52 protein-coding genes and 2 pseudogenes (2 of these 54 cut by a window edge) are annotated in these 55,435 nt (G+C 73.5%); 36 read left to right on the forward strand and 18 right to left on the reverse strand.

Annotation, left to right across the window (positions count from 1 at the left end):
- The 6 genes from ACIBEA_RS18360 to ACIBEA_RS18385 all read left to right on the forward strand — a co-directional run.
- Positions 1-10, forward strand: partial view of an ATP-binding protein gene (locus tag ACIBEA_RS18360; protein ID WP_399262062.1) — the 3' portion only. The gene continues 1,196 nt to the left of window position 1, outside the view; only the last 10 of its 1,206 coding nucleotides appear in the window; the start codon falls outside the window, past its left edge; the stop codon is at positions 8-10.
- A 152-nt stretch (positions 11-162) separates the two neighbouring features.
- Entirely contained in the window at positions 163-1,290 is a 1,128-nt protein-coding gene (gene pheS / locus ACIBEA_RS18365; RefSeq protein WP_399262064.1) for a phenylalanine--tRNA ligase subunit alpha, read from the forward strand.
- Complete coding sequence (pheT, locus tag ACIBEA_RS18370; protein ID WP_399262066.1) at positions 1,290-3,833, forward strand: phenylalanine--tRNA ligase subunit beta; 2,544 nt, start codon at positions 1,290-1,292, stop codon at positions 3,831-3,833. Before pheS ends, pheT begins: the two co-directional genes overlap by 1 nt.
- Positions 3,834-3,972: 139 nt before the next feature.
- Positions 3,973-4,995, forward strand: a complete 1,023-nt coding sequence (locus ACIBEA_RS18375; protein ID WP_399262068.1) for a PP2C family protein-serine/threonine phosphatase — start codon at positions 3,973-3,975, stop codon at positions 4,993-4,995.
- Positions 4,996-5,280: 285 nt separating this feature from the next.
- Positions 5,281-6,654 carry a transcriptional regulator gene (locus ACIBEA_RS18380; protein ID WP_399262070.1) on the forward strand — a complete coding sequence of 458 codons (1,374 nt, stop codon included), beginning with the start codon at positions 5,281-5,283 and terminating at the stop codon, positions 6,652-6,654.
- Between the two features lie 62 nt (positions 6,655-6,716).
- On the forward strand, positions 6,717-7,238 hold the full coding sequence (locus ACIBEA_RS18385) for an NUDIX hydrolase (RefSeq protein ID WP_399262481.1): 522 nt from the start codon (positions 6,717-6,719) through the stop codon (positions 7,236-7,238).
- 37 nt (positions 7,239-7,275) lie between these two features.
- Here ACIBEA_RS18385 and ACIBEA_RS18390 read toward each other — a convergent pair whose 3' ends face one another.
- Positions 7,276-8,178 (reverse strand): 3-hydroxybutyryl-CoA dehydrogenase, encoded by a 903-nt coding sequence (locus tag ACIBEA_RS18390; protein WP_399262071.1) that lies wholly within the window; start codon positions 8,176-8,178, stop codon positions 7,276-7,278.
- 154 nt (positions 8,179-8,332) lie between these two features.
- Between ACIBEA_RS18390 and ACIBEA_RS18395 the strand changes: the two genes are divergently transcribed.
- A complete protein-coding gene (locus ACIBEA_RS18395) occupies positions 8,333-9,598 on the forward strand; it encodes a glycoside hydrolase family 10 protein (protein WP_399262073.1) in 1,266 nt (421 codons plus the stop codon).
- Between the two features lie 31 nt (positions 9,599-9,629).
- On the opposite strand, the gene ACIBEA_RS18400 is transcribed toward ACIBEA_RS18395, so the two are convergent.
- Together ACIBEA_RS18400 and ACIBEA_RS18405 are read right to left on the reverse strand one after the other, a co-directional pair.
- Positions 9,630-9,824 (reverse strand): DUF1918 domain-containing protein, encoded by a 195-nt coding sequence (locus ACIBEA_RS18400; protein ID WP_399262075.1) that lies wholly within the window; start codon positions 9,822-9,824, stop codon positions 9,630-9,632.
- A 55-nt stretch (positions 9,825-9,879) separates the two neighbouring features.
- Complete coding sequence (locus tag ACIBEA_RS18405; protein WP_399262077.1) at positions 9,880-10,869, reverse strand: DMT family transporter; 990 nt, start codon at positions 10,867-10,869, stop codon at positions 9,880-9,882.
- On the opposite strand from ACIBEA_RS18405, the gene ACIBEA_RS18410 reads away from it, so the two are divergent.
- The 3 genes from ACIBEA_RS18410 to ACIBEA_RS18420 are packed head-to-tail and all read left to right on the forward strand — an operon-like array spanning position 10,868 to position 13,901.
- The gene (locus ACIBEA_RS18410; RefSeq protein WP_399262079.1) at positions 10,868-12,301 is read left to right on the forward strand and encodes a PLP-dependent aminotransferase family protein; all 1,434 of its coding nucleotides are present in this window, start codon (positions 10,868-10,870) and stop codon (positions 12,299-12,301) included. The genes ACIBEA_RS18405 and ACIBEA_RS18410 overlap by 2 nt on opposite strands.
- A 32-nt stretch (positions 12,302-12,333) precedes the next feature.
- Positions 12,334-12,909, forward strand: coding sequence for a histidine phosphatase family protein (locus ACIBEA_RS18415; RefSeq protein WP_399262080.1), 576 nt, complete (start codon positions 12,334-12,336; stop codon positions 12,907-12,909).
- A 59-nt stretch (positions 12,910-12,968) separates the two neighbouring features.
- Positions 12,969-13,901, forward strand: coding sequence for a TIGR03619 family F420-dependent LLM class oxidoreductase (locus ACIBEA_RS18420; protein ID WP_399262082.1), 933 nt, complete (start codon positions 12,969-12,971; stop codon positions 13,899-13,901).
- A gap of 15 nt (positions 13,902-13,916) precedes the next feature.
- Here ACIBEA_RS18420 and ACIBEA_RS18425 read toward each other — a convergent pair whose 3' ends face one another.
- The 3 genes from ACIBEA_RS18425 to ACIBEA_RS18435 all read right to left on the reverse strand — a co-directional run bounded on the left by ACIBEA_RS18425 (position 13,917) and on the right by ACIBEA_RS18435 (position 16,917).
- Complete coding sequence (locus ACIBEA_RS18425) at positions 13,917-14,507, reverse strand: chitin binding peritrophin-A domain-containing protein (RefSeq protein ID WP_399262084.1); 591 nt, start codon at positions 14,505-14,507, stop codon at positions 13,917-13,919.
- A 277-nt stretch (positions 14,508-14,784) separates the two neighbouring features.
- Positions 14,785-15,975 carry a hypothetical protein gene (locus tag ACIBEA_RS18430; RefSeq protein WP_399262086.1) on the reverse strand — a complete coding sequence of 397 codons (1,191 nt, stop codon included), beginning with the start codon at positions 15,973-15,975 and terminating at the stop codon, positions 14,785-14,787.
- A 156-nt stretch (positions 15,976-16,131) separates the two neighbouring features.
- Positions 16,132-16,917 (reverse strand): LysR family substrate-binding domain-containing protein, encoded by a 786-nt coding sequence (locus tag ACIBEA_RS18435; RefSeq protein WP_399262088.1) that lies wholly within the window; start codon positions 16,915-16,917, stop codon positions 16,132-16,134.
- A 57-nt stretch (positions 16,918-16,974) separates the two neighbouring features.
- Between ACIBEA_RS18435 and ACIBEA_RS18440 the strand changes: the two genes are divergently transcribed.
- Complete coding sequence (locus ACIBEA_RS18440) at positions 16,975-17,379, forward strand: DUF5997 family protein (RefSeq protein ID WP_399262090.1); 405 nt, start codon at positions 16,975-16,977, stop codon at positions 17,377-17,379.
- A 99-nt stretch (positions 17,380-17,478) separates the two neighbouring features.
- Here the strand turns inward: ACIBEA_RS18440 and ACIBEA_RS18445 are convergent, their stop codons facing one another.
- The 3 genes from ACIBEA_RS18445 to ACIBEA_RS18455 are packed head-to-tail and all read right to left on the reverse strand — an operon-like array spanning position 17,479 to position 19,728.
- Positions 17,479-17,889, reverse strand: a complete 411-nt coding sequence (locus tag ACIBEA_RS18445) for a VOC family protein (RefSeq protein WP_399262092.1) — start codon at positions 17,887-17,889, stop codon at positions 17,479-17,481.
- 10 nt (positions 17,890-17,899) lie between these two features.
- Entirely contained in the window at positions 17,900-18,343 is a 444-nt protein-coding gene (locus tag ACIBEA_RS18450) for a helix-turn-helix domain-containing protein (RefSeq protein WP_399262094.1), read from the reverse strand.
- Positions 18,340-19,728: an SMI1/KNR4 family protein gene (locus ACIBEA_RS18455; protein ID WP_399262096.1), complete on the reverse strand. Its 1,389-nt coding sequence runs from the start codon at positions 19,726-19,728 to the stop codon at positions 18,340-18,342. Before ACIBEA_RS18455 ends, ACIBEA_RS18450 begins: the two co-directional genes overlap by 4 nt.
- Before the next feature lie 93 nt (positions 19,729-19,821).
- Here ACIBEA_RS18455 and ACIBEA_RS18460 point away from each other — a divergent pair, with 93 nt between their 5' ends.
- The gene (locus ACIBEA_RS18460; RefSeq protein ID WP_399262098.1) at positions 19,822-20,640 is read left to right on the forward strand and encodes a hypothetical protein; all 819 of its coding nucleotides are present in this window, start codon (positions 19,822-19,824) and stop codon (positions 20,638-20,640) included.
- A 43-nt stretch (positions 20,641-20,683) separates the two neighbouring features.
- The gene (locus ACIBEA_RS18465; protein WP_399262100.1) at positions 20,684-21,481 is read left to right on the forward strand and encodes a maleylpyruvate isomerase family mycothiol-dependent enzyme; all 798 of its coding nucleotides are present in this window, start codon (positions 20,684-20,686) and stop codon (positions 21,479-21,481) included.
- A 40-nt stretch (positions 21,482-21,521) separates the two neighbouring features.
- On the opposite strand, the gene ACIBEA_RS18470 is transcribed toward ACIBEA_RS18465, so the two are convergent.
- Positions 21,522-22,127: a dihydrofolate reductase family protein gene (locus ACIBEA_RS18470; RefSeq protein ID WP_399262102.1), complete on the reverse strand. Its 606-nt coding sequence runs from the start codon at positions 22,125-22,127 to the stop codon at positions 21,522-21,524.
- A 174-nt stretch (positions 22,128-22,301) separates the two neighbouring features.
- Between ACIBEA_RS18470 and argC the strand changes: the two genes are divergently transcribed.
- The 6 genes from argC to ACIBEA_RS18500 are packed head-to-tail and all read left to right on the forward strand — an operon-like array spanning position 22,302 to position 27,997.
- A complete protein-coding gene (argC, locus tag ACIBEA_RS18475; RefSeq protein WP_399262104.1) occupies positions 22,302-23,342 on the forward strand; it encodes an N-acetyl-gamma-glutamyl-phosphate reductase in 1,041 nt (346 codons plus the stop codon).
- A complete protein-coding gene (gene argJ / locus ACIBEA_RS18480) occupies positions 23,339-24,499 on the forward strand; it encodes a bifunctional glutamate N-acetyltransferase/amino-acid acetyltransferase ArgJ (protein WP_399262106.1) in 1,161 nt (386 codons plus the stop codon). The genes argC and argJ overlap by 4 nt, the downstream gene beginning before the upstream one ends.
- Entirely contained in the window at positions 24,496-25,416 is a 921-nt protein-coding gene (argB, locus tag ACIBEA_RS18485; protein WP_399262108.1) for an acetylglutamate kinase, read from the forward strand. The genes argJ and argB overlap by 4 nt, the downstream gene beginning before the upstream one ends.
- Positions 25,413-26,630, forward strand: coding sequence for an acetylornithine transaminase (locus tag ACIBEA_RS18490; protein WP_399262109.1), 1,218 nt, complete (start codon positions 25,413-25,415; stop codon positions 26,628-26,630). Before argB ends, ACIBEA_RS18490 begins: the two co-directional genes overlap by 4 nt.
- Before the next feature lie 7 nt (positions 26,631-26,637).
- Positions 26,638-27,174 (forward strand): arginine repressor, encoded by a 537-nt coding sequence (locus ACIBEA_RS18495; protein ID WP_354382611.1) that lies wholly within the window; start codon positions 26,638-26,640, stop codon positions 27,172-27,174.
- 16 nt (positions 27,175-27,190) lie between these two features.
- The gene (locus tag ACIBEA_RS18500; RefSeq protein ID WP_399262111.1) at positions 27,191-27,997 is read left to right on the forward strand and encodes a hypothetical protein; all 807 of its coding nucleotides are present in this window, start codon (positions 27,191-27,193) and stop codon (positions 27,995-27,997) included.
- A gap of 50 nt (positions 27,998-28,047) precedes the next feature.
- On the opposite strand, the gene ACIBEA_RS18505 is transcribed toward ACIBEA_RS18500, so the two are convergent.
- The 3 genes from ACIBEA_RS18505 to ACIBEA_RS18515 are packed head-to-tail and all read right to left on the reverse strand — an operon-like array spanning position 28,048 to position 30,844.
- Entirely contained in the window at positions 28,048-28,746 is a 699-nt protein-coding gene (locus ACIBEA_RS18505) for a L,D-transpeptidase (protein WP_399262483.1), read from the reverse strand.
- 6 nt (positions 28,747-28,752) lie between these two features.
- Positions 28,753-29,334, reverse strand: a complete 582-nt coding sequence (locus ACIBEA_RS18510; protein WP_399262113.1) for a pyridoxamine 5'-phosphate oxidase family protein — start codon at positions 29,332-29,334, stop codon at positions 28,753-28,755.
- A gap of 4 nt (positions 29,335-29,338) precedes the next feature.
- Positions 29,339-30,844 carry a HEAT repeat domain-containing protein gene (locus ACIBEA_RS18515; RefSeq protein ID WP_399262115.1) on the reverse strand — a complete coding sequence of 502 codons (1,506 nt, stop codon included), beginning with the start codon at positions 30,842-30,844 and terminating at the stop codon, positions 29,339-29,341.
- A gap of 119 nt (positions 30,845-30,963) precedes the next feature.
- On the opposite strand from ACIBEA_RS18515, the gene ACIBEA_RS18520 reads away from it, so the two are divergent.
- Together ACIBEA_RS18520 and argH are read left to right on the forward strand one after the other, a co-directional pair.
- The gene (locus ACIBEA_RS18520; RefSeq protein ID WP_399262117.1) at positions 30,964-32,157 is read left to right on the forward strand and encodes an argininosuccinate synthase; all 1,194 of its coding nucleotides are present in this window, start codon (positions 30,964-30,966) and stop codon (positions 32,155-32,157) included.
- A gap of 104 nt (positions 32,158-32,261) precedes the next feature.
- A complete protein-coding gene (argH, locus tag ACIBEA_RS18525) occupies positions 32,262-33,689 on the forward strand; it encodes an argininosuccinate lyase (protein ID WP_399262119.1) in 1,428 nt (475 codons plus the stop codon).
- Between the two features lie 81 nt (positions 33,690-33,770).
- On the opposite strand, the gene ACIBEA_RS18530 is transcribed toward argH, so the two are convergent.
- Positions 33,771-34,286, reverse strand: coding sequence for an HAD domain-containing protein (locus ACIBEA_RS18530; protein WP_399262121.1), 516 nt, complete (start codon positions 34,284-34,286; stop codon positions 33,771-33,773).
- A gap of 85 nt (positions 34,287-34,371) precedes the next feature.
- Here ACIBEA_RS18530 and ACIBEA_RS18535 point away from each other — a divergent pair, with 85 nt between their 5' ends.
- The 3 genes from ACIBEA_RS18535 (at position 34,372) to ACIBEA_RS18545 (ending at position 38,074) form a co-directional block, all read left to right on the forward strand.
- Positions 34,372-34,923 (forward strand): TetR/AcrR family transcriptional regulator, encoded by a 552-nt coding sequence (locus ACIBEA_RS18535; protein WP_399262123.1) that lies wholly within the window; start codon positions 34,372-34,374, stop codon positions 34,921-34,923.
- Positions 34,920-36,467, forward strand: coding sequence for an MFS transporter (locus ACIBEA_RS18540; RefSeq protein WP_399262125.1), 1,548 nt, complete (start codon positions 34,920-34,922; stop codon positions 36,465-36,467). Before ACIBEA_RS18535 ends, ACIBEA_RS18540 begins: the two co-directional genes overlap by 4 nt.
- A gap of 89 nt (positions 36,468-36,556) precedes the next feature.
- Positions 36,557-38,074: a membrane-associated oxidoreductase gene (locus ACIBEA_RS18545; RefSeq protein WP_399262127.1), complete on the forward strand. Its 1,518-nt coding sequence runs from the start codon at positions 36,557-36,559 to the stop codon at positions 38,072-38,074.
- A 20-nt stretch (positions 38,075-38,094) separates the two neighbouring features.
- Here the strand turns inward: ACIBEA_RS18545 and ACIBEA_RS18550 are convergent, their stop codons facing one another.
- Complete coding sequence (locus ACIBEA_RS18550) at positions 38,095-38,724, reverse strand: lysophospholipid acyltransferase family protein (protein WP_399262129.1); 630 nt, start codon at positions 38,722-38,724, stop codon at positions 38,095-38,097.
- Between the two features lie 379 nt (positions 38,725-39,103).
- On the opposite strand from ACIBEA_RS18550, the gene ACIBEA_RS18555 reads away from it, so the two are divergent.
- From ACIBEA_RS18555 to ACIBEA_RS18565, 3 genes are all read left to right on the forward strand, one after another.
- Complete coding sequence (locus ACIBEA_RS18555; protein WP_399262131.1) at positions 39,104-40,294, forward strand: glycerophosphodiester phosphodiesterase; 1,191 nt, start codon at positions 39,104-39,106, stop codon at positions 40,292-40,294.
- Positions 40,295-40,403: 109 nt separating this feature from the next.
- Positions 40,404-40,922, forward strand: coding sequence for a sigma-70 family RNA polymerase sigma factor (locus ACIBEA_RS18560; protein ID WP_399262133.1), 519 nt, complete (start codon positions 40,404-40,406; stop codon positions 40,920-40,922).
- Positions 40,923-40,959: 37 nt separating this feature from the next.
- Positions 40,960-41,457, forward strand: coding sequence for a GNAT family N-acetyltransferase (locus ACIBEA_RS18565; RefSeq protein ID WP_399262135.1), 498 nt, complete (start codon positions 40,960-40,962; stop codon positions 41,455-41,457).
- Here ACIBEA_RS18565 and ACIBEA_RS18570 read toward each other — a convergent pair.
- Both ACIBEA_RS18570 and ACIBEA_RS18575 read right to left on the reverse strand, forming a co-directional pair.
- Positions 41,439-41,924, reverse strand: a complete 486-nt coding sequence (locus ACIBEA_RS18570) for a hypothetical protein (RefSeq protein ID WP_399262137.1) — start codon at positions 41,922-41,924, stop codon at positions 41,439-41,441. The genes ACIBEA_RS18565 and ACIBEA_RS18570 overlap by 19 nt on opposite strands.
- Positions 41,917-42,285, reverse strand: coding sequence for a hypothetical protein (locus ACIBEA_RS18575; RefSeq protein WP_399262139.1), 369 nt, complete (start codon positions 42,283-42,285; stop codon positions 41,917-41,919). The genes ACIBEA_RS18570 and ACIBEA_RS18575 overlap by 8 nt, the downstream gene beginning before the upstream one ends.
- Positions 42,286-42,353: 68 nt before the next feature.
- On the opposite strand from ACIBEA_RS18575, the gene ACIBEA_RS18580 reads away from it, so the two are divergent.
- The 9 genes and pseudogenes from ACIBEA_RS18580 (at position 42,354) to ACIBEA_RS18620 (ending at position 55,046) form a co-directional block, all read left to right on the forward strand.
- Positions 42,354-43,001, forward strand: a complete 648-nt coding sequence (locus tag ACIBEA_RS18580) for an HAD-IA family hydrolase (protein ID WP_399262141.1) — start codon at positions 42,354-42,356, stop codon at positions 42,999-43,001.
- 421 nt (positions 43,002-43,422) lie between these two features.
- Positions 43,423-44,529: a methionine ABC transporter ATP-binding protein gene (locus ACIBEA_RS18585; protein WP_399262143.1), complete on the forward strand. Its 1,107-nt coding sequence runs from the start codon at positions 43,423-43,425 to the stop codon at positions 44,527-44,529.
- Positions 44,526-45,194 carry a methionine ABC transporter permease gene (locus tag ACIBEA_RS18590; RefSeq protein WP_399262145.1) on the forward strand — a complete coding sequence of 223 codons (669 nt, stop codon included), beginning with the start codon at positions 44,526-44,528 and terminating at the stop codon, positions 45,192-45,194. Before ACIBEA_RS18585 ends, ACIBEA_RS18590 begins: the two co-directional genes overlap by 4 nt.
- Before the next feature lie 98 nt (positions 45,195-45,292).
- On the forward strand, positions 45,293-46,156 hold the full coding sequence (locus tag ACIBEA_RS18595) for a MetQ/NlpA family ABC transporter substrate-binding protein (protein ID WP_399262148.1): 864 nt from the start codon (positions 45,293-45,295) through the stop codon (positions 46,154-46,156).
- 173 nt (positions 46,157-46,329) lie between these two features.
- Positions 46,330-46,908: pseudogene (locus ACIBEA_RS18600) on the forward strand (GNAT family N-acetyltransferase); the annotation flags it as partial.
- Between the two features lie 302 nt (positions 46,909-47,210).
- Positions 47,211-48,449: a precorrin-6y C5,15-methyltransferase (decarboxylating) subunit CbiE gene (gene cbiE / locus ACIBEA_RS18605; protein ID WP_399262150.1), complete on the forward strand. Its 1,239-nt coding sequence runs from the start codon at positions 47,211-47,213 to the stop codon at positions 48,447-48,449.
- 311 nt (positions 48,450-48,760) lie between these two features.
- A complete protein-coding gene (gene cobT, locus ACIBEA_RS18610; protein WP_399262152.1) occupies positions 48,761-52,069 on the forward strand; it encodes a nicotinate-nucleotide--dimethylbenzimidazole phosphoribosyltransferase in 3,309 nt (1,102 codons plus the stop codon).
- An 827-nt stretch (positions 52,070-52,896) separates the two neighbouring features.
- A complete protein-coding gene (gene cobA, locus ACIBEA_RS18615) occupies positions 52,897-54,117 on the forward strand; it encodes a uroporphyrinogen-III C-methyltransferase (protein ID WP_399262155.1) in 1,221 nt (406 codons plus the stop codon).
- Positions 54,118-54,227: 110 nt separating this feature from the next.
- A complete protein-coding gene (locus ACIBEA_RS18620) occupies positions 54,228-55,046 on the forward strand; it encodes a TrmH family RNA methyltransferase (RefSeq protein ID WP_399262157.1) in 819 nt (272 codons plus the stop codon).
- On the opposite strand, the pseudogene ACIBEA_RS18625 reads toward ACIBEA_RS18620, so the two are convergent.
- Positions 55,008-55,435: pseudogene (locus tag ACIBEA_RS18625) on the reverse strand (serine/threonine-protein kinase); its annotated part runs 920 nt beyond the window's last position; the annotation flags it as partial. The gene ACIBEA_RS18620 and the pseudogene ACIBEA_RS18625 sit on opposite strands and share 39 nt — an antisense overlap.

Raw genomic sequence — 55,435 nt, forward strand, 5'->3', positions numbered from 1 at the left:
CACGCAGTAACCCTGCGGAGCGTCTCGCCAGGCGGCCCACGGGCTCCTTCACCCCCAGCGACCTTTAGACTCGTCCTTTGGCACCTTTGTGTCCTTGTGCCGAGCGCGCCCTGCGTGTCGCGCGGGGGACCCACCAGCCAGCCATCGGAAGTACGGGAAGAGATGTCGGCACCGAACAAGTCGTACGACCCTGTTGAGGTCGAGGCACTGAAACCGGATGAGATCGAGCGCATGCGGGACGAGGCGCTCGCCGCCTTCGCGTCCGCCGGCGACCTCGACGCGCTGCGGGAGGCGAAGACCGCGCACATGGGCGACCGCTCGCCCCTGGCGCTCGCCAACCGCGAGATCGGCGCCCTGCCGCCGCAGGCGAAGGCCGAGGCCGGCAAGCGCGTCGGCCAGGCCCGCGGCGCCGTGAACAAGGCTTTCGGCGCGCGCACGGTCGAGCTGGAGGCGGAGCGCGACGAGCGCGTGCTCGTCGAGGAGGCCGTGGACGTCACGCTGCCCTACGACCGCGTCCCGGCCGGCGCCCGCCACCCCCTGACCACGCTGATGGACCGCATCGCGGACATCTTCGTGGCCATGGGCTACGAGGTGGCCGAGGGCCCGGAGGTGGAGGCGGAGTGGTTCAACTTCGACGCCCTCAACTTCACCCCCGACCACCCCGCGCGCCAGATGCAGGACACCTTCTTCGTCCAGGGCCCCGAGGGCACCGTCGGCGACGAGTCCGGTGTCGTCCTGCGCACCCACACCTCCCCGGTGCAGGCGCGCACGCTGCTGGACCGCGAGCCGCCCGTCTACGTCGTCTGCCCCGGCCGGGTGTTCCGCACCGACGAGCTGGACGCGACGCACACCCCGGTCTTCCACCAGGTCGAGCTGCTCGCCGTGGACGAGGGCCTGACCATGGCCGACCTCAAGGGCACCCTGGACCACATGGTCCAGGCGCTCTTCGGTCAGGACATGACCACCCGGCTGCGCCCGAACTTCTTCCCGTTCACCGAGCCGTCCGCCGAGATGGACATGCAGTGCTACGTGTGCCGCGGCGAATCGGTGGGCAACCCCGACCGCCCCTGCCGCACGTGTTCCAGCGAGGGCTGGATCGAGCTGGGCGGCTGCGGCATGGTCAACCCCAAGGTGCTCGTCGCCTGTGGCGTGGACCCCGAGAAGTACAGCGGATTCGCCTTCGGGTTCGGCATCGAACGGATGCTGATGTTCCGCCACAACGTCGAAGACATGCGAGACATGGTCGAGGGTGACGTTCGTTTCACCCGGCCGTTCGGGATGGAGATCTGATGCGGGTCCCGCTTTCTTGGCTGCGGGAGTACGTCGACCTGCCCGCGGGCGAGACCGGTCGTGACGTACAGGCGCGGCTCGTCGACGCCGGCCTGGAGGTCGAGCGCGTCGAGCAGCTCGGCACCGGTCTGCAGGGTCCCCTGGTCGTCGGCCAGGTCCTGACCATCGAGGAGCTCGACGGCTTCCGCAAGCCGATCCGTTTCTGCACGGTCGACGTCGGCCAGGCCAACGGCACCGGCGAGCCCCAGGAGATCGTCTGCGGCGCGCGGAACTTCGCCGTCGGCGACAAGGTCGTCGTGGTGCTCCCCGGCGCGGTGCTGCCGGGCGACTTCGCGATCGCCTCGCGCAAGACCTACGGCCGCACCTCGCACGGCATGATCTGCTCGGGCGACGAGTTGGGCATGGGCGACGACGGTACGCACGGCATCATCGTGCTCCCCCCGGAGTACGAGGTCGGAACCGACGCGATCAAGCTCCTGGAGCTGATCGACGAGGTCCTCGACATCGCCGTCACCCCGGACCGCGGCTACTGCCTGTCGATGCGCGGCGTGGCCCGCGAGGCGGCGACGGCCTACGGGCTGCCGCTGCGCGACCCGGCGCTGCTCGACGTCCCCGGCCCGAACTCCTACGGCTACCCGGTGCAGGTCTCGGACCCGCAGGGCTGCGACCGCTTCACCGCCCGTACGGTCGGCGGCCTCGACCCCGAGGCCCGCTCGCCGATCTGGCTGAGCCGCCGCCTGCAGAAGGCCGGCATGCGGCCGATCTCGCTCGCGGTCGACGTCACCAACTACGTGATGCTCGAACTCGGCCAGCCGCTGCACGCCTACGACCGCTCCCGCGTGGACGGTCCGATCGGCGTCCGGCGCGCGGAGCAGGGCGAGAAGTTCACCACCCTCGACGGCGTCACGCGCACGCTGGACGCCGAGGACCTGGTGATCACCGACAACAGCGGGCCGATCGGCCTCGCCGGTGTCATGGGCGGCGCCAACACCGAGATCGCCGACTCCGTCACGACACCTTTCGATCCTTCCGGCTCGACCTTCCAGGTCTCGGGCACCACCGACGTGGTCATCGAGGCGGCGCACTTCGACGCGCTGTCCATCTCGCGCACCGCCCGTCGCCACAAGCTCGCCTCCGAGGCGTCCAAGCGCTTCGAGCGCGGGGTCGACCCGCAGGCCGCGGCCGCCGCCGCGCAGCGCACCGTCGACCTCCTGGTGCTGCTCGCGGGCGGCACCGCCGAGGCGGGCGTCACCGAGCTGTCCGCCCCCTCCGCCCCGCGCACCATCGCGATGCGCGCGGACCACCCGGACCGGGTGGCGGGCGTGGACTACGGCCGCGAGACCGTCGTGCGCCGCCTCCAGGAGGTCGGCTGCGACGTCTACGGCCAGGACGAGCTGGTCGTCACCGTGCCGTCGTGGCGCCCCGACCTCGCCGAGCCGAACGACCTCGCCGAAGAGGTCATCCGGCTGGAGGGCTACGCCAACCTGCCCTCCACGCTGCCGCAGCCCCCTTCGGGCCGCGGGCTCACCGCGCGCCAGCAGCTGCACCGCCGCATCGGCCGTGCGCTGGCCGGGGCCGGTTACGTCGAGGCGCTGAACTACCCGTTCCTCGGAGCCCAGGTCTTCGACCAGCTCCAGCTGCCGGCGCACGACGCGACCCGCCAGGTCGTCACCCTCGTCAACCCGATCTCCGACGAGGAGCCGGCCCTGCGCAGCACGCTGCTGCCGGGTCTGCTCGGCGCGCTGCGCCGCAACGACAGCCGCGGCAGCCACGACCTCGCGCTCTTCGAGACGGGCTCGGTCTTCCGGGCCGGTCCGCAGGCCGGCGTCGCAGTGCGGCTGCCCGTCGACCGCCGTCCGACGGCCGAGGAGATCGAGACCCTGAACGCGGCCCTGCCCGCGCAGCCGCGCTACGCCGCGGTCGTGCTGGCCGGTGCGCGCGAGCAGGCCGGCTGGTGGGGCAAGGGCCGCCCGGCCGACTGGGCGGACGCGGTCGAGGCCGCCCGCTCGCTGGCCGTCGAGGCCGGTGCGGAGCTGGTCGTGCGCCAGGGCCAGTACGGTCCCTGGCACCCGGGCCGCTGCGCCGAGCTCGTCGTCACCCTCGACGGGGTGGAGCAGGTCATCGGCCACGCCGGTGAGCTGCACCCGCGCGTCGTCAAGGCGCTGGGTCTGCCCGCCCGCACCAGCGCGATGGAGATCGACCTCGACCGTCTCGCGGCGGCCGGGGGCGAGGCCCTCAGGGCGCCCCGGATCTCCACCTTCCCGGTGGCGACCCAGGACGTCGCGCTGATCGTCGACGCGGCCGTCCCGGCCGCCGAGGTCGAGACCGCGCTGCGCAAGGGCGCGGGTGAACTCCTCGAATCGCTGCGGCTGTTCGACGTCTTCACCGGCGAGCAGGTCGGCGAGGGGAAGAAGTCCCTCGCCTACGCGCTGCGCTTCCGCGCGGCGGACCGCACCCTGACGGCGGAGGAGTCCACGGCCGCCCGTGACGCGGCGGTGGCCCTGGCCACCGAGCGCACCGGGGCGGTCCTGCGCGGTGCATAGCACCTGCTGACAGGTCTGTGAGGGGCACATCCGGATCACCGGAGGTGCCCCTCACTCATTTGGGTGAGAACCTCGGCGACCCGTGTCCGGCGCACCGGGTCGTGGACACAATCGTTCCGGCCGAGGGGAGGCACAGAGGATGATCACGCGCGGGCGGGTGCCCCACGTGCGCCGGGTGTGCGTCCTTGCCTGGGGCGGGGCCGCCGTGTCCTGGGAGCTGTCCTCACCCGGACCGCTCGGCCCGAGCCTGGCCAGCTGCGCCGCCTTCCTGCTCCTGGCCACCGGGTGCGCGCTGCACATCCGCACGCGGCTGCTGGCGGAGCTGCGGCGCAGCCAGGAGATCGCGGGCGCGGTGCAGCGGGCCCTGCTGCGGCCGCTCCCGGCCCGGATCGACGGGCTGGCGCTGGCCGCGGCCCAACTGTCGGTCGGCGGCGACCTGTACGAGGCGCTGCCCACGCCGTACGGGGTCAGGGTGGTCATCGGTGACGTGCGCGGGCACGGGCCGGGTGCGCTGGGGGTGGCCTCCGCGGTCCTGGGCTCCTTCCGCGAAGCGGCGCACGACGAGGCGACGCTGGGCGGGGTGCTGCGGCGGATGGAGCGGGCGCTGATCCGGCACGCGGGGAGCGAGCCGGAGGAGTTCGTCACGGTGCTGCTGCTCCAGATCGCGCCCGACGGCACCCTGCTGGCCCTGAACTGCGGCCACCCCTGGCCGTACGTGCTGCGCTGGCTCCCGGTGCCCGAGCCGTGCTGCGCCGGCGTCCGGGGCCGCGCCCCGCACCCGCCCGCGCGGCTGCCCGGGACGCTCGGTGGATCCCCGCGCCCGGAGCGCGTCGGGCTGGAGCCGCTCGGCGGCGAGACGCTGCCGCCGCTCGGGGTGCTGCCCCTGCCCGGTCCCGGTGACCTGGCGGCGCGGCCGTGCGGCCGGCTCGCCCCCGGCGAGGCGCTCTTCTTACACACCGACGGGGTCGCGGACGCCCGTGACCGCGCGGGCCGCTTCTTCCCGCTGGCCGGCGCCGTCACCGAAGCGGCCGCGGCCGCCGCGCTCACGCCCGCGCGGCTGGTCGCGGGCGTGCACGCGGCGCTGCTGCGGCACACCAGCGGGCGGCTCGCCGACGACGTGGCCCTGCTGGTGCTGCGCAACGACCGGTTCGGCCCGGCCTGAGCACGGGCCCGACCGGGGTGTCGGGGTGTCCGGATGTCGGGGTGCGCCGCCCGCCTGCCATGGAGTGTCGGGCAGACAGCAGAACGGGCGGCGCCAGTACGGGTCGTCGCACTGTTCGAGGGGGAGCCGACGACCCGGGCTACCTCTTTGGCGAGGCTCTTCAGTGAAGCGCCGCGGGGCACTCCCGCGGCAGGGTGTGCGGCGCATTTATGCGCGCATCCGGTTCACACCCCGTGTGAAGCGAGCACCCACTAATCTGAGAGCGACGAGCCCCGGGAGCGGCCCATGCAGCCCAACGCACTGCTCGATGCCCTCCTTGCCGAGGCGGGCATGTCCCATGCCGGATTCGCCGCACACGTCAACCAGGCAGGCCGCAGCCGCGGATTGGCCCTGCGCTACGAACACACCGCCGTCGCCCGCTGGCTCAAGGGCCAGCGCCCCCGCGGCCATGTGCCTGACCTGCTCTGCGAGGTGCTCGGCAGCCGCCTGCGCCGGCCGCTGTCGCTGGACGACATCGGGCTCGGCCTGCCCGGTTCGCCCGGCGCCGGTGGCGCCGCGGGCGACGCCGGTCAGGGGTCGCCGCCCGGCTCCCCGCTGGGCGGGTTCGTCGACCGGGCCACCGCCCTGTGGCGTGCCGACGGCCAGGCCCGCCCGCAGCTGTTGGCCGCCGGGGCGGTGTGCGGGACCCCGGCCGTCATCCCGGTCTGGGAGTGGGAGAATCCGCCCGAGGACGCGGACGTCTCGCGCTCGGGGCCCACCCCGGTCGGCCCCGAGCACATCGAGATCCTGCGGGCGGCCCGCGTGCACTACGAGCTGATGTACCGGCGGGCGGGTGGCGTGGCCACCCGGGAGCGGGTCGTCCGCTTCCTGGGCAGCGAGACCGCGCCGCTGCTGCGCGGGAGTTACCCCGACACGCTCGGCCGGGGGCTCTACCGGGCCACCGGGTCGTTGGTGGCGGTGGCCGGGATCTGCGCGTACGACTCGGACGCCCACGGGCTCGCCCAGCGCTACTTCCACCAGGCCCTGCGGCTCGCGAAGGCGAGCGGGGACCGGGGCCTGGGCGCCTACGTGATCGCGCTGCTCGTCAACCAGTCCCTGCACCTGGGGGAGTTCCGCCAGGCGGTCGCCTTCGCGGAGGCCGCGCTGCGGGCCGCGGGGCGGCACATCACCCCCGCGCTCTCGGCCGACCTGCACGCGATGCAGGCCAAGGCCTACGCCCGACTCGGTGACGGCAGCGCCGCGTTGGAGTGCATCCGGCGCGCGGAGGCGGCGGCCGAGCGGATCCGGCCGGGCAGCGAACCGGACGAGACCGGGTACGTACAGCCCGGTCTGGTCAACGTGCAAGTGGCCGAGGCGCTGCTCGGGCTGGGCGAACTCGATGCCGCCTACGAGCAGGCGACGGCCGCTGTGGACACCCCGGCGCACGAGCGGGGACGGGTGCACCGGCTGGCCATACTGTGCAACATCCAGCTGCGCCAGGGGGAGGCCGACGGGGCGGTGGCGGCCGCGACCGAAATGGCCGAACGGGCCAGGGGGATGGAATCCCTGCGGCTGCGCGACCGGCTGCGCGCGGTCCGCGAACAGCTGCTGACCAGCGGATGTGCGGGGGCGCAGGAGACGGCGCACCTCATCGACGGGGCGTTGCGCGTTCCGCTGTGATGCTCGGAACTGCTGCCATGTTGCCACCTACTCGATCGAAAGGTGGCACAACCGTGCAGTGGATGAACCTGAGCGAGCAGACCGTGTACAAGAACCGCTGGTTCGACGTGAACCTCGCGGACGTCGAACTCCCCGACGGCCGGCACCTGGACCACTTCGTGATCCGGCTGCGCCCGGTCGCCGTGGCCACGGCGGTCAACGAGGCCAACGAGGTGCTGCTGTTGTGGCGCCACCGCTTCATCACCGACAGCTGGGGCTGGGAGCTGCCGGCCGGCGTGGTCGAGGACGGCGAGGACATCGCCGCCGCGGCGGCCCGCGAGATGGAGGAGGAGTCGGGCTGGCGCCCGGGTCCCCTCCACCACCTGATGACCGTCGAGCCCTCCAACGGGCTGACCGACGCCCGCCACCACCTCTACTGGGCCGAGGGGGCGACGTACACCGGCCACCCCGAGGACGACTTCGAGTCCTCGCACCGCGCGTGGGTGCCGCTCAAGCTGGTCCCGGACATGATCGCGCGCGGCGAGGTCCCGGCCGCCAACATGGCGGCCGGGCTCCTGCTGCTGCACCACCTGCGCCTGGCCTGAACCCGGGGTGAGCCGGGGGTGAGCCGGGGACCGGGAACTAGTTGTACGGGTAGAAGCCCGAGCCCGTCTTGCGGCCCAGGCGGCCCGCGTCCACCATGCGCTGGAGCAGCGGGGGAGCGGCGTACAGCGGCTCCTTGAACTCGTAGTACATCGAGTCCGCCACCGAGGCCACGGTGTCCAGGCCGATCAGGTCCGCCAGCTTCAGCGGGCCCATCGGGTGGGCGCAGCCCAGCTCCATGCCGTTGTCGATGTCCTCGCGGCTCGCGATGCCCGACTCGAACATCCGGATCGCGGACAGCAGGTACGGGATCAGCAGCGCGTTGACCACGAAGCCCGAGCGGTCCTGGGCGCGGATCGCGTGCTTGCCGAGCACGTCCCGGACCAGGGCCTCGGCCCGCTTGACCGTCTCTTCGCCCGTGGTCAGCGCCGGGATCAGCTCGACGAGCTGCTGCACCGGGGCCGGGTTGAAGAAGTGGATGCCGATGACCTGGTCCGGTCGCGAGGTGGCGACGGCCAGCTTCACCAGCGGAATGGAGGAGGTGTTCGAGGCGAGGATCGCGTCGGGGCGGGTCACCACCTGGTCGAGCACCTGGAAGATCTCGGTCTTGACCTGCTCGTTCTCGACGACGGCCTCGATGACCAGGTCACGGTCGGCGAACTCGCCGAGGTCCGTGGTGAAGCTCAGTCGGGCCAGGGTGGCGTCCCGCTCCTCCTCCGTGATCTTGCCGCGTTCGGCGGCCTTCATCAGGGAGTTGTGCAGCCGGGTACGGCCGATCTCCAGGGCCTCGCCGGTGGTCTCGGCAACCTTCACCTCGAGACCGCTGCGCGCGCACACCTCCGCGATGCCCGCGCCCATCTGGCCACAGCCCACTACGCCGACCCGTGCGATGTCGGTCGGGAGGGTAGAGAGGTCCGTCACATCGTGCCTTTCGCTGCTCATCCATCGCGGGTCCCCCGTCGTTGACAGTGGTAACTGCATTCCGGCGCCCGCCACGCACCCCGACGTTACTCCCGACCTGCGGCCCGATGACGGCCCGGGGCGGGCATGCTGGGCGCACCGAGATCAATATCACTGTGCGGAACGGAGCGGACACATGGCGCACATCGGCCGACGGGGACTGCTGGTGGGGGTGGCCGGGGCGCTGGCCGCGGGAACGGTGACGACGGCCGCCGCGGGCCCGGCGGCGGCAGCGGCTCCGGGCCCCGCGCCCGGGGTCGACGGCGCGCCCGCCCCCGGCTCCGCCTTCCGCGGGATGTGGGTGGCCTCCGTGGAGAACGTCGACTGGCCCTCGGAGGTCGGGCTGAGCGCCGCGGCCCAGGAGACGGAGCTGGTGGCCCTGCTCGACACCGCGGTCCGGCGGCGGCTGAACGCGGTGGTCCTCCAGGTGCGGCCGACCGCCGACGCGATGTGGCCCTCGGCGCTGGAACCCTGGTCACAGTGGTTGACCGGGCGCCAGGGCGGGGACCCGGGCTGGGACCCGCTGGGCACGGCCGTGACCCGGGCGCACGAGCGCGGGCTGGAGCTGCACGCCTGGTTCAACCCGTACCGGGTGGCCAACCACACGAACGCGTCCCTGTTGGTCCCCGAGCACCCGGCGCGCCTCCATCCCGACTGGGTGGTCCGGTACGGCGGCAAGCTCTACTACAACCCCGGGCTGCCGGAGGTCCGGGCGTTCGTGCAGAGGGCGATGCTCGACGCGGTCCGGCGCTACCCCTTGGACGCGGTGCACTGGGACGACTACTTCTACCCCTACCCCGTGGAGGGCCAGTACTTCGACGACGACGACGCCTTCGCCGCGCACGGCTCCGACTTCGACTCGCGCGCCGACTGGCGGCGGCACAACATCGACGCCCTGGTGCGGGAGATGGCCGCGGCGATCAAGGCGACGCGGCCGGGCGTCCGCTTCGGGGTCAGCCCCTTCGCGGTCTGGCGCAACCAGGAGGTCGATCCGCTCGGCTCGGCGACCGAAGCGGGCCTGGGCACGTACGACGACCTGTACGCCGACACCCGCCGCTGGGTGCGGGAGGGCTGGCTCGACTACATCGCGCCGCAGCTCTACTGGCACATCGGGCACCCGCAGTGCGACTACGAGACGCTCGTCGACTGGTGGTCGGGGACGGTCCGGGGCACCTCGGTGGAACTGCTGATCGGCGAGGCGCTCTACCGCTGCGATCCCGACAGCCCCACGGCGGCCTGGCGGGACCCGGCCGAGCTGTCCCGGCACCTGACGATCGCCGCCCGGTACCCGGAGGTCCGCGGCCACGCCTACTTCTCCGCGAAGCAGGTGGTCGCGGACCGGTGCGGAGCGATGGCGGAGGTGGTCGCGGACCACTATCCGACGCGCGTGCCACCGCGTTGATCGGCCGCCGTTGCCGTTGCCGTTGCCGGGCTCACTGGTGTGTGTCCGGGTGCCGTACGACGCAGTCGGGCCCGGGGGCCATCAGCGCCTCGTGGCCGTCCTGGAACCGCACCCGGTAGGGCGGGGTTCCGTTGTCCCCCAGGACCTGGAGGATCTCGCCGACCTTGTCGTTCTGGCCGACGATCCTGCCGTGCTGCACCAGCTGGTCACCCTCGGTCGCGTGCATGCTGACCTCCCTCGGGCCGGTCCGGTCGGTGACAGCAGTTTACGGCGTTCCAGACCTATTTGACCCGTTGGGTCAGGGCGATACAGACGAGCACCGCGGCCGCTGCCACCGGCGCGGCCGGGGTCAGGTGCTCGCCCAGCAGGGCCACCGCCCACACCAGCGTGAGCAGCGGCTGGGCGAGCTGGAGCTGGCTGGCGCGGGCGGGTCCGATCTCGGCCATCCCGCGGTACCAGACGTACAGCCCGAGGAAACTGGAGCCGGCCGCCGCCCACACCAGCCCGGCGATCCCGTGCCCGGTCAGGTGGACGGGCTCGGCGGCCAGGCCCAGCACCGACCCGGTCACGGTCAGCGGCAGGCACAGGACCAGCGCCCAGCCGATGACCTGCCAGCCGGGCATCGACCGGGCCAGCCGGGCGCCTTCGGTGTACCCGGCCGCGCACACCAGCAGGGAGGCGAAGAGGTAGGCGTCGCCCGCGGAGAGGGCGCCACCGCTCTGCGCGAGGGTGAAGCCGAGCACCACCGCGGCCCCCGCGACGGCGGCGGCCCAGAAGGTGCGCGAGGGCCGGACGCCGGTGCGCAGCGCGGCGAGCGCGGCGGTGGTCAGCGGCAACAGGCCGACCACCACGGCGGAGTGCGAGGTGGTGGAGGTGCGCAGGGCCAGCGTGGTCAGCATCGGGAAGCCGACGACCACCCCGGCGGCGACCACGGCGAGGCCCGCCCAGTGCGCACGGCCCGGCAGGGGGACCCGCAGGGCGAGGAGGAAGACGCCCGCGATCGCGGCGGCGAGGACGCTGCGCAGCGCGACGAAGGACCAGGGGCCGAAGCTCTCCATGCCCCAGACGGTGGCGGGGAAGGTGAGGGAGAAGGTGACGACGCCGAGGGCGGCGAGCAGCGTGCCGGAGGTGGCGCCGGATGCGGTGGCGGACGGCGTGCCGGGCCCGGTGCCGGGCCCGGTGACCGACTCGGTTCCCGATCCGGTTCCCGAGTCCGTCGCGCGCTCAACCGCTATCGTGACGGGGCCAGTAGCGCTATTCTGTGCTCTCATGTACGAGCGTAGCAGTGTGGCTGAACTGGTGGAATCCCTCAGATCCGAGTTGAACCGCTACTCGGTGGGTGGAAAGCTGCCGTCGAGCCGCTCCTTGGTCGAGCGGTTCCGGGTGAGTCCGGTGACGGTGTCCCGGGCCCTCGCCCAGCTCGCCGCCGAAGGGCTCGTGGTGACCAGGCCCGGCGCCGGGGCGTTCCGCTGCGCGCCGCGCGAGGCGTCCCCGGCCGCCCCGGACACCTCCTGGCAGGAAGTGGCCCTCAGCGCGGAGGAGGGCGGCGAGATCGTGCCGCGCTCGGTGGACGCCTCCGGCGTGCTGGTCTCCCTCGCGGCCCCGCCGCCCGGGGTGATCGAGCTGAACGGCGGCTACCTGCACTCCTCCCTCCAGCCCGAACGCGCCCTCGCCGCGGCCTTGGCCCGTGCCGGCCGGCGGCCCGGGGCCTGGTCCCGGCCGCCCGTCGAGGGGCTGACCGAGCTCCGCGACTGGTTCGCCCGGGAGATCGGCGGCCCGCTCACCGCCGCCGACGTGCTGGTCACCGCGGGGGGCCAGAGCGCGCTCACCACCGCCCTGCGGGCGCTGGCCCCGCCGGGTGCGCCCATCCTGGTCGAGTCCCCGACCTATCCCGGCCTGTTGGCGATCGCCCGCGCCTCCGGGTGTCGGCCGGTGCCGGTGCCCTGCGATGCGGACGGGGTGCGTACGGACCTCCTCGCCGCGGCCTTCGAAGCCACCGGCGCGCGGGTGTTCGTGTGCCAGCCGCTGTTCCAGAACCCGAGCGGATCGGTGCTGGCCGACGCGCGGCGGGCCGAGGTGCGCCGGATCGCGCGGGCCGCCGGGGCCTTCGTCGTCGAGGACGACTACGCGCGCTCGCTCGCCCACGAGGACGCCGGACCGCTGCCCCCGCCGCTGGCCGCCGAGGACCCCGACGGGGTGGTGGTGCACGTGCGCTCCCTCACCAAGGTGGCCTCGCCCAGCCTGCGGGTGGGCGCGCTCGCGGCCCGCGGGCCGGTCCTGGAGCGGCTGCGCGCCATCCAGGTCGTGGACAGCTTCTTCGTACCGCGGCCGTTCCAGGAGGCCACGCTGGAACTGGTCGGCGCTCCCGCCTGGCCGCGTCACCTGCGGGCCGTCGGCGCCGAGCTGCGCCACCGGCGGGAGGTGCTCGTCGGCGCCCTGCGGCGCGAGCTGCCCGGCCTGACGCTGCCCCACCTGCCCGTCGGCGGCTACCAGCTGTGGGTGCGGCTGCCCGACGGCGCGGACGAGTCCGCCTTCGTGGCGGGGGCGCTGCGGGCCGGGGTGGCCGTCACCCCGGGCCGTCCGTACTTCTGCGCGGAACCGCCGGGTCCGTACGTCCGCATGAGCCTGGCCGGGGTCGCGTCCGCCGGGGAACTGGCGGCGGCCGTCGGCAAGCTGCGCTGCGGGGTCGGTACGCAGGCTTGACCTCGGGCGACGCTCGCCGCACCATCGCCGCTATGCATGTTCGGGTCTCGCTCGTCACCGCAGCCCGTAGTTCCTCGCTGCTCGCCGAGCGCTTCGACGACGACCGGCCGCTCGACCCCGTCGGTTGGCGGGCGGTGGAGACGGCCGCGCACGGACTGGTGCCCCTGGGCGCGGCCGAGCTGCGCTACTGCTCGCCCACGGCGCGCAGCCGCGCCACCGGTCGGGCCCTGGGCTACGCCCCGCTCGCCCAGCCGGCCCTGCGCGACTGCGACATGGGGCGTTGGTGGGGGCTCACCCTGGCCGAGGTGGCCGCGCGCGAGCCGGGCGCGGTGGACCTCTGGCTGTCCGACCCGCGCGCGACCCCGCACGGCGGGGAGTCGCTGCTCGCCTTCATCGCGCGGATCGGGGCCTGGCTGGACACCCGGCCCGCCGACGACGGGGGAGCGATCGTGGCGGTCGCCGAACCGTCCGTGGTGCGCGCCGCCCTGGTCTTCGCGCTCCGGGCGCCACCGCAGACGTACTGGAACGTGGACGTCCGGCCGCTGTCCACGGTCACCCTCGCCGGATCCGCGGGACGCTGGCACCTTTCGCTGGAGACGACCGTTTGACGCTCCGACGGCGCCTCACCGGCAGGCGCCGCGCGTCCCTCCGGCGAAGGAGAAGAACCGTGGCGATCCGGCTCGGGCTCAGCCTGCCCCAGATGAAGCACTTCCACGTCGGCCGCGACGTCCCGGCGGTGGCGCGCGCGGCCGAGGCGGCCGGGTACGGCAGCCTGTGGGTCTTCGAGCGGATCCTCTTCCCCGAGCAACCCCTGCAGGGGATGTACGGGATCCCGGGCCTGCCCTGGACGGAGAAGTACCGCTCGGTCGCCGACCCGTTGATCACGCTGACCCTCGCGGCCGCCGCGACCGAGCGGACCCTGCTGGGGACCAGCGTGCTCGTCGCCCCGCTCCACATACCCGTCCAACTGGCCCGCTCCCTCGCCTCCCTGGACGCGGCGAGCGGCGGCCGGGTGCTGGCGGGCCTGGGCACCGGCTGGTCGCGCGACGAGTTCGCGGCCGCGGGCGTGGCGCCCTTCGAGCGGCGCGGCGCGGTGCTGGACGAGCTGCTCGACGTGTGCGCGGCGGTCTGGGGCCCCGACCCGGTCTCCTACAAGGGCGGGTCGACGGTCATCGCCCCCGCCGGGATCGGCCCCAAGCCCGCCCGTCCGGTCCCCGTCTACCTGCCCGCCACGAGCCCGCGCGCCGCCCGACGCCTGGTGGACCGGGCGGACGGCTGGATGCCGGTGGCCACCGGCCCGCAGGTGCTGGCCGGGGCCTGGGAGCGACTGACGGAGCTGGCCGCCGAGCGCGGACGGACCCGGCCGATCGAGGTGTGCGCGCGGGCGAACGCGCTCTACACGCCGCGGCCCTTCGAAGGGGCGGACCGGCGGCCCTTCCAGGGGAGCGTCGGGCAGATCGCCGAGGACATCGCCGCGCACGCGGCGGCCGTGCCGCTGACCGACCTGCTCGTGGACCTCCAGGGCAGCGTGCGGGACGCGGCCGAACTGGCGGACGTGGCCGCCGAGCTGTACGCGGCGGTGCGCGCCACCGGGGCCTGATCCCGCGCCCGCCGGTCAGAGGAGGGAGACGGGTCCGGTCGCCGTGGAGGGCCGGTAGATGCCGTCGATCCCGGCGTAGGTCGCCCGGTAGCCGCGCAGGATCTCGTCGATCGGGACGTTCAGTCGGGCCGGTGAGTCGCAGCGGGCCGCGCCGTACTGGTCGGTGACGGCCGTGCAGAGGGTCCTGCCACCGGCGGTGGTGAAGGTGACCGGGACCCCGTCCAGCCCGGCGGGGCCGTCGGCCATGCGGACGGTGGTGCTGAGGTTCTTCACGCCGAAGAGCAGCCCGTTCAGCTTGGCGGGCCCGGCGGTGGTCTCGGTGGCCACGGCCGGGCGGACCCGCTCGGGCAGGTCGCACGCCTGCTGCGCCAGGTCGAAGACCTGGCCGGTGGGGCAGGGCAGCACGGTGGCGATGCCGTTCGCGCACTGGACGTAGAACCGCTGGTCCTGCGGGCGCGGCAGCCGGTTCGAGGCGCCGCAGTCCCCGGTGGCGGCGGCGGTCGCGGGCGCCGCGCCCAGTCCCAGTCCCAGTGCCACGAGTGCGCCGAGGGACGAGCCCGCCAGGACCCTGCCGACGCGGCGTGTGATGGTGCGTGAGCGTGACACTGCTGCCCCCATGGGAAGTGACCCTGTGTGATGAGATGAATGCAGAGGGGACTGTAGGGAGGGTGGGGTGGGGGTCGCAACGATCGATTTTCGGCCGGGCTGGTGGCGGATTCCGCTACCGCGCGTGCGGCGGAACGGGCCGTCCGGCATCCCCGCACGGCGGACTTCCTGGTGGCGGGAGCGGCAGAATCGTTCAGTCGGTCCCGCAGGGTGACGACTGCGCTCGGGGTGGCCGGAAAATGCTGCTCGCCTTACACCTGGTCGACTGTCCGATGGATCAGATGTTCCCCTCGATGCCGTCCAGCGCCGTCTCCAGGGACCGGCACAGCCGTTCGTCGAAGAGGATCCGCTCGTGGGCGCGGCGCTCGTCGGCGAGCGCGTCCCGCAAGAGCGGTACGGCCGCGGCGGCCGGAGCGCCGATCGCGCCCAGGTGCCGCACGGCGGCCCCGGCCGGCTCCGTCAGGCGGGCGTCCCGCAGCGGGGCCAGCTCCCGCAGGAGGACCGCCACCGTCGGCTCCGGGTCACCGGTGATCCGCCAGAACGCGCTCGCCGCCTCCACCCGGGTCCACGCGCCGGGCGCGTCCAGCAGCGCCCGTACGTCGTCCACGTGCGCGGCGGCGGCCGGGCCGAGGTCGCCGAGGTAACGCAGGACGGGTCCGCCGATCCCCGCGCGGGCGAAGCTCCCGCACACCTCCAGGGCGAGCCCGGCGTCCCCGGTGACCCGCCAGTGGGCCCAGGCCGCGCTCTGGCGGCCGTGCCAGGGGTTCGCGGTACCGGGCCAGCCCTGCCGGGCGGGGCGCGTACGACCCCGGGCGAGGTCGGCCAGGACGTCCGCGGTGGCCGCGCCACCCGGCCCGATCCGGCCGAGGACCTCGCAGGCGCCCCGCGCGTACGGGCCCCCGAGCAGCGGCGCCAGCAGGGGCACGGCGGCTCCGGCCGGCGCACCCCACCGGCCCAGCAGGGCGAGGGCGCCCTCGACGGAGTGGCCGTCCGGGGCGGCGCGCAGGCGGGCCAGGAGGGCGGGCAGCAGGTCGGCGGCCGGCAGCCGGCCCAGCGTCGGGGCGAAATCCCTGCCGAGCAGGAACGACGAGGAGTCGGCGACGCGCGCCGTCAGCAGCGGGAGGGCGCGCCGGTCGTCGAGCCCGGTCAGGGCGACCAGGACGTGATCGGTGAGGGAGGGCGAGTAGGCGTCGGCCGACCGGTGGTGACGGAGGAAGGCCGCGAGCCGGTCCGCGTGCCCGTCGAGCACGGCCGGCCCGGCCTCCGCGAGCAGGTGCCCGGCCGCGCAGGCGACCATGATCTGGTCCTCCAACGCGAAGACGACCCGGTCCCACAGTTCCTGCGGCGGCCGGCGCCGCTGCGCCAGGACCACGGCGATCTTCCGCATCCGCGTCCACCGCAGGTCCGCGGTCACCGCGAGCCGCCCCGGCCCGGGTCCGTGCCCGCGCAAGATCCCTCTCCACCCCATGGGCGGCACTCTAGGCGTCTCGTGCGGATCTTCCCCGCGGTTCCCTCCGGTTCCCTGTGGGGGTGCCTCAATCGCCGGCGAGGCTGAAGAGCGGCGGCCGGGGCACTTGGAGGCGCCCCGGCGCCCCGGCGCGCGGGCGCGGGAACCGGCGAGGTCCTAGCGGCCGCGCGGCTTGCCGCGCTTGGCGCCGCCCTTGCCCCCGCCCTTCGCGCCGCCCCCGGAGGCACCGCGCGGGTTCTTTCCGGCGGTCGGCTTGCCGCCGCCGGGCTTGCGGCGGGCCGCCGCGGGGTCGGGGCGCTTGGCCTTCTTCGGCTGCGGCGGGGTCGGCGTGCGCCCCCGCGAGCTGTTGACCGTGCGCCCGCGCACGATCCCGATGAACTCCTCCACCAGTTCGGGTGCCTCGTCCGCCTCCGGCCACGACAGCGCGACGCGCGACTCCGGCGCCCCCGTCAGCGTGCGGTAGGTGAGGTCCTTGCGGTGGTGCAGGCGCGCGAGCGACTGCGGCACGACGAGCACGCCGATCCCCGCCGCCACCAGCTCGATCGCGTCTTCCGTCGTCTCGGGGCGGGCGATCGCGGGCTTGCCCGGCAGCTGCTCCCAGTCGAGGGTGTCGTCGAGGGGGTGCAGCACGATCTCCTCGGCCAGATCGCCCGTGGCGACCTCTTCGACCGCCGCGATCAGGTGGTCCTTGGGGATCACGACCACGGTGGTCTCGGTGTAGAGCGGGATCGCGCTGAGGTCCGTACGGTCGATCGGCAGCCGCACGAAGCCCGCGTCGGCGCCGCCGTCGCGGAGCAGGGCGGGCGCCTCGCCCGGGGTCACCTGGACCAGCGTCAGCGGGACGTCGGGCAGCCGCTCGTTCCAGATCCGCACCCACTTGGTGGGCGTCACTCCCGGGACGTACGCGAGCCGGAACGAAGGGGGTGTTTCCGAGCCTGTCACCCGGCCAGGTTACCGGTCGTGGTCGGAGGTAGCGCACACGCTCGATACCCTAGACCCATGACGTCGCACCAGAACGCCCAGACCATGAAGCCCGCGACCGCGGCGAAGAAGCTGGGTGTGTACCTCGAGGCCACACCCGCCGAGTTCCAGGAGGGTGTCGTCTCGCGGGCCGAGCTGAGTGCCCTCCAGGCCGAGCCGCCCCAGTGGCTCCAGGACCTGCGCCTCAACGGTCCGCACCCGCGCCCCGTCGTCGCGTCCAAGCTCGGCATCTCCATCGCCGGTCTCGCGCGCGGGGGCGTCACGGACGCCCTGACCACCGAGCAGATCGAGGCCATCAAGGCCGAGCTGCCCGAGTGGCTCCAGAAGGAGCGCACCACGCAGGCCGATGTCCGCAAGGAGACGGTCCGCATCAAGGAGCGCAACGCGGAGCGCGCGGCGAAGGCCGCCGACCAGAACTCCTGATCACGGGGATTCACCACCGGTGCCCCGGACCCGCGGCCCTGCCGCCGGGTCCGGGGCACCCGTGCGTGGTGCGGCGCCGCGACGTCGGGGGTGTCGGTGTCAGCGCGGCTGGTTGAAGCGGAGCATGTTGCCCGCCGGGTCGCGGAAGGCGCAGTCGCGGACGCCGTACGGCTGGTCGGTCGGCTCCTGGAGCACCTCGGCGCCCGCCGCCCGGATCCGCTCGAAGGTCGCGTCGACGTCGTCGGTCGTGAAGATCACGCCGCGGAGCATGCCCTTGGCCAGCAGTTCCGCCATGGCCTGCCGGTCGGCCGGCGAGGCGTTGGGGTTGGCGAGGGGCGGTTCGAGGACGACCTCCACGTCGGGCTGCTCGGGGGAGCCGACGGTGACCCAGCGCATCCCCTCGAAGCCGACGTCGTTGCGCACCTCCAGGCCGAGGGTGTCGCGGTAGAAGGCGAGTGCCTTGTCGTGGTCGTCGACCGCGATGAAGCACTGCGAGAGCTTGATGGTCATGACTGCGACGCTACGACGTGCGGCCGGATTCCGCCCCCGCGTCCGGCGCCGGTCGCGGCGGCCCGCTCCGCGAGGGGCGCGTGAGGATCTTGGCCACGCAGGCCGGGATCGCGGCGCCCTCGTCGTGGCTGCGGGCCCGGTAGGAGCTGGGGCTCTCGCCGACCAGTTCGGTGAAGCGGGAGCTGAAGGACCCCAGCGAGGTACAGCCGACCGCGAAGCAGACCTCGGTCACGCTGAGGTCGCCCCGGCGCAGCAGCGCCTTGGCCCGCTCGACGCGGCGGGTCATCAGATAGCCGTACGGCGTCTCGCCGAAGGCCGCGCGGAAGCTGCGCGAGAAGTGCCCGGGGGACATCAGCGCGATGGCCGCGAGCGCGGGTACGTCCAGGGGCTCGGCGTAGTCGCGGTCCATCGCGTCCCGGGCGCGGCGCAGCCGTACGAGGTCCTCGATCGTCACGGGCCCAGCATCGCACGGGCGTCCGCCGCCACGGGGCCGATGTCCCCTTCGAGCAGCGTCTGCTCGATCGGGGGCCGGTCCCACAGGGCCAGGATCTCGTTGGCGAGGTCCACGACGGGCAGGTGCTCCTCGTCCCGCACGGTGACGGCCGCGGCCTTCAGGGTGCGCGGGACGGCTCCGGCGTCCAGCAGGAGGCGCCATTCCCGTACGCCGACCGCCAGGAACTCCAGCGCGGGCAGGCCCGTGACCTCCAGCGGGTCCGCCAGGGTGCCGGGCGCCGCCGTGAGCGTGCGCAGGCGGGGCAGTCCGAGGACCGGGGCGAGGGCGAAGGGCGCGCCGCCGCCGTCCGGGACCTCGATGGTCAGGACCTCCAGGGCGGGATGCGCGGCCTCCTCGACGCTGCCGAGGCCGCCGGTGCGGACCTTCGCCGTGATCCCGGGCAGCTGCGCGGCGCGGCCGCTCGGCTCCTCCCGCAGCCGGCCCAGCACGAAATCGGTGAGGGAATCGGCCACCAGCTCGGCGCCGAGGCTCTGCTCGTGACCGACCAGGATGACCTGCCCGTAGTGGCCGCCCGGGCCGGGCGTGAGGTCGATCGCGTACTCGTCGCCGCCGTTGCTCCCGAAGCCGATCCAGCCCGGCGAACCGGCCAGGGGCTGCACCGCGGCGTCGGGTCCGGCGCCGATCGCCCGCCCGGCGCCGATGCCCCAGCCGCAGTGGCGCTCCGCCGCGTCGACGGCCCGCAGGTCCGCCGGACCGCTCAGTTCGCAGCCGACCGCTTCGCCCGCGAGGTCGGCGCCCTCGAAGTCGTCGAACCAGTCCACCCGGGCCACCCGGTAGAGCGCCTTCAGCTCCTCGGACAGGGTGACGCCCAACCGCGCCTCGGCGGCGTCGATCTCCTCCCGCGTCGCGCCCACGGCGTCGGGCAACCGCTCGCGCAGCGTCCGCTCCAGCAGCGCCGGATCCGCCGACGGCGCCGGGAGCGCCCCGGACGCCGGGTCGGGACGGCGCAGCCAGGGCGCGGGGAGGGAGTCCTCGACCAGGACGAGGACGCCCAGGTCGGCGTAGCCGACGGGTGCTTGCACGACGGGGCTCGGCCAGACCACGGCGAGCGAGGTCCGCCCGTCCGGCCGGACCTCCGCGCGGAAGGCGACCTCCTGGACGCGGCCGCGTGCCAGCGCCCGCTGGAGGTCCTCCACCGCGCTCCGCGCCGTCGCCGACATCGCGCCGCGGTGGGCCAGGCTCGTTCCGTGCTGCCCGATGCGTCCCGCCACCCGGGCCACCTGCCCGTGCCGGCGCCGCTCGTCCCCGGTCAGCATGAGCCGCAGTACGGGCTCCCAGGTCACGAACGCGGATACCGACGACAAGGGGGGTCTGTGATCCATCATGATCAGACCGTACGCAGGGGTCGGCGGGGCATCGGGGGCGGGGCAGTGATCGAAGTCGGGCAACACGGCGCTTTCAGTGTGAACAGCGTGGGCGTGAGGGGCCGGCCGTTCCCCTTGGGCTTCAGCGTCCGCGAGGCCGAGGGCCTGTGGCGGGTGCAAGCCTGCGCGGCGCAGGCCGGCGAGCTGGTCGACCTGCTCGTGGCCGCGGCGAACGACGCGGTGGCGGTGGTGTCGCTGGAGACCAACTCCTATCTGGACGAGAACTGGCACCCCCTGCGGCCCTCGCTCATCGCGGCCGACCTCGGCGTGCCCTGTACGGTCCACCCGCTCGGGTCCTGGGCGGCCGGCACGAACGGACTCGCGGAGGAGTTCCTGGTGCTGGACCGGGACCTGCTGCCGCGGCTGCTCGACGGCACCTGGTCGCCGTACGAGCTGGCCCTGATCGACCTGCCCGCCGACCGGAGCGCGGAGCAGCTCGACGAGCTCGCCCTGGTGCTCGGCACGACCGGCTTCGACGAGCCGCTCCTGAGCCGCCTGACAGGCTCCCGGGTCTGGTTCTCGGGCCACGACGACTGCTACGTGTTCCTGGAGACGAGCGATGCCGCCCTGCCGGCCGCGGTCCTGGCGCGGCTGCTGACCCTGATGGCCGGCGCCGCCCTCGCCGAAAGCGAGCAGGAGCCGTTCGCGCGCGTTCCCGAGCCCGGCCCCGGGCTCGTGGAACAGCTGATCGCCGCCGCACCCCACTGGATCGGAGCCCTGGGCGGGGCCGCCGACCCCACGGGAACCGAGCCGCTGATCGCCATCGACCTGGCCGCCCTGCCCGCCCCCTGGCGCCTGGGCGAACCCTTCCCGGGGCGGGCCGACTTCACCGCGACCCTCGACGTACGCCGGGGCACCTGGCGGCTACGGTGAAAATCGCTGTCCGGTCATCGCAGCGCGGTGATAGACATCCGGCGTGGAAAAGAATCTTGAATTCCCGGCCCTGTTGCGACTGATCGACGAACGGTCGACCGCCTTCCGCGCTGCGGTCGCCGCCGCGCCCGGCCTCGACGTCCACGTGCCGACCTGTCCCGAGTGGACGCTGTTCGATCTGGTGCGGCACCTGGGCGGGGGAGACCGTTTCTGGGCCGCCATCGTCGGCGCGGGGCCCGCCGACGGTCCGCCGGCCGAGGCCGTGGCCGCGCGCGCCGCTCTGGAGCTGCCGCGGGAGCGCGAGGCCCTGCTGGCCTGGCTGGCCGCGTCGACGCAGCTGCTGCTGAGCGCCCTGCGCGAGGCAGGACCGGACGCCGGCTGCTGGGCGTGGTGGAGCGGCCTGCAGACGCCGCGGAGCTCTGGCGGAGTCGCCCGGCACCGGGTCCAGGAGAGCGCGGTGCACACCTACGACGCCCGGCTCGCCGCGGGTGCCCCGCAGCCGCTGCCGACCGAGCTCGCCCTCGACGGTGTGGAGGAGTTCCTGTTCACCGTCTGCGCAGCGTCGAGTGCCTGGCCGCACGAGCCCACCGCCTTCGACTTCCACTCCGCCGAGGGCCGCTCCTGGCGCCTCACCGTCGACGGCGACGGCGCACGCACCACCCGCATCCCCGCACCCACCGCCGGGACCGGCGAAGCCCCGGACGCGGCCGGCGCCTCCGTCCACGGCACGGCCAGTGAGCTGGTCCTCTACCTGTACGACCGGATCCAGGCCGCCTCCTTGCGCGTCGACGGAGACGCGGGCCTCCTCGACCTGCTCCGTGCCTGGGAGCCGGAGGCGTAGGCCCGCGGCAGCCGTCCGGACCGGCGGACGGGGCGCGACGTCAGGCGGGGACGCCGAGCGGCGGGTGGTCGAGCACGCGGGGCTCGTACTCGACCAGCTGGATGCGGCCGTCGAAGGTGCGGTGCTCGGTCATCTCCAGGGCGACGTCGGGGTAGCCGTCGTAGATGCGTTCCTCGCCCGTGGCTCCGGTGATGACGGGGAACATCACGACCCGGAAGCGGTCGACGAGTCCGGCTCGTAGCAGGGACCGGCACAGGCTGAGGCTGCCGATCGTGCTCAGGAGCCCCGAGCCGCTCGACTTCATGGCGCGGACCGCTTCGACGGCGTCGTCGCGGACGAGCGTGGAGTTGGCCCACGTCAGTGGCTCCTGGAGCGAGGAGGAGAACACCACCTTGGACGCTTGCGTGAGCTCGTCGACGGACGCTTCTTCCTCGGGCCTGAACTCGTCCTGGCCCTTCGGGACCTCGCCCGAGGCGAAGCCCGACATCAGGCGGTAGGTGTTCGCTCCCATCAGGTAGGTGGCCCCGGGCTGCTCTCCGAGCCACGCGAGGTACTCCGGGCCCTCCAGGCCCCAGAACCCGGGCCACCCCTCTCCTGACGCGTGGCCGTCGAGGGAGGTGATGAAGTCGACGAGAAGCTCCGACATGGCGTGTCCTTTCGTGGGCTGTCACGAGCTTGGACCGAATGGGAGCCCCGAACTCATCGGCCGCGCTGTGGACAACTGAAACGATCAGCCGCCGGTGGGGATCCGGCGGCCGACCGGAGCTTTGCATAAACGTGCATTGAAACGTATAGTCATGCCATCGACGAGGAGGGTCCGATGGTGGTTCGTGTTGCAGTGGCCGGAGCGAGCGGGTACGCGGGCGGGGAACTGCTGCGCCTGCTCCTGGCCCACCCCGAGGTCGAGATCGGCGCGCTGACCGGCAACTCCAACGCCGGAGCGCTCCTGGGCTCGCTCCAGCCGCACCTCGTGCCGCTGGCCGGGCGCACCTTGGAGGCGACCACCCCCGAGGTGCTCGCCGGCCGGGACGCCGCGCACGACGTGGTCTTCCTCGCCCTGCCGCACGGCCAGTCGGCCGCCGTCGCCGCCCAGCTCGGCGAGGACGTCCTCGTCGTCGACATGGGCGCCGACCACCGGCTGAAGTCCGCCGCCGATTGGGACGCATTCTACGGGGCCCCCCACGCCGGTACCTGGCCCTACGGCCTCCCCGAACTGCCGGGCGGCCGCGCCGCACTGGCGGGGTCCCGGCGCATCGCGGTTCCGGGTTGCTATCCGACCGCCGTCTCCCTGGCCCTCTTCCCGGCCTACCAGGACGGGCTCGCCGAGCCCGAGGCCGTGATCGTCGCCGCCACCGGCACCTCCGGCGCGGGCAAGGCCCTCAAGCCGCACCTGCTCGGCTCCGAGGTGATGGGTTCCATGAGCCCGTACGGCGTGGGCGGCGGCCACCGGCACACCCCCGAGATGGTCCAGAACCTCTCGGCCGTCGCCGGGACCCGCGTCTCGGTGTCCTTCACCCCGACCCTCGCCCCGATGGCCCGGGGCATCCTGGCCACCTGTTCGGCCAAGGCCGTGGCCGGAACCACCGCCGAATCGGTGCGCGCCGCCTACGAGAAGGCCTACGCCGACGAGCCGTTCGTCCACCTGCTCCCCGAGGGGCAGTGGCCCGCGACGGCATCCGTCTACGGTTCCAACGCCGTTCAGGTCCAGGTCGCGTACGACGCGTCCGCCCAGCGGATCATCGCGATCAGCGCCATCGACAACCTGACCAAGGGCACCGCCGGTGGCGCGGTGCAGAGCATGAACATCGCCCTCGGGCTCCACGAGAGCTTGGGTCTTTCCACGATCGGAGTCGCACCGTGAGTGTCACGGCAGCACAGGGGTTCAGCGCGGCGGGCATCGCCGCCGGGATCAAGGCGAACGGCAACCCGGACCTGGCCCTCGTGGTCAACCACGGCCCGCGCCTGACCGCGGCGGGCGTCTTCACCTCCAACCGCGTCAAGGCCGCCCCCGTCCACTGGTCCGAGCAGGTCCTGCGCGGCGGCACCGTCAGCGCCGTGGTCCTCAACTCCGGCGGTGCCAACGCCTGCACCGGCCCCCGGGGCTTCCAGGACACCCACGCCACCGCCGAGAAGGTCGCCGCCGTCCTCGGCGGCGAGCACAACGCCGGTGAGATCGCGGTGGCCTCCACCGGGCTGATCGGCGTGCTCCTGCCCATGGACAAGCTGCTGCCCGGCATCGAGAGCGCCGCCGAGGCCCTCACCGCCGACGGCGGCGAGGCCGCGGCCGTCGCCATCAAGACCACCGACACCGTCCACAAGACCGCCACCGTCAGCCACGCCGCGGGCTGGACCGTCGGCGGCATGGCCAAGGGCGCGGGCATGCTCGCCCCGGGCCTGGCCACCATGCTCGTCGTCCTCACCACCGACGCCGACCTGGACAGCGCCACCCTCGACGAGGCACTGCGGGACGCGACCCGCACCACCTTCGACCGGGTCGACTCCGACGGCTGCATGTCCACCAACGACACCGTGCTGCTGCTCGCCTCCGGCGCCTCCGGCGTGGACCCGGCCTACGACGAGTTCGCCGAGGCCGTACGGACCGTCTGCGACGACCTGGCCCGCCAGCTCATCGGCGACGCCGAGGGAGCCAGCAAGGACATCCGGATCGAGGTCGTGAACGCGGCCAGCGAGGACGACGCCGTCGAGGTGGGCCGGTCCATCGCCCGGAACAACCTGCTCAAGTGCGCCATCCACGGCGAGGACCCGAACTGGGGCCGGGTGCTCTCCGCGATCGGCACCACCAGGGCCGCCTTCGACCCGGACCGGCTGAACGTCGCCATCAACGGGATCTGGGTCTGCAAGAACGGTTCCGTGGGCGAGGACCGCGACCTGGTCTCGATGAAGGGCCGCGAGGTCCGGATCACCGCCGACCTGGCCACCGGCAGCGAGTCCGCGGTCATCTGGGCCAACGACCTGACCGCCGACTACGTCCACGAGAACAGCGCGTACTCCTCATGAGCGCCGGCGCCGGAAGTGCCCGCAAGCACACCGCCCTGCCCAAGGCCGAGATCCTCATCGAGGCACTGCCCTGGCTGACCCGCCACAACGGCAAGATCGTCGTCATCAAGTTCGGCGGCAACGCCATGGTCGACGAGGACCTCAAGGCCGCCTTCGCCCAGGACGTGGTCTTCCTGCGCCAAGCCGGCCTGCGGCCGGTCGTCGTGCACGGCGGCGGCCCGCAGATCAACGCCCAGCTCGACCGGCACGGCCTGGTCAGCGAGTTCAAGGCGGGCCTGCGCGTCACCACCCCGGAGGCGATGGACGTCGTCCGGATGGTGCTCGCCGGACAGGTCCAGCGCCAGCTCGTCGGCCTGCTCAACCAGCACGGACCGCTCGCCGTCGGCATGACCGGCGAGGACGCCCACACCATCACCGCCGTCCAGCACCGGCCCGAGATCGACGGCGAGAGCGTCGACATCGGCCGGGTCGGCGAGATCACCGCCATCGACACCGGTGCGATCGAGGCGCTGCTGGCGGACGGCCGGATCCCGGTCATCTCCTCCATCGCGCGCAGCGCCGACGACGACCACGTCTACAACGTCAACGCCGACACCGCGGCCGCGGCGCTCGCGGCCGCCCTCGGCGCCGAGACCCTGATGGTCCTCACCGACGTCGAGGGCCTGTACGCGGACTGGCCCAGCAGCGACGAGGTCATCAGTCGGCTCACCGTCAGCGAGTTGGAGAAGCTGCTCCCCGAGCTGTCGAGCGGCATGGTCCCCAAGATGGAGGGCTGCCTGCACGCCGTCCGCGGCGGCGTCGGCACCGCCCGCGTGATCGACGGGCGGGTCCAGCACTCGATCCTGCTGGAGATCTTCACCGACGAGGGCATCGGCACCATGGTCGTGCCCGACGCAGAGGGAGGGGCATCCGCGTGAGCGGGAACAGCTCGAACGAGGAGTACGGAGCGCGCTGGAAGGCGGCGCTCACCGACAACTACGGCACCCCCGCGCTCGCGCTCGTGCGCGGCGCCGGGGCCCAGGTCTGGGACGCGGACGGCAAGCAGTACACCGACTTCGTCGGCGGCATCGCGGTCAACGCCCTGGGCCACGCCCACCCGGCGGTCGTCGGAGCGGTCTCCGCGCAGATCGCCTCGCTCGGCCACGTCTCCAACCTCTACGCCTCCGAGCCGGTCATCGCGCTCGGCGAACGGCTGCTCCAGCTCTTCGGCCGCCCCGGCAAGGTCTTCTTCTGCAACTCCGGCGCCGAAGCGGTCGAGGCGGCCTTCAAGGTCGGCCGGCTGACCGGACGCACGCACATGGTCGCCACCACCGGCGGATTCCACGGCCGCACCATGGGCGCCCTCGCCCTGACCGGCCAGCCCGCCAAGCAGACCCCCTTCCTGCCGCTGCCCGGCGAGGTCACCCACGTCCCCTACGGCGACGTGGAGGCCCTGCGGGCCGCCGTCACCGAGGACACCGCCCTCGTCCTGATCGAGCCCATCCAGGGCGAGAACGGCGTGGTCGTGCCGCCGCCCGGGTACCTGACCGCCGCCCGCGAGATCACCCGCGCCACCGGCACGCTGCTCGCCCTCGACGAGGTGCAGACCGGCATCGGCCGCTGCGGGCAGTGGTTCGAGCACCAGGCGCACGACGGGGTCGAACCCGACCTCGTCACGCTCGCGAAGGGGCTGGGCGGCGGTCTGCCGATCGGCGCCCTCGTCGCCTTCGGCCCGGCCGCCGACCTGCTCCGGCCCGGCCAGCACGGCACCACCTTCGGCGGGAACCCGGTCGCCTGCGCCGCCGGGCTCGCCGTCATCGACACCATCGCCGCCGACGGACTCCTGGGCCGGATCAAGGAGCGGAGCGAGCAACTGCGCTCCGGAATCGAGGGCGCCGGCGAGGGCGAGCGCCACCCGTTGGTATCCCATGTCCGCGGTGCGGGCCTCCTGCTGGGTATCGTGCTGACCGAGCCCCTCGCACCGAAGGTGCAGAAGGCGGCTCAGGATGCCGGCTTCCTGGTCAACGCGCCCGCCCCCGACGTCGTACGGCTGATGCCGCCGTTCGTCCTCACCGAGGCGGAGGCGGACGCGTTCCTCCGGGCCCTGCCCGGCATCCTCGACGCGGCCCACGGGGACGGATCCGGAGAATGAGACGACGATGAGTCAGGCGCAGGAACACGAGGCGAGCGGCCAGTCCGTTCCGCAGACCCGAACCGCCCGCCACCGCCGGATCGTGGACATCCTCAACCGGCAGCCGGTCCGCTCCCAGAGCCAGCTGGCGAAGCTGCTCGCCGACGACGGGCTGAGCGTCACCCAGGCGACGCTCTCCCGGGACCTCGACGAGCTGGGCGCGGTGAAGATCCGCAACACCAACGGCGAGTTGATCTACGCGGTACCGAGCGAGGGTGGCTTCCGCACCCCGCAGGCCCCGCTGGGCGAGTCGGCGAAGGAGGAGCGCATGCGGCGCCTCTCCGGTGAACTGCTGATCTCGGCGGAGGCCTCCGCGAACCTCGTGGTCCTGCGCACCCCGCCCGGCGCCGCCCAGTTCCTCGCCTCGGCGATCGACCAGGCCGAACTCCAGGCGATCCTGGGCACGATCGCGGGTGACGACACCCTGATGCTGATCAGCCGCGACCCCGCGGGCGGTCAGGCGCTGGCCGATCACCTCCTGCGTCTGGCGCAGAAGGAGGGCTGAGGGCGACCCTGGGGGGATGAGCCAACACCCCCTCTGGGCAGCGGTCTTCGAGGCCGCTGCAGTCGCCCTTGCCTGTTACGCCGTGCTCGGAGTGCTCTGGCGCCTGCGGGACCGGTCCGACCGGTCCGCGGCCGCGCTACTGGCCACCGCGCCGCCCGATCCGTACCACGCGGTGGCCGTGGCGGGGCGGGCCGAGGACGTCCACCGTCCGGCGGTCGCCCGGCTGCTGCTCGACGGCTCGGTGGAGGTGGACGGGGCGGGCCGACTGGTCGTCGCCGCCGGGGGGCCGCAGCACGGGCCGGAAGCGGACCCCGCGCCGGTGCACCCGCTGCCCGCCGCCGTCCTGGCCGCGCTCGTCCGGCGCTCCCGGCCCACGAGCACGGCGGAGCTGTCCGGGGACCAGGAGCTGCGCGCGGCCCGCGAGGCCTTCCTGGCCGCCGAGGACGCGAAGTACCCGCACCTGGCCGAGGTCCGCGACCACGACCGGCTCGCCGACCTCGCGATCCTGCTCATCATGGCGGTGGTCGCCTGGTACAGCTTCCAACTGGTGGTGCTCTCGCGGCCGGACACGCTGCGCGGGATCGTGCTGATGGGCACCTTCGTCCTCGCGGTGGCGGTCGGGGCCTGCGGCGCGCTGCTCGCCGCCATGGCCATGGTGCGGGTGTGGCCGAAGCGGCGCGATCCCTTCCGTACGTACTGCGCCGCGCTGCCCCCGCACCCGGACCTCCTCGCCCTGGACCCGGAGCTGCTGGCCCGCGTGGACCACCGGGAGCCGCGCCCGGTGGAGTACGACACTTGGGTCGACAGCGGCGGCGCGTTCTGACGCCCGGCCGGGGTGCGCCAGTACCGGGGGGCGTCAGTACCGGGGGTGCGTCAGTACCGGGTCACGTCCAGCGGTCCCGACTCCGTGCCCACCGCGATGTGCGGCCGGCGTTCCGGCCGGGCCCAGCGCAGGATCGCGCGCATGGACTCCTCGGGCACCGACACGCATCCCGCCGTCGCGCCCTTGCCGTTGACGTGCAGGAAGATCCCCGCGCCGCGCCCGTGCACCGGCCGGTCGTAGTTGAAGCCGATGACCAGGGCGTGGGCGTACTGCTTCGCGTAGCCGACCAGGTGCTCCGCCTCGCCGGGCGCGCAGTCGGCGGGCAGGGGTTCCACCCACCGGTTGTAGTGGAACGAGGCGTTGTCCTGACACCACCAGGAGCCCTCGCGGACGGGCCGGTAGGTGTACGCCGTCCCCACGGGCGCCGGCCGGATCCCGAAGGCGTACGGCAGGTCGTACAGCCCGGTGGGCGTGGTGTTGGTGCCCTGGACGCGGGTGGCGCCCTCGGCGAGGCCCTGCGCGCCGAACCGGGCGGGCGCCCGGCCCATCGGCACCCACCGCCCGGACCGGCGCTCCCACCAGGTCAGGCGGCCGGTGGTCGCACCGGCCGAGGGGGCGACGGCGGTGATCAGCTGGCTGCCGCCACCGGTGTCGGCGAGCCGGTCCGGCAGCGTGGATCCCCACGGCGGTCCCGACCCGGCGAGCAGGGAGGTGACGAACAGTGAGCCGAGGGCGAGGGCGGTTCGCAGCACACGTCAGACGGTACGCGGCGGGAGCGGCAACGGCAGTGCGGGCAGGCCGTCCACGCTCGTCGCGATGAATTCCTTCTTCTCGCAGTACTGCGCGAACTCCTCGTCCGTCTTGCGGCCGAAGTACTCCGCATGGAGGGTGCGCTCGCCCTGGTACTCCATGAAGGGGACGGCGTAGCCGCACACGTCGGTGATCCGCTTGGTCCGTACGACGATGACCGCACGGGCCGAGGGCCCGTCGGCCGCGCCGAACAGGGCGATCAGCTCGCCCCACCGGGGGTCGTCACGGAAGACCGCCTCGCCCTCGCCGTGCACGCGGACGATGTTGGGCGGCCCGGAGAAGGCGCACCACATGAGGGTGATCCGGCCGTTCTCGCGGACGTGGGCGATGGTCTCGGCGCCGCTGCCGCCGAAGTCCAGGTAGGCGAGGGTGTGTTCGTCGATGACGACGAGGGTGCCCGCGCGGCCCTTGGGGGAGAGGTTGACATGACCGTCGCCCGCCAGCGGTGCGGTCGCGGTGAAGAACATCGGCTGGGCCTCGATGAAGGCGCGCAGCCGGCCGTCTATGTGTTCGTGCAGCTTTCCCATGAGGTCAGTATCCCGTCCCGTCGACGATCGCCCGGGGCAGTCCGAGGCGTGAACGCATCAGGTTTATGACGTGATCGCCGAAGAGCCCGGAGCAGCGCTCCAGCAGGGCGCCCACCTCCGGATCGCCGGCGGGCAGGACCGGCGGGGCGTACGGCGACCACATGGCCCGGACGTGCTGCTCGGCCCGGCGGCGCAGGCTCGGGTCGAGGTCGTCCAACAGGAGTACGTCGGCCCGCAGCCCGGCCACGCCGCCCCGCGCGTGCAACAGCCGGTGGGCGGCCCGCCGCTGCGCGAAGGGCTGAGCGGGGGCGAGCAGTTCGACGAGCGTGGCCTCGGGCAGCCGGTCGACGCTCGGCAGCAGCGCGAGGGCCGCCTCGCGCACGACGGCCCCCGCCGGATCGGTCAGCAGCGGGAACAGGAGGGCGGTGTCCGTCGCGTCGAGCAGCCGCAGCCCGGCCACCGCGCCGGCCCGCACGGCCGGTCGGGGGTGCGTCAGCAGGGCGCGCAGCAAGGGCGCGTCCGCGCGCCGCCCGCACTCGGCGAGCCCGAGCACGGCGCCGCCGCTCACGGTGCGGGGCTCGGCGCACAGCTCCAGGTAGCGGGTCCGCGGGTCGCCGCCGTCCTGGCCGACCGACCAGCGGGCGCAGGCCCGTACGATGCCCGTGCGGTCGGTGAGGTGGGCCGCGGCCTCGGCCGCGCGGCCCGTGCGGCGCAGGGCGGTGACCCCGGCGGCCCGGACCTGGCCCGAGCGCGAGCCGAGCAGCAGGTCGACCACGGCGTCGGCGTCCGACCTCGGCGCCCCCGCGGCCAGCGCGGCGAGTGCCCCGTCGGTCCACAGTCGGCGCAGCACCGGGTCGCCCTCGCGCGCGGCCGCCCGGGCCAGCTCCCGCGCCCCCCGGCGCCCGGAGCCCAGCAGCAGCCGCCCGGCGAAGCGGCGCGCGGCCGGGTCGCGCTCGCCCAGCAGCGCCTCCAGCACCGCGGCGGGGGCATCGCCGAGGGCCGCCTCGAACAGGTCACGGGCCCACTCGCCCCGCCCGCGAGCACCGAGCCGCAGGACCAGCGGGGTGAGCGCGACCAGGGTCTCGGTCGGGGAGTCGGCCAGGGTCCGGGCGAGCAGCGCGCGGGCGCGGGTCCGTACCGGCCCGGCCCAGTCCGCGCAGCGGATCACCACGAGCGGCAGCAGCGAGGGACCCCGCCAGGCCCCCTGCGCGAGCTGCCGCACCGCCTCCTCGCGCACCCGGCCCTCGGGGTGGCACAGCGCGGTGTGCGGCCGGGAGCGCAGCAGCGCGGGCAGCGCGTCGTCCCGGTGCGGGAGGCCCCGCACCCCCTCGTCGAGCGCGATCCAGGCGGCCGGGTCGGCGGGGTCGAGCACCTCCGTGAGCGCCGCGCCCCGCGCGAGGTGCTCGGCGGCCTCGCAGCCGTCCCGGTACGTCCAGTGGCGGCGCGCGGGTCCGGGCACCGGTGTGGGCGGGGAAGCGTGGTGCGGCGCGCTCTGCGCGGGGTCCCTCATGCCCCGACCTTAGGCGGGGACGACCCCGCTGAGCAGCGAGTTTCCCGGCTCGTTGACGAAACATACGGAGTAGTGCATAGTTATGCCTGTCGTCAGATGCACCCTGTAAGGAGAAACCCGTGACCGAGCGCGTCGTACTCGCCTACTCGGGCGGCCTGGACACCTCCGTCGCCATCGGCTGGATCACCGAGGAGACGGGCGCCGAGGTCATCGCCGTTGCCGTGGACGTCGGCCAGGGCGGCGAGGACCTGGACGTCATCCGCAAGCGCGCGCTCGCCTGCGGCGCCGTCGAGGCCGAGGTCGCGGACGCCAAGGACGAGTTCGCCAACGAGTACTGCCTCCCGGCGATCAAGGCCAACGCCCTCTACATGGACCGCTACCCGCTGGTCTCCGCCCTCTCGCGGCCGACCATCGTCAAGCACCTCGTCGCCGCCGCCCAGAAGCACAACGCGACGATCGTGGCCCACGGCTGCACCGGCAAGGGCAACGACCAGGTCCGCTTCGAGGCCGGCATCGCCGCCCTCGGCCCCGACCTCAAGTGCATCGCCCCGGTCCGTGACTACGCGATGACCCGTGACAAGGCGATCGCCTTCGCCGAGAAGGCCGACCTCCCGATCGCGACCACCAAGAAGTCCCCGTACTCCATCGACCAGAACGTCTTCGGGCGCGCCGTCGAGACGGGCTTCCTGGAGGACATCTGGAACGCGCCGATCGAGGACATCTACGAGTACACCTCGAACCCGGCGATCCCGCGCGAGGCCGACGAGGTCGTCATCTCCTTCAAGGAGGGCGTTCCGGTCGCCATCGACGGCAAGCCCGTCTCCGTGCTCCAGGCCATCCAGCAGCTCAACGAGCGGGCCGGCGCCCAGGGCATCGGCCGGATCGACATCGTCGAGGACCGCCTCGTCGGCATCAAGTCCCGTGAGGTCTACGAGGCCCCGGGCGCGATCGCGCTGATCACCGCCCACCAGGAGCTGGAGAACGTCACCGTCGAGCGCGAGCTGGCCCGCTACAAGCGGCAGGTCGAGCAGCGCTGGGGCGAGATGGTCTACGACGGCCTGTGGTTCTCCCCGCTCAAGCGCGCCCTGGACGGCTTCATCAACGAGGCCAACCAGCACGTCACCGGTGACATCCGGATGACGCTGCACGCGGGCCGCGCCGTGGTCACCGGCCGCAAGTCCGAGGAGTCGCTGTACGACTTCAACCTCGCGACCTACGACTCGGGCGACACCTTCGACCAGTCCAAGGCCCAGGGCTTCATCGAGATCTTCGGTCTGTCCTCGAAGATCGCCGCGCGGCGCGACCTCGCCTGAGGTCCGCTCGTTACGCGTAGCGCACGCGCAGTGCTTTGACGGCCTCCCCGGTACCTCCGCGACGGGGAGGCCGTCGTACACCCACCTCTTGAGGAGCAGTAGCTGTGAGCAGCAACAACGGTGACGTCCGGCTCTGGGGCGGCCGGTTCGCCGACGGGCCCGCCGAGGCCCTGGCGAAGCTGTCCGCGTCGGTCCACTTCGACTGGCGTCTCGCGCCCTACGACATCGCCGGTTCGCGCGCCCACGCCCGCGTCCTGCACAAGGCGGGCCTGCTCACGGCCGACGAACTCCAGCGCATGTCGGACGGGCTGGACCGGCTCGCGGCCGACGTCGAGTCCGGCGCCCTCGTGGGCACCATCGCCGACGAGGACGTGCACACCGCGCTGGAGCGCGGCCTGCTGGAGCTGCTCGGCCCCGACCTCGGCGGCAAGCTGCGGGCCGGCCGCTCGCGCAACGACCAGGTCGCCACGCTCTTCCGGATGTACCTGCGCGACCACGCCCGGATCATCGGCTCCCTGATCGCGGACCTCCAGGACGCCCTCGTCGGTCTCGCCGAGACGCACGCCGACGTGGCGATGCCCGGCCGGACCCACCTCCAGCACGCCCAGCCGGTGCTCTTCGCCCACCACGTGCTGGCGCACGTCCAGTCCCTGTCCCGGGACGCGGAGCGGCTGCGGCAGTGGGACACCCGGACCGCGGTCTCCCCGTACGGCTCGGGCGCCCTCGCCGGCTCCTCGCTCGGCCTGGACCCGGAGCAGGTGGCCGCCGACCTCGGCTTCGAGCGGGGCTCGGTCGGCAACTCGATCGACGGGACGGCCTCGCGGGACTTCGTCGCGGAGTTCGCCTTCATCACGGCGATGATCGGGATCAACCTCTCCCGGATCGCCGAGGAGATCATCATCTGGAACACGAAGGAGTTCTCCTTCGTCACCCTGCACGACGCCTTCTCCACCGGCTCCTCGATCATGCCGCAGAAGAAGAACCCGGACATCGCGGAGCTGGCGCGGGGCAAGTCGGGCCGCCTGATCGGCAACCTCACCGGCCTGCTGGCCACGCTCAAGGCGCTCCCCCTGGCCTACAACCGGGACCTTCAGGAGGACAAGGAGCCGGTCTTCGACTCGTGCGACACCCTTGAGGTCCTGCTGCCCGCCTTCACCGGCATGATGGCGACCCTCACCGTCCACCGGGCGCGGATGGAAGAGCTGGCCCCGGCCGGCTTCTCGCTCGCCACCGACATCGCCGAGTGGCTGGTCCGCCAGGGCGTGCCCTTCCGGGTCGCGCACGAGGTCGCGGGCGAGTGCGTCAAGGAGTGCGAGGGCCTGGGCATCGAGCTGGACGAGCTGAGCGACGAGCAGTTCGCGAAGATCTCCGAGCACCTCACCCCCGAGGTCCGCACGGTCCTCAACGTGCCCGGCGCCCTGGCCTCCCGCAGCGGCCGCGGCGGCACCGCGCCGAGCGCGGTCGCCGTCCAGCTCAACGAACTGAAGGCGGACCTGGTCATCCAGCACGCCTGGGCGAACCACAAGAACTGACGCGAAGAGAAGAAGGCGCGCGCCCGTCCCGAGGGGGCGGCCGGGGCACCCGCCCCGGCCGCCCCCTCGGGCGTTCCCGGCCTACGCCGCCCAGGCGGCCAGCCGGTCGAAGTCGTCCTGGACCAGCCCGATCCGTTCGTCGATCCGCAGCAGCAGGGACCGCGCCGGATGGCGTTGGTCGACGTACTCCCGGTCCATCGGCGTGATGTCGTCGTCGACCCACGCGAAGGGCCGCTCCCCGGCGTACTCCACGACGTACTGGGTCTTCCAGAAGGTCCCGCGCGGCGCCCGCCCGTGCATCTGGGGCCAGTCGATGAAGGGCAGTCTCGGCAGCCCCAGGTGCGGGCCTATCCAGTCGTTGGCCTCGTCCTTCCAGGTCGTCGCCCAGACCAGCTCGTACGCGCCCGCCAGCGCCCGCAGCCGCGCGCCGTGCCCCGGGTGCAGCCAGACCCGCAGGGGCTTGGCGTGCTCGGCGAGCGACCAGCCGGTGGGGCGCATGCGGTGGGTGGTGTACCCCTCGGGGCGGCGCCGGGGCTTGGCCGCGTAGGGGTTCAGCGGGCCGTCTACGTCGATCAACAGCAGGGGCTTCTTCGTCATCGCGACAGGATTCCTTCCGTGCCCCGCGCGGGGCACTCGGATATTCAGTGAGACAGTGACGTCTCATTCGGGTTATGCTTGTCTCATGGCCATGGATCGTGACCAGGTGCTGCGCGCTGCGGCGGCCCTGCTCTCCCGCAAATCGACCGCGACGATGGACGAGGTCGCCCGCGCGGCCGGCATCGGCCGCGCAACCCTGCACCGGCACTTCGCCGGGCGCGACGTCCTCGTACGGGCCCTCGAAGAGCTCGGCATCCGCCAGTTCGAGATCGCCTTCGACGCGGCGCGCCTGGAGGAGGGCAGCGCCGTCGACGCCCTCGGCCGCCTCGTCGCCGAGGCCGAGCCGAACGCGCTGCTGCTGGCCTTCCTCGTCACCGAGAACCAGCTCTTCGAGGGCGACCAGGTCAACGAGGGATGGGCCCGGCTCGACGCCCGGGTCTCCGCGCTCTTCCGGCGCGGACAGCAGGAGGGCGACCTCAGGATCGACCTGAGCCCCGCCTGGCTCACCGAGGCCCTGTACGGGCTGATCGGCACCTGCGCCTGGGCCGTCATGGACGGCCGGGTCGCGGCCAAGGACTTTCAGTACATGATCACCGAGTTGCTGCTCGGTGGCGCACGACGGAGTGTGGAGAAATGAGCAGAACCGAAGAGCTGAGCAGACGGCAGGGGACGGAGGACGGCAGGAGCCCCGGGCGCTGGATCGCGCTCTCGGTCCTCGTGCTGGCCGTCCTGCTGGTCGCGGTCGACGCCACCGTACTCGGTCTCGCCACCCCCTCCCTGAGCGAAGACCTCAAGCCGTCCGGCACCCAGCTGCTGTGGATCGGCGACGTCTATTCCTTCGTCATCGCCGGTCTGCTCGTCTCCATGGGCTCCCTCGGCGACCGCATCGGCCGCAAGAAACTGCTGCTGATAGGCGCCACCGCCTTCGGCCTCGTCTCGGTCCTGAACGCCTACGCGACCAGCCCCGAGATGATGATCGTGGCCCGCGCGCTGCTCGGCGTCGCCGGCGCGACGCTGATGCCGTCCACCCTCGCCCTGATCCGCAACATCTTCCACGACCCCAAGGAGCGCAGCCTCGCCATCGGTATCTGGGGCGCCACCGCCTCGGCCGGCGCGGCCGTCGGCCCCGTGGTCGGCGGAGCCCTGCTCCAACACTTCTGGTGGGGCTCGGTCTTCCTCATCAACCTGCCCGTGATGATCGTCCTGGTCGTCGTCGGCATCAAGCTGCTGCCCGAGTCGAAGAACCCCGCGAAGGGCCCCTGGGACCTGCTCAGCGTCGCCCTCTCGCTCATCGGCATCATCGGCATCGTCTACGCCGTCAAGCAGGTCGCCACGCACGGCCTCTCCTGGGAGGTCTGGGCGGCCGCGGTCCTCGGCGTCGCCATGCTCTACGCCTTCGTCCGCCGCCAGCACACCCTGGCCGCGCCCCTGCTCGACATGAAGCTCTTCAAGCACCGCGGCTTCTCCGGCGCGGTCCTCGCCGACCTGCTGACCGTCTTCGGCCTCTCCGGGCTGGTCTTCTTCCTCTCCCAGTTCCTCCAGCTCGTCCAGGGCCGCGAGCCGCTGGAAGCGGGCCTGGCCGAACTGCCCGCCGCCGTCGGCGCGGTGGTCACCGGTCTGCTCGCGGGCCGCTACGCCCGCAAGTACTCCGTGCGCGTCATCGTGAGCGGCGGCCTCGCCGCGATCGGCGTGGCGCTGGGCGCCCTCACCGTCATCAGCAAGGAGACCGGCTACCCGCTGCTCGGCGCCGCGCTGCTCGTCGTCGGCCTCGGCGCCGGCTTCTCCTTCACCGTCACCGCCGACGTGATCCTCTCCAGCGTGCCCAAGGAGCAGGCCGGTTCCGCCTCCGCGGTCTCCGAGACGGCCTACGAGCTCGGCGCGGCCCTCGGCATCGCCCTGCTCGGCTCCATCGTCACCGGGGTCTACCAGAGCTTCACGGCCCCCTCCACGGTCTCCCCGGCGCTCGCCGACGCGGCGCACGAATCCCTGGGCGGAGCCGTCGAGGCGGCCAAGGGGCTGGACCCGCACACCGCCGAGGTGATGGTGGGCGCGGCCCAGAACGCCTTCGTGGACGGACTGCGGCTCGCCTCCGGCGTCGGCGCGGTCGTCCTGCTCGCCACGGCCGTGGCCGCGTGGTTCCTGCTCAAGGGGCAGGAGCTCCAGGACGGCATCGAGCACTGACCCCGCGGGCCCGTCCCCATGGACGCCCCAAAGGGTGGTGTCGCGCGCGGAGTTGACATGACGATCACGCGCGCGACACCATCCCCGCGATGGAGCTCACCGATCTGACCCCGGCCGAGCGCCGCGTCTGGGACGCCTTCCCGCGCGGCGAACGCGTCGACGTCCGCGAGGCCCCCGACGAGGACGCCGCCGACGGCGCGGCATGGGGCCCCGAGCGGACCGTACGGGCCGAGGTGCTGGGCGCCCTGCTGCTCGACGGGACCGCGGCCGAGGGCCAGGTCGCCGGGCTCAACCTCAAGGGCTTCCGCATCACCGGCAAGCTCAACCTGAAGTACGCCGTCGTCGAGCACGCGATCCGACTGCGCGGCTGCTGGTTCGAACGCAAACCCCTGCTGTACGGGGCCCGGTTGCGCGCGCTCGTCCTGAGCGACTCCGCCCTGCCGGGCCTGACCGCCGCCACCGTCACGGTCGACGTGGTCCTGCGGCTGTCCTGCTGCCGGATCACCGGACCGGTCCGCCTCGCCGGTGCCCGGATCGCCGGCGGCCTCTTCCTCACCCGCGCCGTCATAGGCACCCCGCCCGCACCCGCGGGGGAACCGCCCGCCACGACCGGCCCGCCCCCCGAGGACCCTGCGGCCCCCGAGCCCCCGCTCCAGTTCAACCACGCCGACATCGGCACCGACGTCATCGCCACCGGCCTCACCGTCCACGGGCAGACGCGCATCAACGGAGCCACCGTCGGCGGCCAGATCAACCTCGACGGCGCCCGCCTGCTCAACCCCGGCGGCGACGCCCTGTACGCCGAGACCCTGACGGTGGGCACCGACGTCCGCGCCCGCGGACTGCACGCCGAGGGCCGGGTCAACCTCACCGGCTCCCGCATACCGGGCCAGCTGGGCCTCGCCCACGCCCGGCTGGTCAACCCCGGCGGCACCGCCCTGCGGGCCTCCAGCTGCGCGATCGGCGAAGTGTGGCTGCGCGCGTGCGACACCATCCAGGGCACGGTGAACCTGCGCCGCTCCCAGTTCGACCTGCTCCACGTCGAGCCCGGGGGCTGGCCCGACACGGTCCGCCTCGACGGGCTGGGCTACGGGTCGCTGCGCCCGCACCTGCCCGCCGAGCAGCGGCTCCCGGTGTTGGACCGCGAGGAGGCGGGCTACCTCCCCTTCGCCTACGAGCAGTTGGCCGCCTCCTACCGCACCGCGGGGGACGAGGCGGCCGCCCGCACGGTCCAGCTCGCCAAGCTCCGCCGGCACCGGCGCACCCTGCCCCGGCACGCCCGGGTGTGGGGGCTGCTCCAGGACGTCACCGTGGGCTACGGCTTCCGGCCGCTGCGCGCGGCGGGCTGGCTCGTGGCCCTGCTGTGCACCGGGGCCCTCGCCTACGGGCTGCGGCCGCCGGCCCCGCTCAAACCGGACGAGGCGCCCGAGTTCAACCCGGTCTTCTACACCCTCGACCTGATGCTGCCCATCATCGGCTTCGGGCAGGAGGAGGCCTTCGGTCCGCGCGGGTGGTACCAGTGGCTGTCGTACCTGTTGATCGTGACGGGCTGGGTGCTGGCGACGACCACCGCGGCCGGCGTCAGCCGCTCACTGAGCCGCCAGTAGGGCCGGGGGCCCCGCGGGGCTCAGGCCGCCTTGGCCTTCGTCGCGTACATGTCGACGTACTCCTGGCCCGAGAGCCGCATGACCTCGGCCATCACCGAGTCGGTGACCGCGCGCAGCACGTACCGGTCGCGGTCCATGCCCTCGTAGCGGGAGAACTCCATCGGCTCGCCGAAGCGGACGGTGACCCGGCCCGGGCGGGGCATGCCCTTGCCGCCCGGCTGGAGCTTGTCCGTACCGATCATCGCGAACGGGACCACCGGGGCGCCGGTCATCAGGGTGAGCCGGGCGATGCCCGTGCGGCCGCGGTAGAGGCGGCCGTCGGGGGAGCGGGTGCCCTCGGGGTAGATGCCGAAGACCTTGCCCTCTTCGAGGATCCTGCGACCGGTCATCAAGGCCGCGACCCCGCCGTTGGCGCCGTCGCGGTCCACCGGGACCATCCCGGAGCCGGTGAAGAACCAGGCCATCGCCCGACCCTTGAGGCCCTTGCCCGTGACGTACTCGTCCTTGCCGATGAAGTGCACCTGGCGGTCGCACACCAGGGGCAGGATCATCGAATCGATGAAGGTCAGGTGGTTGCCCGCGAGGATGACCGGCCCCGTACCCGGAATGTTCTCGGCGCCCTCGACACGGGTGCGGAACATCATCCGCATGACCGGTCCGACAGTGGCTTTGATGAGCGCAATACGGGACAACGTGGGCCCTCCGGCATCGAATGCGTCTTCAGCACCGTGCGTGCTCAGTGCAGGTGAGGACGATACTCGCGGGTCCGCTCTGATCGCACATCGGGTTCACGAGGTCGATACGCAAAGTTGACGCACGTTTCCGCCATGTTTTCCGCCCGTCCCTCCCCGCGTCGCCCGCGCGCCACCGCGCACTGCCTACGATCGGTCCGCCGATCGGGGACGTGCGGCCCGGTGATCCCGGGAGCAAAGGCCCTGGTCGGTGCGTGATCCGGCCGGTCCGATCCGGCCGGTGCGATCAGGTCGCACCGGAGGGCTCCGGGCGGTCCGCAGGGGATGAGGGACGGACATGGCGCAGGGTGGGGCAGGCAGGCGCGCGGTGCTGGGTGCGGCCGTACTGGCGGCGGGCGGCGGGGCGCTCGGGCTCGGCGCCGGCCCGGCGGCGGCCGCCGGGGCGGCCGGTGGAGCGCAGCCGTCCGGCGCGCAGGCGTACGGCGACGGCGGGGGCTACCGGGAGCTGCCCTACCCCACGGTCATCGGACACCGCGGGGCCAGCGGCTACCGGCCCGAACACACCCTCGGCTCGTACCAGCTGGCCCTCGACCTGGGCGCGGACGTCATCGAGCAGGACCTGGTGCCCACGCGTGACGGCCACCTCGTCTGTCGACACGAGAACGAGATCGGCGGCACCACCGACGTCGCCGACCACCCCGCATTCGCCTCCCGGCGCACCACGAAGTCGGTCGACGGCGTCTCCGTCACGGGCTGGTTCACGGAGGACTTCACCCTGGCGGAGCTGAAGACCCTGCGCGCGAAGGAGCGCATCCCCGCCGTCCGCCAGCGCAACACGCTGTACGACGGCCGCTGGCAGGTGCCCACCTTCGAAGAGGTGCTGCGCTGGGCCGACCGCGAGGGCAAGCGGCGCGGCAAGCGGGTCTGGCTGCACGTGGAGACCAAGCACCCCAGCTACTTCCGCGCGCTGGGCCTCGGTCTGGAGGAACCGCTCGCGAAACTGCTCCGCCGCTACGGCCGCGACCGGCGCGATTCGGCCCTTTTCCTCCAGTCCTTCGAACCCTCCAGCATCCAGCGGCTCGCCGAACTGGTCTCGGCGCCCCGCGTGGTGCTGCTCGGCGCCGCGAACACCCGCCCCTGGGACTTCGAGCTGGCCAAGGACCCGCGCACCGTCGCCGACCTGGTCAAGCCCGAGGGCCTGAAGTGGATCGCCGGCTACGCGCAGGCCATCGGCCCGACCCTGGACCTGATCGTGCCGCGCGACGCCGCCGGCAAGCTCGGCACGCCGACCACCCTGGTGCGCGACGCCCACGCGCGCGGGCTGATCCTGCACCCCTACACCGCGCGCAACGAGAACGCCTTCCTGCCCGCCGACTTCCGCAAGGGCACCGACCCGAACGCCTACGGCGACTCCTTCGGCGCCTTCCGCGCCTACTTCGCCCTCGGGATCGACGGGATCTTCTCGGACAACGCCGACACCGCGCTGCTCGCCGCCGAGGACTTCCGGCCGGGGCGCCGCCCGCGCTGACCCGGGCGCCGCGCGCTGAAAAGCGTCAACGGCCGAGCGGAAGGACTCGTACGGGTGTGCCGCGTCCGGTGGGGAAACCGCCGGGCGCGGTCTTTGCGTCCCGCCCGGCATGGACCTGCTCAAGGAACTCGGACCCCTGCTCTCGGCGGAGGCCGCCGCCGAAGCACCGCTCGCGGGGATGGACCCCGCCGATCTGGAACAGGCCGTGTGGGTGCGGCTGCTGGAGCGGGACCGGCAGGGGCCGGCTCCGGCCGAACCCGCCCGCTGGCTGCGCCGGGCGGTGCGCGCCGAGGCCCGCGTCGCCCGCCGCCGCGCCCAGCGCGAAGTCCCCTACGCCGGCCCGGCCGGCTGCGCCGACGAGGCGTCCGAAGACGGGCCCGAGGGCGAGGTGCTGCATCGGGAGCAGGACCGCGCCGTCCGCTCGGCGGTCGCCCGGTTGCCCGGACGCTGCCCGGAGCTCATGACTGCTTTTCTTTCGCCCAGAGACCTCACCTACCGTGAAATCGCAGGAGAGTTGGGTATCTCACAAGGAAGTTTGGGGCCGGTACGTTCCCGTTGCCTGGGATGTCTGCGCAGAATGCTGGCTGCAGAGGTTGAGGCTCCTGGCCTGCGGGGAAGGGAGCGGTAGACCAACGGGCCACCAGGTGAGCGGGAGGCATGCGCACATGGGCATGAGCGTGATCATTTCGGCAGCGACGGCCGACGACGCGGAGCAGATCTTCAAGCTGCAGTACCTGTGCTTCCAGCGCGAGGCCGAGCTGTACGGCAACTACTCCATCCAGCCCCTCACCCAGTCCCTCGATTCCCTCAAGGGCGAGCTGGCCAAGGACATCGTGCTGGTCGCCCGGCTCGGCGACGAAGTGGTCGGCGCGGTCCGCGGCAGCACCGAGGAGGACGGCGCCGGCAAGATCGGCAAGCTGTGCGTCCACCCCCGGCTCCAGGGCCACGGACTCGGCGCCCGCCTGCTGCGCGGCGTGGAGGAGGCGCTGGCCGATGGCTCCAAGACCTCCCGCTTCCGACTGTTCACCGGCCGCAAGAGCGAGTCCAACCTGCGGATGTACCGCAAGGCGGGCTACGTCGCGGTCGGCGGCCGGACCGCTTCGGACGGCATCGAGCTGGTCATGCTGGAGAAGGAAGCCACGGACTACGCCGTCAGCGCCTGATCCGTACGCTTCGCGCGCAGCCAGAGCATCCCGGTGATCGGCAGGATCACCGGGATGAACAGGTAGCCCATCCCGAACTGCGACCACACCGTCGAGTCGGGGAAGGAATCGGGCCGCACCAGGGTCCAGGTCCCGACCGTCAGCACGCCGGTCAGTTCGGCGGCGCAGCACAGTCGGGCCGCCTTGCGGGCCGTCTCCCCGCCGCGCACCAGCGAGTAGGTGATGAAGGCGTAGACGAGGGCGGCCACCCCGCTCAGCGCGTACGCCAGCGGGGCCCGGTCGAACTCGGTGGAGATCTGGTAGGCCGAGCGCGAGACCGCGCCGACGGTGATCACCCCGTACAGCCAGACGAGCAGCACTCCCGGCCCGGAGACGAGCTTCACGCGCCCCGCCTTCGCGGGTCCCGTTCCCGTCCCGTCCGTCGACGGCCGCGCGCCCTCGGTCGTGTCAGCGTCCGTGTCAGGCACCGGTGCCACCCCAGATGTCGTAGAGCCGTACTTCGAGCACCGCGAGGACGACCGCGCCCGCGGCCACTGTCACCGAACCCCATTTGCTGCGCTCGGTGAGCGAGAGGAACCCGGCGGCCGGAACCGCGGCGAAGGAGCCGACGAGGTACGCCACGAAGAGCACCGCACCGTCGTGCGGCTCCGCGCCCCGGCCGAGCTCGACCAGCCCGACCACCAGCTGGGCCAGGACCAGCAGGGTGACCACGGCCATTCCGGCGAAGTGCCAGTCCTTGGTCGGCTGGTCCCGCCAGGCGGCGAATCCGCACCAGGCGGCGAGGGCGAGTGCGGCCACGCCGATGGCGACCGTCAGGGCGTCGAGCATGCAGCGAGGGTATTACGGGTCCAAAGACCCGATGCGCGCACCCCCGCGCCGGGGCTTTCCTGGAAGGCATGACGCTGCATGCCGACGCCCTGCTCTTCGACAACGACGGAACCCTGCTCTCCTCGATGGAATCGGTCTACCGCTGCTGGGCCCGCTGGGCCGGGGAGTACGGGATCACCGAGGCCGATTTCGCGGCCGTGGAACTGCACGGCCGCCCGGCCGCCGAGATCATCGCCGACCTGCTGCCCGAGGAGGTCCGGGCCGCGGCCCTGGCCCGGATCGAGCGGCTGGAGGTGGAGGACGTCGCGGGCGGCGTCGTCGCGCTGCCCGGCACCAAGGAGCTGCTGTCCGCCCTGCCCGCCGGCCGCTGGGCCGTGGTGACCTCGGCGACCCGCCCGCTCGCCGAGGCGCGGCTGCGCGAGGTGGGCATCGACTTCCCCGAGCTGGTGGCCGCCGACGACATCACCCGCGGCAAGCCCGACCCCGAACCCTTCCTGCTCGCCGCCGCCCGCCTCGGCGTGGATCCGGCCCGCTGCGTGGTCTTCGAGGACGCCCCGGCGGGTCTGGCCGCCGGGCGCGCGGCCGGGATGCGGACCGTGGCCTTGACCACAACCCACCGGGCCGACGAGCTGGTCGCCGACGTGGTGGTCAGGGACCTGTCGGCCGTGTCGGTGCAGGTCACCGCCGACGGCCTGGTGATTGACACGAACGGCTGACCGCGCCGTCCCACCGTGTCGCGTTGTCCGGATGGCGGTCGAAATCCGTCCGCTATCCGGACAACGTTGATCGGTGAAGGGATACGTCTGGTTTACTGGGTCCATGACCACGACGAGCAGCCGCACCCTTGCGACCGAGGCGACGATGACGCCCGGTGCTCGTTGTATGTGTCGAATGCGCGCCTTCTGAGGGCCCCCCTTCCTGAGCCTCGCGCCCCGAAGCGAGATCGGCCGAGTCCGTCCGGACCGTGCCGGCTGTAGAGCCCCCGCGCTGTAGAGCCATCGAAATCACCCGGACCGCTCCTGCCAACCGCCCGGCGTCGAACCGCCGATTCATCCTGGTTCGTCCCGCATCGCGTCCCCAGATGATTGCCCCGTGCCCGGTCTGCCATGCCGTGCACTCGACAGCGACGGAATTCCTGTGATCACCACATCGGGCCTCACGAAGGTCTACCAGTCCCGTGGCCGCGAGGTCACCGCCCTGGACGGCGTCGACCTCCACGTCCGCGAGGGCGAGGTCTACGGAGTCATCGGCCAGAGCGGCGCCGGCAAGTCCTCCCTGATCCGCTGCGTGAACCTGCTGGAGCGCCCCACCACCGGCACCGTGAGCGTCGACGGCGTCGACCTCACCGCGCTGGCCGGCCGCGGCCGGCGCGCCGGCAAGGAGCTCCGCGAGGCCCGCAGCCGCATCGGCATGGTCTTCCAGCACTTCAACCTGCTGTCCTCGCGCACCGTGCAGGGCAACATCGAGCTGCCCCTGGAGATCCTCGGGGTCTCCGGCCGCGAGCGCTCCCGCAAGGCGCTGGAACTCCTCGACCTCGTCGGCCTCGCCGACAAGGCCAAGTCCTACCCCGGCCAGCTCTCCGGCGGCCAGAAGCAGCGCGTCGGCATAGCCCGGGCCCTGGCCGGCGACCCCAAGGTGCTGCTCTCCGACGAGGCCACCAGCGCCCTCGACCCCGAGACCACCCGCTCGATCCTCCAACTGCTGCGCGACCTCAACCAGCAGCTCGGCCTGACCGTCCTGCTCATCACGCACGAGATGGACGTGGTCAAGGCGGTCTGCGACTCCGCGGCCCTGATGAAGCGCGGCCGGATCATCGAGTCCGGCACCGTCTCCGAACTGCTGGCCACCCCCGGCTCCGAACTCGCCGACGAACTCTTCCCGGTCAGCGGCGCCGCCACCGGCATCGACCGCACCGTGGTCGACGTCACCTTCCACGGCGAGGCCGCCACCCAGCCGGTCATCTCCCAGCTGGCGCGCACCTACAACATCGACATATCGATCCTCGGCGCCGCCATGGACACCGTCGCGGGCCGCCAGGTCGGCCGGATGCGCATCGAACTCCCCGGCCGCTACGAGGAGAACGTCGTCCCCGTCGGCTTCCTGCGCGAGCGCGGCCTCCAGGTCGACGTGGTCGACACCGACACCGAAACCGACACCGACGCGGACGGCGCCACCGTGGCCCCCGCGGCTTCCGCACCCGCCGGTACCGTCCCGGCCCAGCTGGTCAAGGATGGCGCCAAGTGACCTGGTCCGAGATGCAGCCCCTGCTCACCCAGGGCACGTACGACACCCTCTACATGGTCCTGTGGTCCACCCTGGTGACCGTCCTCGGCGGGCTGCCCATCGGCATCCTGCTCGTCCTCACCGACACGGGCGGCCTGTTGCAGAACCGGGTGGTCAACAAGGTCCTCGGGGCGATCGTGAACGTCGGCCGCTCGATGCCGTTCATCATCCTGCTGATCTTCCTGATTCCGGTGACCACCGCCGTCGTCGGCACCTTCATCGGCCCCACCGCGATGATCGTCCCGCTCGCCATCGGCGCCATCCCCTTCTTCGCCCGGCTCGTCGAGACCGCCGTCCGGGGCGTGGACCACGGGCTGGTCGAGGCCGTCGAGTCGATGGGCGGGGGCGTCCCCACCCTCGTCGGCAAGGTGCTCCTCCCGCAGGCCCTGCCCTCCCTGATCGCCGCCGTCACCACCACCGTGATCACCCTCGTCGGCTACTCCGCCATGGCGGGCGCGGTCGGCGGTGAAGGTCTCGGTTCCAAGGCCATCACCTACGGCTTCCAGCGCTTCGAGACCGGCTTCATGGTCGCCACGGTGGTCGTACTGATCGTCCTTGTCACGGTGATCCAGCTGCTCGGCGACGGCGTGGTCCGCCTGCTCGCCCGCCGCGGCCGGACAGCCTGACGGGGCACGGCGCCCCCCTCCAGACTTCCTTCCCTCCCACAGCCCGCACTCGTCGTGCTCGGGCGTTGTCCGCACCACCCAGGAAAGAGGCACTCTTCGTGCGCAGCTCCATCAAGTTCACCGCCCTCGCCGCCACCACCGCGGCCCTCGCCCTCGGCCTCACCGCCTGCGGCACCTCCTCGGACCCGTCCTCCACCAAGGCGGACGGCGGCAAGACCGACGAGAGCAAGCCCCTCGTCATCGCGGCCTCCCCGAGCCCGCACGCCGACATCCTGAACTTCGTCAAGGACAAGCTGGCGGCCAAGGACGGCCTCAAGATCGAGGTCAAGGAGTTCACCGACTACGTCCTGCCCAACACCGCCACCGAGCAGGGCCAGGTCGACGCGAACTTCTTCCAGCACAAGCCGTACCTGGACGACTTCAACAAGAAGAACAACACCCACATCGTCCCGGTGGTCAACGTCCACCTGGAGCCGCTGGGCCTCTACTCCAAGAAGGTCAAGTCCCTCACGGACATCAAGGCCGGCCAGACCGTCGCCGTCCCGAACGACCCGACCAACGAGGGCCGCGCGCTCCAGCTGCTCGCCGCCAACAAGCTCATCACCCTCAAGGACGGCGTCGGCACCGCCGCGAAGCTGGCCGACATCACCGACAAGAAGGGCCTGGAGTTCAAGGAGCTGGAGGCCGCCACGGTCCCGCGCGCCCTGAACGACGTGGACGCCGCCATCATCAACGGCAACTACGCCATCGAGGCGAAGCTCGTCCCCGCCAAGGACGCCCTGGTCCTGGAGAAGGCCGAGGGCAACCCCTACGCCAACCTCCTCGCGGTGAAGGACGGCAAGCAGAGCGACCCCCGGATCCAGAAGCTCGCCAAGCTCCTGAACTCCGACGAGGTCAAGAAGTTCATCGAGGAGAAGTACCAGGGCTCGGTCATCCCGGCCTTCGGCACCCCGGCCTCCTGACCCACCGGTAACGCAGCCCCGGCCCCGCACGCCCTCCCCGGGCGGGCGGGGCCGCGCCGCTGCGCGCGCACGGCCGCCGCCTGCCCGTATCCGGGCAGCCCGGCCCTGCACACCACCGGACCGATACTGCATGCTGTGGCTCTACGGCCACGGTCTCAGGCATGGAGCTGCGCATGACAACCACCTTCCCGGACGTCTCCATCAGCACGGACCGGCTGGTGCTGCGCCCCTTCGAGGAAGAGGACGTCAGCGCGCTCACCGAGATGATGAACGACGAACTCATCACCGCCTGGACCGAGGCCCCGCACCCCTACAGCGGAGCCGACGCCCGCCGTTGGGCCACCGGTGGAGCCCACCGCGAGCGCACCGACGGCCGCGGCATCGTCTTCGCCGTGACCGAGTTCCTCACCCACCGCCTGGTCGGCACCGTCCACGTCCGCCACACCGACTGGCGCTGTCTCAGCGCCGAGGTGGGCTACGCGACCGCCCCCTGGGCCCGCGGCGAGGGCTACGCCTGCGAATCCGTGCTCGCCGTCGCCCAATGGCTTTTCCGCGACCACGGCTTCGAGCGCCTCGAACTGCGCACGGCCGCCGACAACACCGCCTCCCAGCAGGTCGCCCAGAAGATCGGCTGCATCAGCGAGGGCGTCCTGCGCAACGCCTGGATAGTGCGCACCCAGACGCCCGACGGCAGATGGGTCGACACCCGCACCGACCTGCTGGTCTGGGGCCTGGTCCCGGAGGACCTCGACGACCTCGACGTCCTCGACGGCTACGGCGAGTTCCACGCCGTACCCGAACCGCCCACCGGCCAGATCACCGACCAGCACCCCCAGGCCGCCGACGCCGACGCGCACGGCCGCCAACCCCAGTCCCCGCACCAGTCGCACGCCGGACGCCACCCCCAGCCGCACGACCGCACCGCCCGGTCCGACCGCCCCTGACCCGGCCGTCCGCCGACACCGGACGCCCCGATCAGCAGGTAGTCTCACGGTGCCCGCCCTCGCGGCCGGGCCGCCCCGCACCACCACCCACACCAGGGAGACCGACGACGATGGCCGACCGGGTCACGGTGATCGGCTGGGACGGCTCCCCCCTGACCGCGGCCGCCCGATCAGCGCTCGCCGCAGCCACGCTGGTGGCCGGAGCCGGCCACCACCTCGCGCTCCCCGAGATCCCGCCCGCCGCCGAACGCATCCGGCTCGGCAGCCTCGGCCTCGCCGCCCGCCGCATCGCGGGCCACCGCGGCACCGCCGTCGTCCTCGCCGACGGCGACCCCGGCTTCTTCGGCGTCGTACGGGCCCTGCGCGCTCCCGAACACGGCCTGGAGGTGGAAGTGGTCCCGGCCGTGTCCTCCGTGGCCGCGGCCTTCGCCCGCGCCGGCATGCCCTGGGACGACGCCCAGGTCGTCGTGGCCCAACGCCGCACCCTGCGCCGCGCGGTCAACGTCTGCCGGGCGCACACCAAGGTCGCCGTCCTCACCTCGCCCGGCGCCGGTCCCGCCGAACTCGCCCTGCTGCTCGAAGGGGTCCACCGGACCTTCGTCATCTGCGAGGAACTGGGCACCGACAAGGAACGGGTCACCGTACTGACCTCGGACCGGGCCGCCGACCACAGTTGGCGCGACCCCAACGTCGTGATCGTCGTCGGCGGCGGCGGGCCCGTCTCCGCCGACCCCGGCTGGCTCATGGGCCGGCCCACCGCCGTCGCCGTGGCCGCCGCGGGCGCCCGGGGCTGGGCCCGCCCCGACCCCCACCACCCCGAGCACGGCCCCGGGGTGCCCGGCGGGGAGGGCGAGTCGGCGCTGCTTCGCGCCGCCCAACTGGCTCGGCTCGGCCCGCGCACCGGCGACCTCCTCTGGGACATCGGCGCCGGAACCGGCGCGCTCGCCGTGGACGCGGCCGCCTTCGGCGCGGCCGTCATCGCGGTCGACGCCGACCCCCGCGCCTGCGAGCGGATCGAAGTCGCCGCCCGCCACCGCGGCGTGCTCCTCCAGGCCGTCGCGGGCCGCGCACCGCACGTACTGGAGAACCTCCCCGAACCCGACGTCGTCCGGATCGGCGGCGGGGGAGTCCCGGTCGTCCAGGCCTGCGCCGACCGCCGTCCGGAACGGATCGTCACCCACGCCTCCACCCGCGACGAGGCGGAGGCGATCGGCCGCGCCCTGACCGAAGGCGGGTACGCGGTGGAATGCGCGCTGCTCCAGTCCGTGGGCATGGACACCCGGACCTGGCGCGAGCAGGAGCGCTCCGTCGTCTTCCTCATCGCGGCCGAACGCCCGTCGAGCCGCTAGGGCTGTGACCGGACCCCCGGTCGCCCGTGCCGTGACCCGGGCGGACCTGCGAAATGGCCCGGGGTAGGCTGGCCGATCGTCGTACTGCCCCGTCACTCCGGGCACATCGGCACCAATGGACCACCCGACGTGGCGCAGTCCACAGCAGACCGTGGCAGTTATGGCCGCCGTGGTGGCGAACGGGCGCGACAATGCTTAGTGGTTGTCGGCGGTGGCGCGCCCGAGGGGCTCGTGCCGCACGGCAGCCACGCTCGTTGGTCATACGGGCGCCGGGCGATCGAAGCAGCAATACCGATGGGCGAGGGGTAAGCATGACTGACACCGGCCAGGTTCCGGGCGAGGGCCTCCCGGACAACGCGGGCATGGTGGATCAGCACGGCATCCCCGCGCCGGTCCCGGCACCGCTCCGGACACCGCTCCAGGCGACGGGCGGGTACGCGTTCCAGGACCTGGTGGACAACCCGGCCGAGGACGACGAGCTCCTGCTGATGCCCAGCGGCCAGGGGGCGTGGAGCGACCCGCAGGTGGTGCCCCCGGCCCCCGTCTTCCCCGTCGAGGGCGGCTTCTACGAGCCCGCGCCCGCCTTCGTCGACCCCGGCTTCGCGGAGCCCGGTTACACCGACACCGGTTCCTACACGCACGGCGCGCACGAGGCGGGCGGCCGTGACACCGGCGCCCTCGACCTCGGCGGCCTGCTGCCGCCGCCGGCCGCGCCCGTGACCCCCGTCCGGCGCCCGCTGCACATGGGCCCGCCGGTCCCCGACGCCTCGGGCGGCGTCGTACGCTCCCTCGCCGACCGCGGCCCGGCCGCGCCGGTGCCGCCGGTGGCCCCCGTCGCGCCCGCCCCCGCCCCCGTGCCCGTCGCCGTGAGCGCCCCGGTCGAGCCCGTCGCGCCTGCGCAGGCCGAGGCGCCGCTCGCGGCGGTCGCCCTCGCGCCGGTCCAGGGCCAGGCGCAGGCACAGGCCCCCGTGGACGTTCCGGTTCAGGCTCCGGCGGAGGTGGAGGTCGCCGAGGCCGCCGCCGCTGCTCCGGCGCCGGCCGAGGCACAGGTCGAGACGCAGGCGGAGGCGCCGGTCGAGGTGGCGGTCGACGCCGCGGCCGAACCCGCGCCGCAGGCTCCGGTCGAGGACCCGCCGGTGGTCGTGGCGCAGGCCCCCGCGGAGGTGCCCGCCGAGGTACCGGCGACCGCGCCCGTCGCACTCCCGGCCGAGGCTCCCGTCGAGGTGGAGGTCGTGGCCGCGGCCGTGGCCGTGGCCGACACGCAGGTGCAGGCGCAGGCGCCGGCGCCGGTCTTCCAGACCGCTCCGGCGACCAGCGGCGGCCTGGAGTACCTGGACGTCCCGGCCGTGGAGACCGGCGCGCTGCCCGGCCCGCAGCTGGGTGAGATCCCGCTCCAGGCGGGCGCCCCCTGGTCGGCGGAGCCGGTCGTGGCGGCGGCTCCCGAGCCGGTGGCCGCTCCGGCCCCGGTCGTCGAGCCGGTCGCCCCGGCCGCTCCCGCGGCCCCGGAGCCCGTCGCCGCGCCCGTCGCGGAGGCCGCACCCGTGGTCCTCGCGGAGCCGGTCCCGGTCGTGCCTCCCGTGGAGCAGGCGGCTCCGCCCGTCGCCCCCGAGGTCGTGGTCGTGGCCGAGGCCGCCCCCGAGCCCCAACTCCAGCCCGAGCCCGAGCCGGTCCCGGCCCCCGTGGCCGAAGCCGCTGGCGAGGTGCTCCCCGAAGCGGCGCCCGCGCCGATCGTCGAGGTCCCGGCCGCGCCCGAGCCCGTAACCGAGCCGGTGGCCGTGGCCGAGTCCGCGGACGCGGTGGAACCGGCCGAGCCCGTCGACGCCCCGGAGGCCGTCGAAGCCCCGGAGGCCATCGAGGTCGCCGAGGTCGCCGAGCCCGCTGAGCGCGGCGCCGCCGCGCCCGGCTACGCCGACGCCGAGCGCGAAGCGGTCCTGCGCGTCATGCGCGAGCGCCGCGACATCCGCAACGGCTTCCGTACCGACCCGATCCCGCACGAGGTGCTGCTCCGCGTCCTGGAGGCCGCCCACACGGCGCCCAGCGTCGGGCACTCCCAGCCCTGGGACTTCGTCGTCATCCGCTCCGCCGAGACCCGCCGGACGATGCACGAACTGGCCCAGCGCCAGCGCGAGGCGTACGCCAAGTCGCTGCCCAAGGGCCGGGCGAAGCAGTTCAAGGAACTGAAGATCGAGTCGATCCTCGACACCCCGGTGAACATCGTCGTCACCGCCGACCCCACCCGCGGCGGCCGCCACACCCTCGGGCGGCACACCCAGCCGCAGATGGCGCCGTACTCCTCCGCGCTCGCCGTCGAGAACCTCTGGCTCGCCGCCCGGGCCGAGGGCCTCGGCGTCGGTTGGGTCAGCTTCTTCGACGAGCGCGAGATGGTCCGCGCCCTCGGCCTGCCCGAGCACCTGGAGGTCGTGGCCTACCTGTGCGTCGGCTACGTGGACGAGTTCCCCGAGGAGCCCGAGCTGATGCAGGCCGGGTGGTCCAAGCGGCGCCCGCTGTCCTGGGTGGTCCACGAGGAGACGTACGGTCGTCGCGCGCTGCCCGGCGAGGAGCCGCACGACCTGCTCTCCGAGACGGTCGCGAGCATCCGCCCGCTCGACGCGAAGGCGCTCGGCGAGGCCTGGGAGCGGCAGAAGCGCATGACCAAGCCCGCCGGGGCCCTGGGCATGCTCGAAATCATCTCCGCCCAGCTCAGCGGCCTCTCGCGGGTCTGCCCTCCGCCGATCCCGGAGCCCGCCGCGGTCGCGATCTTCGCCGGTGACCACGGTGTGCACGCCCAGGGCGTCACCCCCTGGCCGCAGGAGGTCACCACGCAGATGGTCGCCAACTTCCTGGGCGGCGGGGCGGTCTGCAACGCCTTCGCCAACCAGGTGGGCGCCGAGGTCTGCGTGATCGACGTGGGCGTCGCGGGAGAGCTCCCCGCCACCCCCGGACTGCTGCCGCGCAAGGTCCGCCCCGGCACCGCCGACCTGTCGGTCGGGCCCGCGATGACCCGCGAGGAGGCCGTGGCCGCCATCGAGGTGGGCATCGAGACCGCCCGCGACCTCGTCGCGGCGGGCAACAAGGCCCTGCTCACCGGTGAGATGGGCATCGCGAACACCACCGTGTCCGCCGCCCTCATCTCGGTCTTCACCGGCGTCGATCCGGCGGAGGTCACCGGGCGCGGCACCGGCATCAACGACGAGACGCACACCCGCAAGATCGAGGTCGTCCGCCGGGCGCTCGAACTCCACCAGCCGGACCCGTCCGACCCGGTGGGCGTGCTCGCCGCGATCGGCGGTCTGGAACACGCGGCGATCGTCGGCCTGCTGCTGGGCGGAGCATCGCTCCGTACGCCGGTCATCCTGGACGGCGTGAGCGCGGGCGCGGCGGCGCTGGTGGCCCGTGCCATCGCCCCGGAGTCCCTGTCCGCGTGCATCGCGGGTCACCGCAGTGCGGAGCCGGGTCACGTCGCGGCCCTGAACACCCTCGGGCTGCGCCCGCTCGTCGACCTGGACCTCCGCCTCGGCGAGGGCACGGGGGCGCTCCTGGCCCTCCCCCTGGTCCAGAGCGCCGCCCGAGCCATGCACGAGGTAGCCACCTTCGACTCGGCCGGCGTCACCGAAAAGTAACCCCGCCCCAGCGAGCCCCGCTCCCAGCCTGTCCGACCGGGCCGGGCCTCGACCCCAGCCTGGCCGGGCTGGGCCGGGCCTCGATCCCAGCCTGGTCGGCCGGGGTGGGCCTCGATCCCAGCCTGGCCGGCCGGGCCGGGCCTCGACCCCAGCCTCGCCGGCTGGGGAGGACCCGGGTCCAGCCTCCCTGGCTGGGGCGGACCCGGGTCCAGCCTCGCCAGCCGTGCCGGCCCCCGATCCAGCCTCACCGCCGGCCCGGGCGGACCCCCTGTCCAGCCTCGCCGGCGTTTGAGGCGCCCCCGGAGGGCGAACGAGCCGGCACCCGGGCAGGACGCCACCCACCCCGACAGGGCCGGCACCCGGACGGGGTGGGCGCGGAGCCTCTCCGGTCCCTCCGGGGGGGGGGGGGGCGGGGGCGGGCGGGGGGGGGGCGGGGCCGCCCGCGGCGCGGGGGGGGGCGGGGCCCACCGCGCCCCCCCCGGGGCGGCCCCCCGCCCCCCCCCGGGGGGCGGCCCCCGGGGGGGGGGGGCCGGGGGGCCGGGGGGGGCCCGCGGGGGGCGCCTCAAACGCCGGCGAGGCTGGATTGGGAGGCCGGTCGGTCCAGCAAGGCTGATCCGGGGCCCGGGTCGCACCGGTGAGGCTGATTCGGGCCCGCACGGACCGGCGAGGCTGATTCGGGCCCGGGTCGGACCCGCGGGGCCGGACCGCCGGGCCCCGCCCCCGGACCGGCACCCGCCCGCCCCGGCCCGTAACGTTGACCACGCGATTCGCGCCACCGCCGCCGCGAGATCCGCCCGCACCGGAACCCCCCGTACGAGGAGCCCCGCATGGCCGCACACCCCGCCTACCCCGTAGGCCTCCGTCTGGCGGGCCGCCGCGTCGTCGTCATCGGCGGCGGCCAGGTCGCGCAGCGCCGGCTCCCCGCGCTCGTCGCGGCCGGCGCCGACGTGCTGCTGATCTCCCCCTCGGCCACCCCCTCCGTGGACGTCATGGCCGAGACCGGCGAGATCCGTTGGGAGCGCCGCCGCTACCAGGACGGCGACCTCGCCAACACTTGGTACGCGCTGATCGCCACCCGTGACACGGCGGCCAACGACGCCGCCTCCGCCGAGGCCGAGCGCGAGCGGGTCTGGTGCGTGCGCGCCGACGACGCCGAAGCGGCCACCGCCTGGACCCCGGCCACCGGCCGCAGCGAGGGCGTCACCGTCGCCGTACTGACCGGCAACGACCCGCGCCGCTCCGCCGCCGTGCGCGACGCGATCATCGAGGGGCTGCGCGACGGCAGCCTCGCCGCTCCGGCGCAGGGGCGCGAGAAGCGCAACCCCGGCGTGGCCCTGGTCGGCGGCGGCCCCGGCGACCCGGACCTCATCACCGTCCGCGGCCGCCGGCTGCTCGCCGAGGCCGACGTGGTCATCGCCGACCGGCTCGGCCCCCGCGGCCTGCTCGACGAACTGGCCCCGCACGTCGAGGTCATCGACGCCGCGAAGATCCCGTACGGCCGCTTCATGGCCCAGGAGGCCATCAACAACGCGCTGATCGAGCACGCGAAGGCCGGCAAGTCGGTGGTCCGGCTCAAGGGCGGGGACCCGTACGTCTTCGGCCGCGGCATGGAGGAGCTCCAGGCGCTCGCCGAGGCAGGCATCCCCTGCACCGTCGTCCCCGGCATCTCCAGCTCGATCTCCGTGCCCGGCGCGGCCGGCATCCCGGTGACGCACCGCGGGGTGGCCCACGAGTTCACGGTCGTCAGCGGCCACGTCGGACCGGACGACCCCCGTTCGCTCGTCGACTGGGCCTCGCTCGCCAAGCTGACCGGCACCCTGGTGATCCTCATGGGCGTCGACAAGATCGGCCTGATCGCCGAGGCGCTGGTCCGCCACGGCCGCTCCGCGGACACCCCGGTCGCCGTGGTCCAGGAGGGCACGACCGCCGCCCAGCGCCGGGTGGACGCCACCCTCGCCACGGTCGGCGAGACGGTCCGCGCCCAGGAGGTCCGCCCGCCCGCGGTGATCGTCATCGGCGACGTCGTGAAGGTGGGCCCGGCCGCCTGACCACGGCGCCACCCGCGCCCCCGGGCGCTTCCGCCCCCCCCGCGTCGTCTCCGCACGCCCCCTACGACCAAGCCGTTGGCACCACACCCAGGACAAGGCAGTATCACCCTGTGGCTGATCTCATCACCGTCGAAGACCCCGACGACCCGCGCCTGAGCGACTACACGGGCCTGACCGACGTCGAACTGCGCAGACGTCGCGAGCCCGCCGAAGGACTCTTCATCGCGGAAGGCGAGAAGGTCATCCGGCGGGCCAAGGACGCCGGATTCGAGATGCGCTCCATGCTGCTCTCCGCGAAGTGGGTCGACGTCATGCGCGACGTCATCGACGAGCTTCCGGCGCCGGTCTACGCCGTCAGCCCCGAGCTGGCCGAGCGGGTCACCGGCTACCACGTGCACCGCGGCGCGCTCGCCTCCATGCAGCGCAAGCCGCTGCCGACCGCCGAGGAACTGATGGGCGCCGGGCCCGGCGGCCGCCGGATCGCCATCTTCGAGGGCTTCGTCGACCACGCGAACCTCGGCGCGGCCTTCCGCAGCGCCGCGGCCCTCGGCATCAGCGCGATCCTGCTGTCCCCGGACTGCGCGGACCCGCTGTACCGGCGGGCCATCAAGGTCTCGATGGGGTCCGTCTTCTCCGTCCCGTACGGCCGGTTGACGGACTGGCCCGCCGACCTCGAACAGGTCCGCGAAGCCGGGTACCGGATCCTCGCCATGACGCCGAGCGAGAAGGCCACTCCGCTGGACCAGGTTCCGGCGGAGCGCTTCGAGCAGTCCGCGATCATGCTCGGTTCGGAGGGCCACGGCCTCTCCACCTACGCCCTGCGCGCCGCGGACGAGTGGGTGCGCATCCCCATGTCCGAGGGGATCGACTCGCTGAACGTGGCGGCGGCCTCCGCCGTCGCCTTCTACGCGACCCGCCCCCGGGGCTGACCCGAACGGTCCCCGCGCCGGGCCCACCGGGCCGGCGCGGGGGGCCCGCTCACAACCTCTGGGCGACCGCGATCCCCACCGCCACGATCAACGTGACCAGCACGAACACGATCAGCCGCTGCCGCATCAACCGCGGGTCCGGCCGGGAGGGTCGACGACCCGTGCCCGTCGTGCGCGGACCCGGGCGGCCACCGCCCGTCCGCCCGGCCGTGCGTCCGGCCGTGCGTCCGGCCGTGGGCCGGGAGCTCGGGCCACCGGGCTCGCGGGGGCCCGTGGGGCGCGCGTGCGCCCCCTCGTGGGCGCCGTGCGAGCCGCTCGCGGACGGACCGCCCGGACCACCCTGACCGCCCTGGGGTCGCAGCGCCGGGGTGCCCGCCGTGCGCCGCTCG

Origin of the sequence: Streptomyces sp. NPDC051555 (genome assembly GCF_044454405.1) — a bacterium.
Lineage (GTDB): Bacteria > Actinomycetota > Actinomycetes > Streptomycetales > Streptomycetaceae > Streptomyces.

What these genes read in the sequence shown, in the direction of transcription:
- pheS (WP_399262064.1), top strand. Translation starts at nt 163, where the DNA reads ATGTCGGCACCGAACAAGTCGTACGACCCTGTTGAGGTCGAGGCACTG.
- pheT (WP_399262066.1), top strand. Translation starts at nt 1,290, where the DNA reads ATGCGGGTCCCGCTTTCTTGGCTGCGGGAGTACGTCGACCTGCCCGCG.
- ACIBEA_RS18375 (WP_399262068.1), top strand. Translation starts at nt 3,973, where the DNA reads ATGATCACGCGCGGGCGGGTGCCCCACGTGCGCCGGGTGTGCGTCCTT.
- ACIBEA_RS18380 (WP_399262070.1), top strand. Translation starts at nt 5,281, where the DNA reads ATGCAGCCCAACGCACTGCTCGATGCCCTCCTTGCCGAGGCGGGCATG.
- ACIBEA_RS18385 (WP_399262481.1), top strand. Translation starts at nt 6,717, where the DNA reads ATGAACCTGAGCGAGCAGACCGTGTACAAGAACCGCTGGTTCGACGTG.
- ACIBEA_RS18390 (WP_399262071.1), bottom strand. Translation starts at nt 8,178, where the DNA reads ATGAGCAGCGAAAGGCACGATGTGACGGACCTCTCTACCCTCCCGACC.
- ACIBEA_RS18395 (WP_399262073.1), top strand. Translation starts at nt 8,333, where the DNA reads ATGGCGCACATCGGCCGACGGGGACTGCTGGTGGGGGTGGCCGGGGCG.
- ACIBEA_RS18400 (WP_399262075.1), bottom strand. Translation starts at nt 9,824, where the DNA reads ATGCACGCGACCGAGGGTGACCAGCTGGTGCAGCACGGCAGGATCGTC.
- ACIBEA_RS18410 (WP_399262079.1), top strand. Translation starts at nt 10,868, where the DNA reads ATGTACGAGCGTAGCAGTGTGGCTGAACTGGTGGAATCCCTCAGATCC.
- ACIBEA_RS18405 (WP_399262077.1), bottom strand. Translation starts at nt 10,869, where the DNA reads ATGAGAGCACAGAATAGCGCTACTGGCCCCGTCACGATAGCGGTTGAG.
- ACIBEA_RS18415 (WP_399262080.1), top strand. Translation starts at nt 12,334, where the DNA reads ATGCATGTTCGGGTCTCGCTCGTCACCGCAGCCCGTAGTTCCTCGCTG.
- ACIBEA_RS18430 (WP_399262086.1), bottom strand. Translation starts at nt 15,975, where the DNA reads ATGGGGTGGAGAGGGATCTTGCGCGGGCACGGACCCGGGCCGGGGCGG.
- ACIBEA_RS18440 (WP_399262090.1), top strand. Translation starts at nt 16,975, where the DNA reads ATGACGTCGCACCAGAACGCCCAGACCATGAAGCCCGCGACCGCGGCG.
- ACIBEA_RS18445 (WP_399262092.1), bottom strand. Translation starts at nt 17,889, where the DNA reads ATGACCATCAAGCTCTCGCAGTGCTTCATCGCGGTCGACGACCACGAC.
- ACIBEA_RS18455 (WP_399262096.1), bottom strand. Translation starts at nt 19,728, where the DNA reads ATGATGGATCACAGACCCCCCTTGTCGTCGGTATCCGCGTTCGTGACC.
- ACIBEA_RS18470 (WP_399262102.1), bottom strand. Translation starts at nt 22,127, where the DNA reads ATGTCGGAGCTTCTCGTCGACTTCATCACCTCCCTCGACGGCCACGCG.
- argC (WP_399262104.1), top strand. Translation starts at nt 22,302, where the DNA reads ATGGTGGTTCGTGTTGCAGTGGCCGGAGCGAGCGGGTACGCGGGCGGG.
- argB (WP_399262108.1), top strand. Translation starts at nt 24,496, where the DNA reads ATGAGCGCCGGCGCCGGAAGTGCCCGCAAGCACACCGCCCTGCCCAAG.
- ACIBEA_RS18495 (WP_354382611.1), top strand. Translation starts at nt 26,638, where the DNA reads ATGAGTCAGGCGCAGGAACACGAGGCGAGCGGCCAGTCCGTTCCGCAG.
- ACIBEA_RS18500 (WP_399262111.1), top strand. Translation starts at nt 27,191, where the DNA reads ATGAGCCAACACCCCCTCTGGGCAGCGGTCTTCGAGGCCGCTGCAGTC.
- ACIBEA_RS18510 (WP_399262113.1), bottom strand. Translation starts at nt 29,334, where the DNA reads ATGGGAAAGCTGCACGAACACATAGACGGCCGGCTGCGCGCCTTCATC.
- ACIBEA_RS18515 (WP_399262115.1), bottom strand. Translation starts at nt 30,844, where the DNA reads ATGAGGGACCCCGCGCAGAGCGCGCCGCACCACGCTTCCCCGCCCACA.
- ACIBEA_RS18530 (WP_399262121.1), bottom strand. Translation starts at nt 34,286, where the DNA reads ATGACGAAGAAGCCCCTGCTGTTGATCGACGTAGACGGCCCGCTGAAC.
- ACIBEA_RS18535 (WP_399262123.1), top strand. Translation starts at nt 34,372, where the DNA reads ATGGCCATGGATCGTGACCAGGTGCTGCGCGCTGCGGCGGCCCTGCTC.
- ACIBEA_RS18540 (WP_399262125.1), top strand. Translation starts at nt 34,920, where the DNA reads ATGAGCAGAACCGAAGAGCTGAGCAGACGGCAGGGGACGGAGGACGGC.
- ACIBEA_RS18545 (WP_399262127.1), top strand. Translation starts at nt 36,557, where the DNA reads ATGGAGCTCACCGATCTGACCCCGGCCGAGCGCCGCGTCTGGGACGCC.
- ACIBEA_RS18550 (WP_399262129.1), bottom strand. Translation starts at nt 38,724, where the DNA reads ATGCGGATGATGTTCCGCACCCGTGTCGAGGGCGCCGAGAACATTCCG.
- ACIBEA_RS18555 (WP_399262131.1), top strand. Translation starts at nt 39,104, where the DNA reads ATGGCGCAGGGTGGGGCAGGCAGGCGCGCGGTGCTGGGTGCGGCCGTA.
- ACIBEA_RS18560 (WP_399262133.1), top strand. Translation starts at nt 40,404, where the DNA reads ATGGACCTGCTCAAGGAACTCGGACCCCTGCTCTCGGCGGAGGCCGCC.
- ACIBEA_RS18565 (WP_399262135.1), top strand. Translation starts at nt 40,960, where the DNA reads ATGGGCATGAGCGTGATCATTTCGGCAGCGACGGCCGACGACGCGGAG.
- ACIBEA_RS18575 (WP_399262139.1), bottom strand. Translation starts at nt 42,285, where the DNA reads ATGCTCGACGCCCTGACGGTCGCCATCGGCGTGGCCGCACTCGCCCTC.
- ACIBEA_RS18580 (WP_399262141.1), top strand. Translation starts at nt 42,354, where the DNA reads ATGACGCTGCATGCCGACGCCCTGCTCTTCGACAACGACGGAACCCTG.
- cbiE (WP_399262150.1), top strand. Translation starts at nt 47,211, where the DNA reads ATGGCCGACCGGGTCACGGTGATCGGCTGGGACGGCTCCCCCCTGACC.
- cobT (WP_399262152.1), top strand. Translation starts at nt 48,761, where the DNA reads ATGACTGACACCGGCCAGGTTCCGGGCGAGGGCCTCCCGGACAACGCG.
- cobA (WP_399262155.1), top strand. Translation starts at nt 52,897, where the DNA reads ATGGCCGCACACCCCGCCTACCCCGTAGGCCTCCGTCTGGCGGGCCGC.